49 protein-coding genes and 2 tRNA genes (1 of these 51 running past the window's edge) are annotated in these 57233 nt (G+C 72.7%); 34 read left to right on the top strand and 17 right to left on the bottom strand.

The annotated features are described in order from the left end of the window. The 3 genes in view from ACFVZH_RS32495 to ACFVZH_RS32485 are tightly spaced (each overlapping or abutting the next) and all read left to right on the top strand, a layout consistent with a single transcriptional unit that may run on beyond the window. Positions 1-99, top strand: the final stretch of a protein-coding gene (locus ACFVZH_RS32495) for an acyl-CoA dehydrogenase family protein (protein ID WP_384902996.1). Its footprint begins 1059 nt before the window's first position; the window shows 99 of its 1158 coding nt (coding positions 1060-1158); the start codon falls outside the window, past its left edge; it ends in the stop codon at positions 97-99. Further along, positions 100-972, top strand: coding sequence for an acyl-CoA thioesterase II (tesB, locus tag ACFVZH_RS32490; protein WP_384902994.1), 873 nt, complete (start codon positions 100-102; stop codon positions 970-972). Further along, a complete protein-coding gene (locus ACFVZH_RS32485; protein WP_384902993.1) occupies positions 969-1937 on the top strand; it encodes a cation diffusion facilitator family transporter in 969 nt (322 codons plus the stop codon). The genes tesB and ACFVZH_RS32485 overlap by 4 nt, the downstream gene beginning before the upstream one ends. Positions 1938-1942: 5 nt before the next feature. Here the strand turns inward: ACFVZH_RS32485 and ACFVZH_RS32480 are convergent, their stop codons facing one another. Together ACFVZH_RS32480 and ACFVZH_RS32475 are read right to left on the bottom strand one after the other, a co-directional pair. Next, complete coding sequence (locus ACFVZH_RS32480) at positions 1943-2716, bottom strand: phosphatase (RefSeq protein WP_384902991.1); 774 nt, start codon at positions 2714-2716, stop codon at positions 1943-1945. Between the two features lie 65 nt (positions 2717-2781). Further along, positions 2782-3378: a TetR/AcrR family transcriptional regulator gene (locus tag ACFVZH_RS32475; RefSeq protein ID WP_384902989.1), complete on the bottom strand. Its 597-nt coding sequence runs from the start codon at positions 3376-3378 to the stop codon at positions 2782-2784. A gap of 87 nt (positions 3379-3465) precedes the next feature. Here ACFVZH_RS32475 and ACFVZH_RS32470 point away from each other — a divergent pair, with 87 nt between their 5' ends. From ACFVZH_RS32470 to ACFVZH_RS32430, 9 genes are all read left to right on the top strand, one after another. Next, positions 3466-5073 carry a carboxyl transferase domain-containing protein gene (locus tag ACFVZH_RS32470; RefSeq protein ID WP_384902987.1) on the top strand — a complete coding sequence of 536 codons (1608 nt, stop codon included), beginning with the start codon at positions 3466-3468 and terminating at the stop codon, positions 5071-5073. 14 nt (positions 5074-5087) lie between these two features. Then, a complete protein-coding gene (locus ACFVZH_RS32465) occupies positions 5088-7022 on the top strand; it encodes an acetyl/propionyl/methylcrotonyl-CoA carboxylase subunit alpha (RefSeq protein WP_384902985.1) in 1935 nt (644 codons plus the stop codon). An 8-nt stretch (positions 7023-7030) separates the two neighbouring features. After that, a complete protein-coding gene (locus ACFVZH_RS32460; RefSeq protein ID WP_384903010.1) occupies positions 7031-7948 on the top strand; it encodes a hydroxymethylglutaryl-CoA lyase in 918 nt (305 codons plus the stop codon). 8 nt (positions 7949-7956) lie between these two features. Then, on the top strand, positions 7957-9117 hold the full coding sequence (locus ACFVZH_RS32455) for an acyl-CoA dehydrogenase family protein (RefSeq protein WP_384902983.1): 1161 nt from the start codon (positions 7957-7959) through the stop codon (positions 9115-9117). Between the two features lie 157 nt (positions 9118-9274). Beyond that, on the top strand, positions 9275-10123 hold the full coding sequence (locus tag ACFVZH_RS32450; protein ID WP_384902981.1) for a siderophore-interacting protein: 849 nt from the start codon (positions 9275-9277) through the stop codon (positions 10121-10123). A 169-nt stretch (positions 10124-10292) separates the two neighbouring features. Continuing rightward, positions 10293-11732, top strand: a complete 1440-nt coding sequence (locus tag ACFVZH_RS32445) for a pyridoxal phosphate-dependent decarboxylase family protein (protein WP_384902980.1) — start codon at positions 10293-10295, stop codon at positions 11730-11732. Beyond that, on the top strand, positions 11719-13002 hold the full coding sequence (locus tag ACFVZH_RS32440; protein ID WP_384902978.1) for a lysine N(6)-hydroxylase/L-ornithine N(5)-oxygenase family protein: 1284 nt from the start codon (positions 11719-11721) through the stop codon (positions 13000-13002). The genes ACFVZH_RS32445 and ACFVZH_RS32440 overlap by 14 nt, the downstream gene beginning before the upstream one ends. Continuing rightward, the gene (locus ACFVZH_RS32435; protein ID WP_384902976.1) at positions 12999-13529 is read left to right on the top strand and encodes a GNAT family N-acetyltransferase; all 531 of its coding nucleotides are present in this window, start codon (positions 12999-13001) and stop codon (positions 13527-13529) included. The genes ACFVZH_RS32440 and ACFVZH_RS32435 overlap by 4 nt, the downstream gene beginning before the upstream one ends. Next, positions 13526-15304: an IucA/IucC family protein gene (locus ACFVZH_RS32430; protein ID WP_384902974.1), complete on the top strand. Its 1779-nt coding sequence runs from the start codon at positions 13526-13528 to the stop codon at positions 15302-15304. Before ACFVZH_RS32435 ends, ACFVZH_RS32430 begins: the two co-directional genes overlap by 4 nt. A gap of 70 nt (positions 15305-15374) precedes the next feature. On the opposite strand, the gene ACFVZH_RS32425 is transcribed toward ACFVZH_RS32430, so the two are convergent. Continuing rightward, positions 15375-16991 (bottom strand): beta-N-acetylhexosaminidase, encoded by a 1617-nt coding sequence (locus tag ACFVZH_RS32425; protein ID WP_384902972.1) that lies wholly within the window; start codon positions 16989-16991, stop codon positions 15375-15377. A 193-nt stretch (positions 16992-17184) separates the two neighbouring features. Here ACFVZH_RS32425 and ACFVZH_RS32420 point away from each other — a divergent pair, with 193 nt between their 5' ends. Together ACFVZH_RS32420 and glmS are read left to right on the top strand one after the other, a co-directional pair. Beyond that, on the top strand, positions 17185-17460 hold the full coding sequence (locus ACFVZH_RS32420) for a hypothetical protein (protein ID WP_384902970.1): 276 nt from the start codon (positions 17185-17187) through the stop codon (positions 17458-17460). Positions 17461-17514: 54 nt separating this feature from the next. Beyond that, entirely contained in the window at positions 17515-19332 is a 1818-nt protein-coding gene (gene glmS / locus ACFVZH_RS32415; protein ID WP_384902968.1) for a glutamine--fructose-6-phosphate transaminase (isomerizing), read from the top strand. Positions 19333-19456: 124 nt separating this feature from the next. Here the strand turns inward: glmS and ACFVZH_RS32410 are convergent, their stop codons facing one another. Both ACFVZH_RS32410 and ACFVZH_RS32405 read right to left on the bottom strand, forming a co-directional pair. Further along, positions 19457-20023: a GPR1/FUN34/YaaH family transporter gene (locus tag ACFVZH_RS32410; protein WP_384902966.1), complete on the bottom strand. Its 567-nt coding sequence runs from the start codon at positions 20021-20023 to the stop codon at positions 19457-19459. 172 nt (positions 20024-20195) lie between these two features. Next, the gene (locus tag ACFVZH_RS32405) at positions 20196-20717 is read right to left on the bottom strand and encodes a universal stress protein (protein WP_384902964.1); all 522 of its coding nucleotides are present in this window, start codon (positions 20715-20717) and stop codon (positions 20196-20198) included. 342 nt (positions 20718-21059) lie between these two features. Between ACFVZH_RS32405 and ACFVZH_RS32400 the strand changes: the two genes are divergently transcribed. From ACFVZH_RS32400 to ACFVZH_RS32385, 4 genes are all read left to right on the top strand, one after another. Next, the gene (locus ACFVZH_RS32400; RefSeq protein WP_384902962.1) at positions 21060-21437 is read left to right on the top strand and encodes a hypothetical protein; all 378 of its coding nucleotides are present in this window, start codon (positions 21060-21062) and stop codon (positions 21435-21437) included. A gap of 414 nt (positions 21438-21851) precedes the next feature. After that, complete coding sequence (locus tag ACFVZH_RS32395) at positions 21852-23015, top strand: helix-turn-helix domain-containing protein (protein ID WP_384902960.1); 1164 nt, start codon at positions 21852-21854, stop codon at positions 23013-23015. Between the two features lie 116 nt (positions 23016-23131). Continuing rightward, positions 23132-23734 (top strand): oligoribonuclease, encoded by a 603-nt coding sequence (gene orn / locus ACFVZH_RS32390; RefSeq protein WP_384902959.1) that lies wholly within the window; start codon positions 23132-23134, stop codon positions 23732-23734. A 118-nt stretch (positions 23735-23852) separates the two neighbouring features. Beyond that, positions 23853-23925 (top strand) — tRNA-His (locus tag ACFVZH_RS32385). 55 nt (positions 23926-23980) lie between these two features. Here the strand turns inward: ACFVZH_RS32385 and ACFVZH_RS32380 are convergent. Next, complete coding sequence (locus ACFVZH_RS32380; RefSeq protein WP_384902957.1) at positions 23981-25327, bottom strand: endo-1,4-beta-xylanase; 1347 nt, start codon at positions 25325-25327, stop codon at positions 23981-23983. Further along, complete coding sequence (locus tag ACFVZH_RS32375) at positions 25312-27981, bottom strand: cellulose binding domain-containing protein (RefSeq protein ID WP_384902955.1); 2670 nt, start codon at positions 27979-27981, stop codon at positions 25312-25314. Before ACFVZH_RS32375 ends, ACFVZH_RS32380 begins: the two co-directional genes overlap by 16 nt. A 183-nt stretch (positions 27982-28164) precedes the next feature. Here ACFVZH_RS32375 and ACFVZH_RS32370 point away from each other — a divergent pair, with 183 nt between their 5' ends. From ACFVZH_RS32370 to ACFVZH_RS32355, 4 genes are all read left to right on the top strand, one after another. Further along, positions 28165-29493: an ABC transporter substrate-binding protein gene (locus ACFVZH_RS32370; RefSeq protein WP_384902953.1), complete on the top strand. Its 1329-nt coding sequence runs from the start codon at positions 28165-28167 to the stop codon at positions 29491-29493. Between the two features lie 5 nt (positions 29494-29498). Beyond that, a complete protein-coding gene (locus ACFVZH_RS32365) occupies positions 29499-30563 on the top strand; it encodes a carbohydrate ABC transporter permease (RefSeq protein WP_384902951.1) in 1065 nt (354 codons plus the stop codon). Beyond that, a complete protein-coding gene (locus tag ACFVZH_RS32360; protein WP_384902949.1) occupies positions 30560-31384 on the top strand; it encodes a carbohydrate ABC transporter permease in 825 nt (274 codons plus the stop codon). Before ACFVZH_RS32365 ends, ACFVZH_RS32360 begins: the two co-directional genes overlap by 4 nt. Before the next feature lie 133 nt (positions 31385-31517). Next, the gene (locus ACFVZH_RS32355; RefSeq protein ID WP_384902947.1) at positions 31518-33170 is read left to right on the top strand and encodes a bifunctional aspartate transaminase/aspartate 4-decarboxylase; all 1653 of its coding nucleotides are present in this window, start codon (positions 31518-31520) and stop codon (positions 33168-33170) included. Positions 33171-33376: 206 nt separating this feature from the next. On the opposite strand, the gene ACFVZH_RS32350 is transcribed toward ACFVZH_RS32355, so the two are convergent. The 3 genes from ACFVZH_RS32350 to ACFVZH_RS32340 all read right to left on the bottom strand — a co-directional run bounded on the left by ACFVZH_RS32350 (position 33377) and on the right by ACFVZH_RS32340 (position 37275). Beyond that, positions 33377-34888 (bottom strand): cellulose binding domain-containing protein, encoded by a 1512-nt coding sequence (locus tag ACFVZH_RS32350; protein WP_384902946.1) that lies wholly within the window; start codon positions 34886-34888, stop codon positions 33377-33379. A 279-nt stretch (positions 34889-35167) separates the two neighbouring features. After that, positions 35168-36577: an ATP-binding protein gene (locus tag ACFVZH_RS32345; protein WP_384902944.1), complete on the bottom strand. Its 1410-nt coding sequence runs from the start codon at positions 36575-36577 to the stop codon at positions 35168-35170. Continuing rightward, complete coding sequence (locus tag ACFVZH_RS32340) at positions 36574-37275, bottom strand: response regulator transcription factor (protein ID WP_384902943.1); 702 nt, start codon at positions 37273-37275, stop codon at positions 36574-36576. The genes ACFVZH_RS32345 and ACFVZH_RS32340 overlap by 4 nt, the downstream gene beginning before the upstream one ends. An 87-nt stretch (positions 37276-37362) precedes the next feature. Here ACFVZH_RS32340 and ACFVZH_RS32335 point away from each other — a divergent pair, with 87 nt between their 5' ends. Further along, a complete protein-coding gene (locus tag ACFVZH_RS32335) occupies positions 37363-37923 on the top strand; it encodes a hypothetical protein (protein ID WP_384902941.1) in 561 nt (186 codons plus the stop codon). Positions 37924-37938: 15 nt separating this feature from the next. Here ACFVZH_RS32335 and ACFVZH_RS32330 read toward each other — a convergent pair whose 3' ends face one another. Together ACFVZH_RS32330 and ACFVZH_RS32325 are read right to left on the bottom strand one after the other, a co-directional pair. After that, positions 37939-38805 (bottom strand): spermidine synthase, encoded by an 867-nt coding sequence (locus tag ACFVZH_RS32330; RefSeq protein WP_384902939.1) that lies wholly within the window; start codon positions 38803-38805, stop codon positions 37939-37941. A gap of 66 nt (positions 38806-38871) precedes the next feature. Further along, entirely contained in the window at positions 38872-39315 is a 444-nt protein-coding gene (locus ACFVZH_RS32325; protein WP_384902937.1) for a hypothetical protein, read from the bottom strand. 225 nt (positions 39316-39540) lie between these two features. On the opposite strand from ACFVZH_RS32325, the gene ACFVZH_RS32320 reads away from it, so the two are divergent. Beyond that, positions 39541-40827 carry a tetratricopeptide repeat protein gene (locus tag ACFVZH_RS32320; RefSeq protein WP_384902935.1) on the top strand — a complete coding sequence of 429 codons (1287 nt, stop codon included), beginning with the start codon at positions 39541-39543 and terminating at the stop codon, positions 40825-40827. A 38-nt stretch (positions 40828-40865) separates the two neighbouring features. Here ACFVZH_RS32320 and ACFVZH_RS32315 read toward each other — a convergent pair whose 3' ends face one another. Beyond that, on the bottom strand, positions 40866-41459 hold the full coding sequence (locus tag ACFVZH_RS32315) for a histidine phosphatase family protein (protein WP_384902933.1): 594 nt from the start codon (positions 41457-41459) through the stop codon (positions 40866-40868). Positions 41460-41602: 143 nt separating this feature from the next. On the opposite strand from ACFVZH_RS32315, the gene ACFVZH_RS32310 reads away from it, so the two are divergent. From ACFVZH_RS32310 to ACFVZH_RS32295, 4 genes are read left to right on the top strand one after another with little or no spacing between them, the layout of a single operon-like run. Next, on the top strand, positions 41603-42457 hold the full coding sequence (locus tag ACFVZH_RS32310; protein ID WP_384902931.1) for a phosphatase PAP2 family protein: 855 nt from the start codon (positions 41603-41605) through the stop codon (positions 42455-42457). Further along, complete coding sequence (locus tag ACFVZH_RS32305) at positions 42393-43502, top strand: hypothetical protein (RefSeq protein ID WP_384902929.1); 1110 nt, start codon at positions 42393-42395, stop codon at positions 43500-43502. Before ACFVZH_RS32310 ends, ACFVZH_RS32305 begins: the two co-directional genes overlap by 65 nt. Beyond that, on the top strand, positions 43493-45082 hold the full coding sequence (locus ACFVZH_RS32300) for a hypothetical protein (protein WP_384902927.1): 1590 nt from the start codon (positions 43493-43495) through the stop codon (positions 45080-45082). The genes ACFVZH_RS32305 and ACFVZH_RS32300 overlap by 10 nt, the downstream gene beginning before the upstream one ends. Then, positions 45079-46416: an AAA family ATPase gene (locus tag ACFVZH_RS32295; RefSeq protein ID WP_384902925.1), complete on the top strand. Its 1338-nt coding sequence runs from the start codon at positions 45079-45081 to the stop codon at positions 46414-46416. The genes ACFVZH_RS32300 and ACFVZH_RS32295 overlap by 4 nt, the downstream gene beginning before the upstream one ends. On the opposite strand, the gene ACFVZH_RS32290 is transcribed toward ACFVZH_RS32295, so the two are convergent. After that, entirely contained in the window at positions 46400-47032 is a 633-nt protein-coding gene (locus ACFVZH_RS32290; protein WP_384902923.1) for a peroxiredoxin-like family protein, read from the bottom strand. The genes ACFVZH_RS32295 and ACFVZH_RS32290 overlap by 17 nt on opposite strands. A 74-nt stretch (positions 47033-47106) precedes the next feature. Here ACFVZH_RS32290 and ACFVZH_RS32285 point away from each other — a divergent pair, with 74 nt between their 5' ends. From ACFVZH_RS32285 to ACFVZH_RS32270, 4 genes are all read left to right on the top strand, one after another. Further along, on the top strand, positions 47107-47721 hold the full coding sequence (locus tag ACFVZH_RS32285; protein WP_384902921.1) for a TetR/AcrR family transcriptional regulator: 615 nt from the start codon (positions 47107-47109) through the stop codon (positions 47719-47721). 132 nt (positions 47722-47853) lie between these two features. Continuing rightward, positions 47854-48210, top strand: coding sequence for a hypothetical protein (locus ACFVZH_RS32280; RefSeq protein WP_384902920.1), 357 nt, complete (start codon positions 47854-47856; stop codon positions 48208-48210). Positions 48211-48363: 153 nt separating this feature from the next. Next, complete coding sequence (locus ACFVZH_RS32275; RefSeq protein ID WP_384902918.1) at positions 48364-48993, top strand: hypothetical protein; 630 nt, start codon at positions 48364-48366, stop codon at positions 48991-48993. Beyond that, positions 48984-49057 (top strand) — tRNA-Lys (locus tag ACFVZH_RS32270). Before ACFVZH_RS32275 ends, ACFVZH_RS32270 begins: the two co-directional genes overlap by 10 nt. Before the next feature lie 62 nt (positions 49058-49119). On the opposite strand, the gene ACFVZH_RS32265 is transcribed toward ACFVZH_RS32270, so the two are convergent. Then, the gene (locus ACFVZH_RS32265) at positions 49120-50400 is read right to left on the bottom strand and encodes a M6 family metalloprotease domain-containing protein (protein WP_384902916.1); all 1281 of its coding nucleotides are present in this window, start codon (positions 50398-50400) and stop codon (positions 49120-49122) included. Between the two features lie 326 nt (positions 50401-50726). Here ACFVZH_RS32265 and ACFVZH_RS32260 point away from each other — a divergent pair, with 326 nt between their 5' ends. Next, positions 50727-52694, top strand: coding sequence for an EAL domain-containing protein (locus ACFVZH_RS32260; RefSeq protein ID WP_384902914.1), 1968 nt, complete (start codon positions 50727-50729; stop codon positions 52692-52694). Positions 52695-52891: 197 nt separating this feature from the next. Here ACFVZH_RS32260 and ACFVZH_RS32255 read toward each other — a convergent pair whose 3' ends face one another. Together ACFVZH_RS32255 and ACFVZH_RS32250 are read right to left on the bottom strand one after the other, a co-directional pair. Continuing rightward, positions 52892-54601, bottom strand: a complete 1710-nt coding sequence (locus ACFVZH_RS32255; RefSeq protein ID WP_384902913.1) for a glycosyl hydrolase family 18 protein — start codon at positions 54599-54601, stop codon at positions 52892-52894. A 256-nt stretch (positions 54602-54857) separates the two neighbouring features. Beyond that, entirely contained in the window at positions 54858-55949 is a 1092-nt protein-coding gene (locus ACFVZH_RS32250) for an LLM class flavin-dependent oxidoreductase (protein WP_384902911.1), read from the bottom strand. A 406-nt stretch (positions 55950-56355) separates the two neighbouring features. On the opposite strand from ACFVZH_RS32250, the gene ACFVZH_RS32245 reads away from it, so the two are divergent. Then, the gene (locus ACFVZH_RS32245) at positions 56356-57114 is read left to right on the top strand and encodes an IclR family transcriptional regulator (protein WP_017237127.1); all 759 of its coding nucleotides are present in this window, start codon (positions 56356-56358) and stop codon (positions 57112-57114) included. Positions 57115-57233 lie beyond the last annotated feature (119 nt).

Here is a 57233-nt window from a genome sequence, read left to right as displayed (position 1 = left end):
CCGATCGCCCGCCTGTACGCCGACAACCGCGTCAACCGCATCTACGGCGGCACCAGCGAGATCATGAAGTCGATCATCGCCAAGTCGATGGGCCTGTAAGTGCCCCCTTCGCACACGGCACTGGATGACCTGCTCGATCTGCTCGATCTGGAGCGGATCGAGCAGGACATCTTCCGGGGCGAGTCCCGCACCTCGATCGTCCCCCGCGTCTTCGGCGGCCAGGTGGCCGCCCAGGCGCTGGTGGCCGCGGGCCGCACCGTGCCCGAGGACCGCCTCGCGCACTCCCTGCACGCGTACTTCCTGCGGCCCGGCGACCCCGGCGCGCCGATCGTCTACACGGTCGACCGCATCCGCGACGGCCGGTCCTTCACCACCCGCCGCGTCGTCGCCGTCCAGCACGGCCACCCGATCTTCCACCTCTCCGCCTCCTTCCAGGCGTACGAGGAGGGGCTCGACCACCAGGACCCCATGCCGGCCGCGCCGGACCCGGAGTCCTTGCCGACGGCCGCCGAGATGCTCCCCCGGCACCTGCCGCAGGAGGTCGCGGACCGGCTCGTCGAGGCACGGGCCGCGGTCGACCTGCGGTACGCCGACACCCCGCCCTGGGGCTCGGTCGGGGAGCGCCGCGAACCGCGCTCCCAGGTGTGGTTCCGCACCAACGGCAAACTCGCCGACGACCACCTGCTGCACGTCTGCCTGGCGACGTACGTCTCCGACATGACGCTGCTCGACTCCGTCCTGCTCGCGCACGGGCGGGGCGGCTGGGCCGTCGGCGACGTGGTCGGGGCCTCCCTCGACCACGCGATGTGGTTCCACCGGCCCTTCCGCGCCGACGAATGGCTCCTGTACGACCAGGAGTCGCCGTCCGCCTCCGCCGGCCGCGGCCTCGGCCAGGCCCGGATCTGGACGCAGGACGGCAGGCTCGCGATCTCGGTGATCCAGGAGGGTGTCGTTCGCGTTCCGCGCCGATGACCGGACATACCGTCCGATCCATGGCGGAACAGAGCGAGAGCACGTCCACGGTGATCGTGGCGGCGGCGGCGAACCTGGGGATCGCCGCCGCCAAAGCCGTCGCCGGCATCGTCAGCGGATCCAGCGCGATGCTCTCGGAGGCCGCCCACTCGGTCGCCGACACCGTCACCGAGGTCATGCTGCTCACCGCGCTCAAGCGCAGCGACAAGCCGGCCGACGAGGACCACCCCGTCGGCTACGCGGGCGAACGGTACGTCTGGGCCCTGCTCGCCGCCGTCGCCACCTTCGTCGGCGGCGCCGTCTTCTCCGTCTACGACGGCATCCACACCCTCGCCCACGGCGAGGAACTCGGCGACCCGACGATCTCCTACATCGTCCTCGCCGTCTCCTTCGTACTGGAGGGCTTCTCCCTCCGGACCGGCATCCAGCAGGTCAAGGCCGAGGCGGAACGGGCACAGGCCCCCTTCACCCGCTACCTGCGGCTCACCCCCGACACCACCGTCAAGGCCGTCGTCATGGAGGACTCCGCCGCCCTCGCCGGACTCATGCTGGCGGCCGGCGGCCTCCTCGGCGTCCAGATCACCGGCTCCAGCGTCTGGGACGGCGTCGCCTCCATCCTCATCGGCGCGCTGCTCGTGTACGTGGCCTGGGTCCTCGGCCGCTCCAACGCCGAACTCCTCATCGGCCGGCCGCTCCCGAAGCACCTGCGGGCCGAGGTCCGCGAGGAACTGCTCTCCGTCCCGCACATCGTGGACGTCATCGACCTGACGACGCTCATCCAAGGGCCCGGCGAGGTCCTGATCGCGGCGAAGGTCGACTTCCGGGACGTCTCCTCGGCCGCGCAGGTCGAGTGGGCGTGCGAGGACGCCGAGGAGCAGCTCCGCGAACGCTTCCCCTCGATCCGCCGCGTCTACCTCGACCCGACGCCGGGCGTGGAGCAGCGGCGGAACGGGCCGCCGGAGTAGGCCCGTCAGGCGAGGCCCGCCGCGTCCAGGGTGTAGGCGGTCATCGGCTCGTAGAAGCGCGGGTCGACGACGTGGTCGTCGAGGGGGATGGTGACCTGCATGGTGCCCTCGGCCTCGCCGATGAAGAGGGCGGGGTCGTTGCAGTCCGCGTAGCCGACGGAGTCGATGCCCCGCTGCCCCGCCCGCCCCGCCCAGCCGTGGTCGGCGATGACGAGGTCGGGCCGCCCGCCCTCGCCGAGCGCGTCGAGGATCGCGTTCATCGGTTCCGGGGAGTGGGTGTGCCAGAGGCTGGCCCCGCGTTCGAAGACGGCGACGTCGGCGAACTGGACGACGTATCCCTCGTCGGCGATCAGTCCGCCGGGGATGCGGACGATGTCGCAGCCGCGGGCGCGCAGCGCGGCGGCGACGCGGCTGTGGACGTCGATGAGGGCGCCGGGGTGGCCGGTCGCGAAGAGGACGCGTTCCTTGGCGGCGGCGGCCTTGCGCAGCCGGGCGGCCATCCGGTCGAGGGCGTCGACGGTCAGCTCGGGGTCGATGGTGTCCTGGCCGGCGCGGTGGGCGGGATCGTCGACGACGCCGCAGCGCTCGGCCATGACGGCGAGCACGTCCTGTTCGTCGGTCCAGCGGTCGCCGAGTTCGAGGCCGAGCCAGTAGTGCCGGTCGCCGTTGGCGAGCTTGCGGTAGTGGGAGAGGTTGTTGTCGCGCGGTGTGGCGACGTCTCCCGCGATCCGGGTGCGGACGAGGTGCTCGACAAGGGCGGGGCGGCTGAGTATCGGCATGGGGCCATTCTGTCCGAGCGCCGGATGTCCCGGGCAACCGGTTCCGGCCCGTGGACCGGTGGGTGTCAGCCGCCCAGCGCGCCGAACGCCCCGTGGGCCAGCCGCCGCAGGAGGTCCTCCATGGGTCCGCGGCCCAGCGCGGCCAGGTGGGGGGTCGAGTTGAGCAGGCCGAAGACGGCGTGGACGGCGGTCCTGGCCTCGGATTCCCCGGCGCCGGGGTGGAGTTCGCGGACCGCGGTCACCCAGAGTTCCACGTACTGGCGCTGGAGCTGGCGGACCCGCTTGCGGTCCTCGTCCTTGAGCCGGTCGAGCTCGCGGTCGTGGAGGGTGATCAGCGGCCGGTCGTCGAGGGCGAAGTCGATGTGCCCGTCGATGAGGGAGCCGAGCAGGGCGGCGGGGTCGCCGTCCGCTTCGCCGACGCGCAGGCGGCCGCCGTCGAGGAGGCGCTCGCTGATGCCGACGAGCAGTTCGGCGAGCATCGCGTCCTTGCCGGGGAAGTGGCGGTAGAGGCCGGGCCCGCTGATGCCGACGGCGGCTCCTATCTCGTCGACGCCGACGCCGTGGAAGCCGCGCGCCGCGAAGAGGCGGGCGGCTTCCCTGAGGATCTGCTCGCGCCGCGTCGGGGCATCGGTCCTGCCGGTGGCCATCGGGGTCGTGGTCATGGATTCGATTCTAGACAACCCCGTTAGCGGTCGTTAACCTGAGCGATATACGTTAACGCTCATTAACCGAGCAAGGGAGCTCGAGGGATGCAGCAGGCACCTGTGCTGACGAGCGCGGCGGACCCCGCGTCCGCGGCCTGGCAGGCCAATGAGGCGGCCCATCACGAGCTGGCGGCGACCCTGCGCGCCAAGCTCGCGGCGGCCGCCCTGGGTGGCGGTGAGAAGTCCCGGGCCCGGCACACCGCGCGCGGGAAGCTGCTGCCTCGGGACCGGGTGGACACCCTCCTCGACCCGGGCTCGCCCTTCCTGGAGCTGGCCCCGCTCGCGGCGGACGGCATGTACGGCGGGCAGGCCCCGGCCGCCGGTGTCATCGCGGGCATCGGCCGGGTCTCCGGCCGCGAGTGCGTGATCGTCGCCAACGACGCGACCGTCAAGGGCGGCACGTACTACCCGATGACGGTGAAGAAGCACCTGAGGGCCCAGGAGGTGGCGCTGGAGAATCGTCTCCCCTGCCTGTACCTGGTCGACTCGGGCGGCGCCTTCCTGCCGATGCAGGACGAGGTCTTCCCCGACCGGGAGCACTTCGGCCGGATCTTCTTCAACCAGGCCCGGATGTCCGGCGCGGGCATCCCGCAGATCGCGGCGGTCATGGGCTCGTGCACGGCGGGCGGCGCGTACGTCCCGGCGATGAGCGACGAGGCCGTGATCGTGCGGGACCAGGGCACGATCTTCCTGGGCGGCCCGCCGCTGGTGAAGGCGGCGACCGGCGAGGTCGTCACCGCCGAGGAGCTGGGCGGCGGCGAGGTCCACTCGCGGATCTCCGGCGTCACCGACCATCTGGCGGAGGACGACGCCCACGCCCTGCGCATCGTCCGGAACATCGTCGCCACCCTGCCCGAGCGCGGCCCGCTGCCGTGGTCGGTCGAGCCGGCCGAGGAGCCCAAGGTCGACCCGTACGGGCTGTACGGCGCGGTGCCGGTGGACTCGCGCACCCCGTACGACGTGCGGGAGGTCATCGCCCGGGTCGTGGACGGCTCCCGCTTCCAGGAGTTCAAGTCCGAGTACGGGCAGACGCTGATCACCGGCTTCGCGCGGATCCACGGCCACCCGGTGGGCATCGTCGCCAACAACGGCATCCTGTTCGCGGAGTCCGCCCAGAAGGGCGCCCACTTCATCGAGCTGTGCGACCAGCGGGGCATCCCGCTGGTGTTCCTCCAGAACATCACGGGCTTCATGGTCGGCAAGGCGTACGAGCACGGCGGCATCGCCAAGCACGGCGCCAAGATGGTGACGGCCGTGGCCACCACCCGGGTCCCGAAGCTGACGGTCGTCGTCGGCGGCTCGTACGGCGCGGGCAACTACTCGATGTGCGGCCGGGCGTACTCCCCCCGCTTCCTGTGGATGTGGCCGAACGCCAAGATCTCGGTCATGGGCGGCGAGCAGGCCGCGTCCGTCCTCGCGACCGTCAAGCGCGACCAGCTCGGCGACGAGTGGAGCGCGGCGGAGGAGGAGGCGTTCAAGGCCCCGATCCGCGAGCAGTACGAGAGCCAGGGCAACGCCTACTACGCGACCGCCCGACTGTGGGACGACGGCGTCATCGACCCGATGGAGACCCGTCAGGTCCTCGGCCTCGCCCTGACCGCCTGTGCCAACGCGCCCCTGGGTGACCCCCAGTTCGGCGTCTTCCGGATGTGAAGGGCCCCCAGAAGATGCAGAGCATGTTCGACACCGTCCTCGTGGCCAACCGGGGCGAGATCGCCGTCCGCGTCATCCGCACCCTGCGGGAGATGGGCGTGCGCTCCGTGGCCGTCTACAGCGACGCGGACGCCGACGCCCGGCACGTACGGGAGGCGGACACGGCCGTACGGATCGGTCCGCCGCCGGCCGCGGAGTCGTATCTGTCCGTGCCGGCGCTGCTCGACGCGGCCCGCCGCACCGGTGCGCAGGCCGTCCACCCCGGCTACGGCTTCCTCGCCGAGAACGCCGGCTTCGCGCAGGCGTGCGCCGACGCCGGTCTGGTCTTCATCGGCCCCACCGCCGCGGCGATCTCCCTCATGGGCGACAAGATCCGCGCGAAGGCGACCGTGAAGGCGGCGGGCGTCCCGGTCGTGCCGGGCGCCGCCGACCCCGAGCTGGAGGCGGCCGCCCGCGAACTGGGCGCCCCCGTCCTGCTCAAGCCCAGCGCGGGCGGCGGCGGCAAGGGCATGCGGCTCGTCCGGGACCTCTCGGTCCTGACGGACGAGATCGCGGCGGCCCGCCGCGAGGCCCGTTCCTCGTTCGGCGACGACACCCTGCTCGTGGAGCGGTGGATCGACCGCCCCCGGCACATCGAGATCCAGGTCCTGGCGGACACCCACGGCAACGTGATCCACCTCGGCGAGCGCGAGTGCTCCCTCCAGCGCCGCCACCAGAAGATCATCGAGGAGGCGCCCAGCGTCCTCCTCACCCCGGAGATCCGCGCGTCGATGGGCGCCGCGGCGGTCGAGGCGGCGCGCTCCTGCGGCTATGTCGGCGCGGGCACCGTCGAGTTCATCGTCCCCGGCGGCGACCCCTCCTCGTACTACTTCATGGAGATGAACACCCGTCTCCAGGTCGAGCACCCGGTCACCGAGCTCGTCACGGGCGTCGACCTGGTGGAGTGGCAGCTGCGGGTGGCGGCGGGCGAGCCGCTCCCCTTCGCCCAGGACGACATCCGTCTGGACGGCTGGGCGATCGAGGCCCGGGTCTGCGCGGAGGACCCGTCCCGGGGCTTCCTGCCCTCCGGCGGCACGGTCCTCTCCCTGCACGAGCCGCAGGGCGACGGTGTCCGCACCGACTCGGGCCTGTCCGAGGGGACCGAGGTCTCCTCCCTGTACGACCCGATGCTCTCCAAGGTCATCGTGCACGCGCCCACCCGCGAGGCGGCCCTGCGCAAGCTGCGCGCCGCCCTCGCCTCCACCGTCACCCTCGGCGTCCCCACGAACGCCGGCTTCCTGCGTCGTCTCCTGGCCCATCCGGACGTCGTCGCCGGCCGGCTGGACACCGGGCTGGTCGAGCGGGACGCGGACAGCCTGGTCCCGTCCGGCGTCCCGGACGAGGTGTACGCGGCGGCGGCGGCCGTACGGCGCGCGGCGCTGACCCCGGAGCCCCGGGAGGGCTGGACGGACCCGTTCTCGGTGCCGGACGGCTTCCGCCTCGGCGGCACGCCGAAGCCCCTGGCGTTCCCGGTCCGGGTGTCGGGGCTCGAACCCGTCACGGTGGACGCGCCCGCCGGCGGGCGGGTCACCGACACCGCGGTGACGGTGACGGTGGACGGGATCACCCATCACTTCCGGCGGGCCGGCGGCTGGCTCGGCCGGGACGGCGACTCCTGGCACGTGCTGGACCACGACCCCGTCGAGGCCGCGCTCAGCGGGGCGAGGCACGGGGGCGCGGACACGCTCGCGGCGCCGATGCCGGGGACCGTGACCGTCGTGAAGGTGGCGGTCGGGGACGAGGTCGAGGCCGGGCAGAGCCTGCTCGTGGTGGAGGCGATGAAGATGGAGCACGTCATCTCCGCCCCGCACGCCGGCACCGTCACCGAGCTGGACGTCACGCCCGGCACCACCGTCGCCATGGACCAGATCCTTGCCGTGGTGACGCCCCGCGAGGAGGAGGACGCGTGAGCCTGCCGATGACCGTGAGGGATCCCTCTCTCCCCGCCCGGGTCCGGATCCACGAGGTCGGGGCGCGGGACGGGCTGCAGAACGAGAAGACGTCGGTGCCGACCGCCGTGAAGGCGGAGTTCGTCCGGCGGCTGGCCGCCGCGGGGCTGACGACCGTGGAGGCGACCAGTTTCGTGCACCCGAAGTGGGTGCCCCAGCTGGCGGACGCGGAGGAGCTGTTCCCGCTGGTCCGGGATCTTCCGGTGCGGCTCCCGGTGCTGGTGCCGAACGAGCGCGGCCTGGACCGGGCGCTCGCGCTCGGCGTCCGGGAGATCGCCGTGTTCGGCTCCGCCACCGAGTCCTTCGCGAAGGCCAACCTCAACCGGACGGTCGACGAGGCGCTCGCGCTGTTCGCGCCGACCGTCACCCGGGCCATAGAGGCCGGGCTCCGGGTCCGCGGCTATCTCTCGATGTGCTTCGGCGACCCCTGGGAGGGGGCCGTGCCGATCGAGCAGGTCGTCCGGGTCACCAAGGCCCTGGCCGAGATGGGCTGTGACGAGCTGAGCCTCGGCGACACGATCGGTGTCGCCACCCCCGGCCATGTCGGCGCCCTCCTGACGGCGCTGAACGACGCCGGGGTCCCCACCTCCCGTATCGCCGTGCACTTCCACGACACGTACGGGCAGGCCCTGTCCAACACCCTGGCCGCGCTGCGGCACGGGGTGACCACGGTCGACGCCTCCGCCGGCGGCCTCGGCGGCTGCCCGTACGCGAAGAGCGCGACCGGCAATCTCGCCACCGAGGATCTCGTGTGGATGCTCGACGGTCTCGGTATCGAGACCGGGGTCGATCTGGCCGCCCTCACCGCCACGAGCGGGTGGATGGCCGAACAACTGGGCCGCCCCAGCCCGTCCCGTACCGTCCGTGCCCTCTCCCACAAGGAGTGACGAAACCCATGTCCCTCGACCACCGGCTCACCGAAGAGCACGAGGAACTCCGCCGCACTGTCGAGGCGTTCGCGCACGACGTCGTCGCCCCGAAGATCGGCGACTACTACGAGCGGCACGAGTTCCCGTACGAGATCGTCCGCGAGATGGGCCGGATGGGCCTGTTCGGGCTGCCGTTCCCGGAGGAGTACGGCGGCATGGGCGGCGACTACCTCGCCCTCGGCATCGCCCTGGAGGAGCTGGCCCGGGTCGACTCCTCGGTGGCCATCACGCTGGAGGCGGGTGTCTCGCTCGGCGCGATGCCCGTGTTCCGCTTCGGTACGGAGGAGCAGAAGCGGGAGTGGCTGCCGCGGCTCTGCTCGGGCGAGCTGCTCGGCGCGTTCGGCCTGACGGAGCCGGGCGCCGGTTCGGACGCCGGCGGCACCCGGACGACGGCCGTGCGGGACGGCGACCACTGGGTGATCAACGGCTCGAAGTGCTTCATCACCAACTCGGGTACGGACATCACGGGTCTGGTGACGGTCACGGCGGTCACCGGCCGCAAGCCGGACGGGCGTCCGCTGATCTCCTCGATCATCGTGCCGTCCGGTACGCCGGGCTTCACGGTCGCCGCTCCGTACTCGAAGGTCGGCTGGAACGCCTCGGACACCCGTGAGCTGTCCTTCGACGACGTGCGCGTCCCGGTGGGGAACCTGCTCGGCGAGGAGGGCCGCGGCTACGCGCAGTTCCTGCGGATCCTGGACGAGGGCCGGGTCGCGATCGCGGCGCTGGCGACGGGGCTGGCGCAGGGCTGTGTGGACGAGTCGGTGAAGTACGCGCACGAGCGCCACGCGTTCGGCCGTCCGATCGGCGACAACCAGGCCATCCAGTTCAAGATCGCCGACATGGAGACGAAGGCCCACATGGCGCGGATCGGCTGGCGGGACGCGGCCTCGCGGCTGGTCCTCGGCGAGCCGTTCAAGAAGGAGGCGGCGATCGCGAAGCTGTACTCCTCCACGGTGGCCGTGGACAACGCCCGTGACGCCACGCAGATCCACGGCGGCTACGGCTTCATGAACGAGTACCCGGTGGCCCGGATGTGGCGCGACTCGAAGATCCTGGAGATCGGCGAGGGCACCAGCGAGGTCCAGCGGATGCTGATCGCGCGGGAGTTGGGCCTCCCGGCCTGATCCGGTCCGCGAGTCGAGCCCGTCGTCCCCCTCGGGGCGGCGGGCTTCGTCGTGCCGCGGGGCACCCCGCCCCTACTGATCGATAGTAGGTTAGGCTAACCTACCTTGCATCCCGTCCGGAGCAACCCTGCCCGTACCGAGAAGGTGCCCCGCCCCCATGACGAACGCCGACACCGCCCCCTTCCAGTTCTTCTCCCTCCAGGTCGACCGGACACGGCGCCTCGGCCCGTCCCTGGTCCGCGTCACCTTCACCGGGGACGACCTGAAGGACTTCGCCGCCGGGGGCCGGGACCAGTCACTCTCCCTCTTCCTGCCGCACCCCGGCCAGGAGGCGCCGGTCCTGCCGCCGCTGGACGACCCGTACATGTACGCGATCCTGGGCGCCTGGCGGGCGATGCCCGACGACGAGCGGGCCGTCATGCGCTCGTACACCGTCCGCGAGCAGCGCACCGAACCCCACGAGGTCGACATCGACTTCGCCCTCCACGAGGACGGCGGCCCGGCCTGCCGCTGGGCCGGGCGCGCCGAGCCCGGCGACCGGGTGGTCGTCCTGGGGCCGGCGGTCGCCGACAACACGGGTGTCCGCTTCCGGCTCCCGGAGGATGCCGACTCCGTCCTGATCTGGGCGGACGAGACGGCCCTCCCGGCGGCCTCGGCGATCCTGGAGTGGCTGCCGGCCGAGACCCGCGCCCGGGTGTTCCTGGAAGTGCCCTACTCCGGCGACCGGATGGAGCTGGCGACCGAGGCGGACGCCACGGTCACCTGGCTCGTCCAGGAGGAGGGGGCGCCGTCCGCCGTCGACGCGGTGCGCGGGACGGAACTGCCGGGCACGTCCCCGTACGTCTGGATCGCGGGCGAGTCCGGTTCGGTGAAAGCGCTGCGCCGGCACTTCGTGCGGGACCTCGGGCTCGACCGCCGCCGGGTCACGTTCGTCGGCTACTGGCGCAAGGGGCTGTCCGAGGACGCCCTGCGCGAGGTCCCGGACGAGACGCAGGAAGACGCGTAGACGGCGGGAAGACGTCGGCCTTCCCGGGCGCAATGGCCCTCCGACCCTTCGGGGTTGGGGGGCCATTGCGCTGTAAAATTAGGTTAGGCTAACCTAACTGTTGTTGATCGCTTCCGCTTCAGCGTGACCTCAGCGTCCCTTCAGCGTTCCCTCCCGAAAGGGCCCCCACATGCGTTCCCACCTGCTCAACGACACCACGGCGGAGAGCTACCGGCGCTCCGTCACCGAAGGAGTCGAGCGGGTGGCGAGCAAACTCGCCACGACGCGGGGCCCCTTCACCGGTGTGACGCCCGCCGAGCTCGCCCCCGTCATCGACGCCGTCGACCTCGACCGGCCGCTCGGCGACTCCTCCGCCGCCCTCGACGAGCTGGAGAGCGTCTACCTCCGGGACGCCGTCTACTTCCACCACCCCCGCTACCTGGGCCACCTCAACTGCCCGGTCGTCATCCCCGCCGTCCTCGGCGAGGCCGTCCTCTCGGCCGTCAACTCCTCGCTCGACACCTGGGACCAGAGCGCCGGCGGCACCCTCATCGAGCGGAAACTGATCGACTGGACGACCGGCCGCATCGGCCTCGGCCCGGCCGCCGACGGCGTGTTCACCAGCGGGGGCACGCAGTCCAACCTCCAGGCCCTGCTCCTGGCCCGCGAGGAGGCCAAGACCGACGACCTGGCCAGGCTCCGCATCTTCTCCTCCGAGTGCAGCCACTTCAGCGTCCAGAAGTCGGCGACCCTCCTCGGCCTGGGCCGGGACGCCGTCGTCTCCATCCCGGTCGACGCGAACAAGCGGATGCAGTCCGTCGTCCTCGCCGCCGAACTGGAGGCATGCCGCGCCGAGGGCCTCGTCCCGATGGCGATCGTCGCCACCGCCGGCACCACCGACTTCGGCTCCATCGACCCGCTCCCCGAGATCGCCGCCCTGGCCCAGGAGTACGGCGCCTGGATGCACGTGGACGCGGCCTACGGCTGCGGCCTGCTCGCCTCCCTCACCCGCCGGCACCTCCTGGACGGCATCGAGCGCGCCGACTCGGTCACCGTCGACTACCACAAGTCCTTCTTCCAGCCGGTGAGTTCCTCCGCCGTCCTGGTCCGCGACGGCGCCACCCTGCGCCACGCGACCTACCACGCGGACTATCTGAACCCCCGCCGGACGGTCGCGGAGCAGATACCGAACCAGGTCGACAAGTCCCTCCAGACGACCCGCCGCTTCGACGCGCTCAAGCTCTGGATGACCCTGCGCGTGATGGGCGCCGACGGCGTCGGCGAGCTCTTCGACGAGGTCTGCGACCTGGCCCGGGAGGGCTTCGAGCTGCTCGCCGCCGACCCGCGCTACGACGTCGTGGTCGCGCCGCAGCTCTCCACCCTGGTCTACCGGTACGTCCCGGCGGGCGACGTCCCGGCCGCCGACGTCGACCGGGCCAACCTCCACGCCCGCAAGGCCCTGTTCGCCTCGGGCGAGGCCGTCGTCGCCGGGACCAAGGTCGACGGCCGCCAGTACCTCAAGTTCACCTTGCTCAACCCCGAGACCACCGCGGCCGACATCGCCGCCGTCCTCGATCTGATCGCCGGCCACGCCGAGCAGTACCTGGGAGAGAACCTTGTCCACGCCTGAGACGCCTGAGATCCTCGACTTCATCGGCATCGGGCTCGGTCCGTTCAATCTCGGACTCGCCTGCCTGACCGAGCCGATCGACGAGCTGAACGGCCTCTTCCTGGAGTCGAAGCCGGACTTCGAGTGGCACTCGGGGATGTTCCTCGAAGGCGCCCACCTCCAGACCCCGTTCATGTCGGACCTGGTCACGATGGCCGACCCGACCTCGCCGTACTCCTTCCTCAACTACCTGAAGGAGAAGGGCCGGCTGTACTCGTTCTACATCCGCGAGAACTTCTACCCGCTGCGGACCGAGTACGACGACTACTGCCGCTGGGCCGCCGGGAAGCTCTCCTCGGTCCGCTTCTCGACGACCGTCGCGACCGTCGTGTTCGACGAGGACGCCGACGTCTACACGGTGACCACCGAGGCCGGCGAAACGTTCCGCTCGCGCCGGATCGTCCTCGGCACCGGCACCCCCGCGTACGTCCCCGAGACCTGCGCGGACCTGGGCGGCGACCTGATCCACAACTCGCGCTACCTCCCGAACAAGGAGGAGCTCCAGAAGAAGAGGTCCATCACCCTGGTCGGCAGCGGCCAGAGCGCCGCCGAGATCTACTACGACCTCCTGAGCGAGATCGACGTCCACGGCTACCGGCTGAACTGGGTGACCCGCTCCCCGCGCTTCTTCCCGCTGGAGTACACCAAGCTCACCCTGGAGATGACCTCCCCGGAGTACGTGGACTACTTCCACGCGCTGCCCGAGCAGACCCGCTACCGCCTGGAGACCCAGCAGAAGGGCCTCTTCAAGGGCATCGACGGCGAACTGATCGACGCCATCTTCGACCTGCTCTACCAGAAGAACCTGAACGGCCCCGTCCCCACCCGGCTCCTCACCAACTCCGCGCTGCACACCGCCGCGTACGAGGAGTCGACCGGCACGTACACGCTCGGCTTCCGCCAGGAGGAGCAGGAGAAGGACTTCACCCTGGAGACCGAGGGCCTGATCCTCGCCACCGGCTACAAGTACGCCGTCCCCGCCTTCCTGGAGCCGGTCCGCGACCGCCTCAACTGGGACGGCCAGGGCCGCTTCGACGTGGCCCGCAACTACGCCATCGACACGACGGGCCGGGGCGTCTTCCTCCAGAACGCCGGCGTCCACACCCACTCGATCACCTCGCCCGACCTCGGCATGGGGGCGTACCGCAACGCGTACATCATCGGCGCGATGCTGGGATACGAGTACTACCCCGTCGAGAAGACCATCGCCTTCCAGGAGTTCGCCGCATGACCGTCCAGATACGTCCCTTCGACCCGTCGAAGGACGCCCGGCTGATCCACCCCTGGGTCACCCACCCGAAAGCCGCCTTCTGGATGATGCAGGGCGCGACGCTCCAGGACGTCGAGCGCGAGTACACGGCGATCACCGCCCACCCGCACCACGACGCCTTCATCGGCCTGGTCGACGGCGAGCCGGCCTTCCTGATGGAGCGCTACGACCCGTCGCGGCTCGAACTGGTCGGGCTGTACGACCCGCTCCCCGGCGACGTCGGCATGCACTTCCTCGTCGCGCCCACCGACACCCCCGTGCACGGCTTCACCCGGACCGTGATCACCGCCGTGATGGCGGAGCTGTTCGCCGACCCGGCGACCGAGCGGGTCGTCGTCGAGCCGGACGTCTCCAACAAGGCGGTCCACGCGCTGAACGAGGCCGTCGGCTTCGTGCCGGAGCGCGAGATCCGGAAGCCCGAGAAGAAGGCCCTGTTGAGCTTCTGCACCCGCGCGCAGTTCGAGGCCGCCGTGGCGGTGGCGGCATGACCTTCACCGACCCCGTCGCCCACCTCACCCCCGAGCGCTGGGCCGACGCCAACCGGGCCCTGATCCGCAAGGGCCTCGCCGAGTTCGCCCACGAGCGGCTGCTGAACCCGCAGGAGCTGGGCGAGGGCCGCTACCAGGTCCTCAGCGACGACGGCACGACCGAGTACCGCTTCACCGCCGACCGGTTCGCCCTCGACCACTGGCAGGTCTACGCCGAGTCGATCAGCCGCCACCGCGGCGACGAGCAGCTCCCGCTCGACGCGCTCGTCTTCGTCACCGACCTGCGCGGCTCCCTCGGCCTCAGCGACGAGATCCTGCCGGTCTACCTGGAGGAGATCTCCTCCACCCTGGCGGGCACCGCCTACAAGGCGACCAAGCCGCCGGTCACCGCCGCCGAGCTGGCGCACGCCGGCTTCCAGGCCATCGAGACCGGCATGACCGAGGGCCACCCCTGCTTCGTCGCCAACAACGGCCGGCTGGGCTTCGGCGTCGACGAGTTCCGCGCGTACGCCCCCGAGGCCGCGAGCCCCATCCACCTGATCTGGCTGGCCGCGCGCCGCGACCGCGCCACCTTCACCGCCGGCGCGGACATCGACTACGACGCGTTCGTCCGCGCCGAGCTCGGCGACCCGGCGGTCGACGGCTTCGCCGCGGTCCTGGCCGCCCGCGGCCTGGACCTCGCCGACTACCTGCTCATGCCGGTGCACCCCTGGCAGTGGTGGAACAAGCTGTCCGTCACCTTCGCCGCCGAGGTCGCCCAGCAGCGCCTGGTGTACCTGGGCGAGGGCGACGACGCCTACCTGGCCCAGCAGTCCATCCGTACCTTCTTCAACACCTCCGACCCGTCCCGGCACTACGTCAAGACGGCCCTCTCGGTCCTCAACATGGGCTTCATGCGGGGTCTGTCGGCGGCGTACATGGAGGCCACCCCGGCCATCAACGACTGGCTGCACCAGCTGATCGAGTCGGACTCCGTCTTCGCGGCGGCCCGCTTCTCGATCATCCGCGAGCGGGCGGCCGTCGGCTACCGGCACCTGGAGTACGAGGCCGCCACCGACCGCTACTCCCCCTACCGCAAGATGCTGGCCGCGCTCTGGCGCGAGTCCCCCGTCCCGTCCCTGGCCGAGGGCGAGCGGCTCGCGACGATGGCCTCGCTGCTCCACGTGGACCACGCGGGCGCGTCCTTCGCGGGCGCCCTGATCAAGGAGTCGGGCGAGGAGGCGACCACCTGGCTCCGCCGGTACCTGGACGCCTATCTCCTGCCGGTCCTGCACAGCTTCTACGCCTATGACCTGGCGTTCATGCCCCACGGGGAGAACGTGATCCTCGTCCTGGACGAGCACGGCCGGGTCGCCCGCGCGATCTTCAAGGACATCGCCGAGGAGATCGTCGTCATGGACCCGGCGGCGGTCCTGCCGCCGGCCGTGGAGCGCGTCCGCGCCGAGGTCCCGGAGGACATGAAGCTCCTCTCCGTCTTCACGGACGTCTTCGACTGCTTCTTCCGCTTCCTGGGCGCGACCCTGGCGGCGGAGGGCGTCCTCGACGAGGACGCGTTCTGGCGGACGGTCGCGCAGTGCGTGCGCGGCTACCAGGACGCCAAGCCGGAGCTGTCGGACCGGTTCGCCCAGTACGACATGTTCGCGGAGACCTTCGCGCTCTCCGCGCTCAACCGCCTCCAGCTGCGCAACAACCGGCAGATGGTCGACCTGGCGGACCCGTCGGCGGCCCTCCAGCTCGTCGGCGACCTGGTGAACCCGATCGCGCGGTTCGCCTGAGAGACCGGCACGGCCCCGGCGGAGTACGGTCCTCCGCCGGGGCCGTCGTCATGCCCTGGACACCCCGGCCCTAGCGCGCCGGCCAGGGCACCTGCGGCGAGCGGTGGTAGGCGATGCCCAGGGCCTCGAAGCGGGGCGCCTGCTCGGCGAGCCGGACCTTGTAGGTCTCCCAGTCGTGCCCGGACGCCGGGGACCAGCCCAGTTCGGCGATGCCCGGCAGACGGGGGAAGGCCATCGCGTCGAGGTCGGACGGGGTGGCGAGGGTCTCGGTCCACAGCGGGGCCTCGACGCCCCGGACGGCGGACGCCGGGGCGCCCGGCAGGTAGGTGTCCGGGTCCCAGTCGTAGGAGCGCCGGACCTCGACGTAGCCGGCCCAGGCAAGGCCGAGGGGGGTGTCCTTCGTGTACTTCATGTCGAGGTAGGTCCGGTCGGCGGGCGACAGGACGAGGCCGGTGCCGTTGCGGGCGGCGGCGGCGACGCGCTCCTTCTCGGCGGCGGGGGTGCGGTCGAGGCCCCAGTACTGGACGAGGGCGCCGTCGGCGGGGGTGGCGCCGGTGAGCTGGTGCCAGCCGACGACGGTCTTGCCGTACTTGGCGACGACGGGCTGCACCCGGTCCATGAAGGTCACGTAGTCGTCGTGGCTGGTGGAGTGGGCCTCGTCGCCGCCGATGTGGAGGTAGCGGCCGGGGGTGAGGGCGGCGATCTCGCGGATCACGTCGTCGACGAAGTCGTACGTGACGGGCTTCCCGGCGCACAGGGAGCTGAAGCCGACCTTGATGCCGGTGTAGGGCGGCGGGGCGACTCCGTCGCAGTTGAGTTCGGCGTAGGAGGAGAGGGCCGCGTTGGTGTGGCCGGGCATGTCGAGCTCGGGGACCACCTCCTGGTAGCGGGAGGCCGCGTACCGGACGATCTCCTTGTACTGCTCCTTGGTGTAGAAGCCGCCGGGGCCGCCGCCGACCTCGGTGGAGCCGCCGTGGGCGGTGAGCCGGGGCCAGGAGTCGACGGCGATGCGCCAGCCCTGGTCGTCGGAGAGGTGCAGGTGGAGCGTGTTGACCTTGTAGAGGGCGAGCTGGTCGATGTACCGCTTCACCTCGTCGACGGTGAAGAAGTGGCGGGAGACGTCGAGCATGGCGCCCCGGTAGGCGTAGCGCGGGGTGTCGGTGACGGTGCCGCCCGCGATCTTCCAGGGTCCCGGCTGGACGGTCCCGCGCTCGACCGCGGAGGGGAGCTGCTGGCGCAGGGTCTGGACGCCGCGGAAGAGGCCGGCGGGGGCGCGGGCGGTGAGGGTGAGGCCGGCGGGCGAGGAGGCGAGCCGGTAGCCCTCGTCGCCGAGCGCGGTGGCGTCGGGGTCGAGCCGGAGGCGGATGCCGTCGAGGGCGGCTGCCTCGTCGACGACGGGCAGCTGGAAGCCGGTGGCGGGGCGGAGGAGCCCGGCGAGGTAGCGGCCGACGGCCCGGGACTCGGGGGAGCCGCCGTCCACGCCGATGCGGGTGGTCCGGGTGAGGGTGTACGGCTCGCCCTCGGGTGTGACGGAGGCGGGTACGGGCACGATCCGGCCGAGGGGGCGCACCTCGGGTTCGGCGGCGGCGACCTCGCTGCCGGCGGATGCCTCGCCGCAGGCGGCCCCGGCGGCGGCGACCAGGAGCAGGGAACCGATCAGGCGTGGAATCCTTCGGCGCTGTCTCACGGGCAAGCTCCCCTTCGGGCGATCGTTACGTCCGTATGTCTGTATATCCGCTCGATCGTCATGCGTACCGTCACCCCCTCTTCAGGTCAAGGTCTGGACCAACGGACCCGTTTTCCTCGACGATCATGGCACTCCTGCCCGATTTCGGGCAGGATTCTTGCAATCGACCAGGGGTACACCCCAGTATCGACGGGTGCTCGAACGCCGCCCGTCGCACGACGACCTCATCGACCACCTGGTCCGCAGCACCGCGCTCCAGCGCGGTGAGGCCACCCGGGTGGTACTCGACGTGCTGGCGTACTTCGACGAGACGACCGAGGAGTTCGTCCGCCGCCGCCACCGCGAGCTGCAGTCCGGCGGGGCCGTGAACGCCGAGATCTTCGAACGGATCGCGGCGGAACTGCCGCACCGGGCCGTGGCGCCGCAGGAGCTCTCGCTCCGGCAGCTGCGCCGCATCGTCTACGGCTGAGACCGCCGCGGCGGCCCGGAAGCACCATCACTGACCTGGAGGGGTTGCACCTATATGTGCGGAATTGTCGGTTACATCGGTAAGCGTGACGTCGCCCCGCTGCTCCTGGAGGGCCTGGCGCGGCTGGAGTACCGGGGGTACGACTCCGCCGGCATGGTCATCACCAGCCCGAAGGCCGCCGGCCTGAAGATGGTGAAGGCCAAGGGCCGCGTCCGTGACCTGGAGGCCCGGGTCCCCAAGCGCTTCACCGGCACCACCGGCATCGCCCACACCCGCTGGGCCACCCACGGCGCGCCGAGCGACGTCAACTCGCACCCGCACCTGGACCCCGAGAACAAGGTCGCCGTCGTCCACAACGGCATCGTCGACAACGCCCAGGAGCTCCGCGCCAAGCTGGAGGCCGACGGCGTCGTCTTCGCCTCCGAGACGGACACCGAGGTCATCACCCACCTCATCGCCCGCTCCCAGGCCGACACCCTCGAGGAGAAGGTCCGCGAGGCGCTCAAGTCCATCGAGGGCACCTACGGCATCGCCGTGATGCACGCGGACTTCAACGACCGCATCGTGGTGGCCCGCAACGGCTCCCCGGTCATCCTCGGCATCGGCGAGAAGGAGATGCTCGTCGCCTCCGACGTCGCCGCCCTGATCGCCCACACCCGCCAGGTCGTCACCCTCGACGACGGCGAGATGGCCACCCTCAAGGCCGACGACTTCCGCACCTACACCACCTCGGGCGCCTCCACCACGTCCACCCCCGAGACGGTCGAGTGGGAGGCCGCCTCCTACGACATGGGCGGCCACGACACGTTCATGCACAAGGAGATCTCCGAGCAGCCCGACGCGGTCGACCGCGTGCTGCGCGGCCGGATCGACGACCGCTTCTCCACCGTGCACCTCGGCGGCCTGAACCTGGACCCGCGCGAGGCCCGCACCATCCGCCGCATCAAGATCCTCGGCTGCGGCACCTCGTACCACGCCGGTCTCATCGGCGCGGGCCTCATCGAGTCGATGGCCCGCATCCCCGCCGACGCCGAGCCGGCCTCGGAGTTCCGCTACCGCAACCCGGTCGTGGACCCCGACACCCTCTACATCGCCGTCTCCCAGTCCGGTGAGACCTACGACGTGCTCGCCGCCGTCCAGGAGCTCAAGCGGAAGGGCGCCCGCGTCCTCGGCGTCGTGAACGTCGTCGGCTCCGCCATCGCCCGCGAGGCCGACGGCGGCGTGTACGTCCACGCCGGCCCCGAGGTCTGCGTCGTCTCCACCAAGTGCTTCACCAACACGGTCACCGCCTTCGCGCTGCTCGCCCTGCACCTGGGCCGCATCCGCGACCTGTCCGTCACCGACGGCAAGCGGATCATCGAGGGCCTGCGCAAGCTGCCCGCGCAGATCAGCGAGATCCTCGAGACCGAGGACGAGATCAAGAAGATCGCCGCCGAGTACGCGGGCGCCCAGTCGATGATGTTCATCGGCCGCGTCCGGGGCTACCCGGTCGCCCTGGAGGCATCCCTCAAGCTGAAGGAGATCTCCTACATCCACGCCGAGGCATACCCGGCCTCCGAGCTGAAGCACGGCCCGCTCGCCCTCATCGAGCCGGCCCTGCCGACGGTCGCGATCGTCCCCGACGACGACCTGCTGGAGAAGAACCGCGCCGCCCTGGAGGAGATCAAGGCCCGCAGCGGCCGCATCCTCGCGGTCGCGCACCAGCCGCAGGCGAAGGCCGACCACACCATCGTCGTGCCGAAGAACGAGGACGAGCTGGACCCGATCCTGATGGGCATCCCGCTCCAGCTCCTCGCGTACCACACGGCGCTCGCCATGGGCCGCGACATCGACAAGCCGCGCAACCTGGCCAAGTCCGTCACGGTCGAGTAGCGGTCTCGGGGCCTGTCCCCCCGAGCCGCGCCGCCGGGCCTGTCCCCCGGCGGTACGACCGGACACGAAAGCGGTCCCCCGCACACACCCAGGTGTGCGGGGGACCGCTTTGCTTCGCGGGGGCTCAGCTCGCGGCGGCCGCGCTCCGGCTCGCCCGCCCGAGGGACGTCGGCCAGCCCGCCACCGCGGCCGTGGCGCCGTACCAGGCGACGAGGCCGGCGACGGCGGCGACCCAGCCGCCCGCCTTCGCGAGGCCGCCGTTGTCGGCGAGCGCCGCGATGCCGAGCAGCAGCAGCGAGACGAACAGCAGCCCGTACACGCCCTGTCCGAAGAGTCCGCTGCCCGAGGAGGCCACGGTCAGCGTGAGCGCGAGGAGCGCCCACAGGAGGAGGAACAGGCCCGCCGCGTCGGCCGAGCCGCCGGCGCCGCCGACCCCGGTCCCCCAGGTGAACCAGAAGGCGCCGAGCGCCGCGTACGCCGTGCCCTCCCCGGTGCTGCCGGCCCGGAGGGCGAGCAGGCCGACGAGGAAGAGCGTGACCCCGCCGACCCAGGTGGCGAGACCGGCGGCATCCGCTGCCGCGACGTTGTCGATGACCCCGGTACCGCCCAGGCCGAAGGCCAGCAGGGTCAGTCCGAGTGCGAGGTGTCCGAGCGTGGAGGCGGTGTTTCCCGCGGCGACTTCGTTGTTCACGGCGGGCTCCCTTCAGGTGTGCAGTCGTACTGCGTGAGCGCTGTGATCCGGTGCTCTTTATGTACCCTTCACAAGCGCACAATTCACCTGAGGAAGGCCGAATTTATGGCCGGATGACGGCAGTTGAGGGAGTGAACTGACGGACCGTCGCGCCGGACGGGACTGCCGGGGGCTACGGGATGACGATGACGGGCCGCTGGGCGCGGCGCGCGAGCCGGCCGGCCACCGACCCGAAGATCCGGCCGACGATCCCGTGCGTGGAGCCGACCACGATCACGTCGGCCGAGTACTCCCGGCCGACCTCCTCCAGCTCGTGGCAGATGTCGCCGCCGCGCTCGACGAGGATCCACGGCACCTCCGAGAGGTGCTCGGCGCAGGCCAGCTCCAGACCGAGGACCTCGGTCCGGTGGTCGGGCACGTCGACGAAGACGGGCGGCTCGCAGCCGGCCCACACCGTGGTGGGCAGCCGGTTGGCCACATGCACGATGATCAGGCCCGATCCGGAGCGCCTGGCCATGCCGATGGCGTACGCGAGGGCTCGCTCACTGGACATGGAGCCGTCGAAGCCGACGACGACCCCGTGCCGGAAGGCCGGGTCGCAGGCGTGACGTGGCTGTTCTACCGCGAGGGGGTCGACCGTGGAATCGGCGACGCGCTTGCGGTCCGCGGGTTCGGGGAATTCGTGACCGGCCATCGGTGTCTCGGCGAAGAAGGTCCTCGTGGGAAGGGACGGGGAAAAGAGGGGACGAACGACGGGTGGCGGCGGAGCTGTGTCCGGGAATCATCTTCCCAACCCCATACCCCCAAGGGTACGGCGCCACTCCTCTCCTGCCCAGAGCCCGCAGTGCCACTCCTGGCGTGCCCGCCGCTCGCGCACGGCGTTCCAGGGAGCATGCACGAGGGGCTCGGGATCTGGCAATGCCGGTTGTGCCCTACAGGTGTCCGTACGGGGGCCAAACGGACGTCGCCCAGAGTGACCGGAACGTTCCGTTCCTCGTTGCCACAGGTCCAGCCCACCGTCGCAGGGAGACCGCCCGTGCCCGCACCATCGACCACCGCAGGCCAGACCTCCGCCGCCCACTCCCCCACTCTCGGCGCGCCCCGCGGGCGCCGCCGGGCACCCGCCCCCTCCCCGGCCGCCACCGCCACCGCCACCGCCACCGCGGAACCGGACCCGGGGACGGCCGCCGCGGCGGGGACGGGGGGGCCGGCCGACGACGTCGTCCGCTGGGCGGTCTTCTGCTGCGCCCTGGTCCCGGTGGTGCTCGTCGCCTACGGCACCTCGCTCGGCGGGGCCGCCGGGACCGCGCTCGGACTCTTCTCGGTGACGGCGGTCTGCCGTGTGCTGCTCCGCCGCTCGGAGCGCGGACTGCGGGCCGAGGGCCCCCGCGTCAGGCGCCGCGGCCACCTCTGAGCGGGGCCCCGGCCACCCCCGCCCCTCTTCGAGTTGACAGGTTCGCACACCCGAACCCATATGTTTTCGGCCAAGTTCCATTCGTCGGCGAGTCCTTGGCGGAACGATTGCCCAACCCCGGTACGGAGAGCGGCGAAAGCCCCGCCCCACGCCCCCACACCCCCCGTGTACGGGGTCGTTCGCCGTCGGGCCCGGTCCCCCGCGGCGGCCGGACCGGAGACTTCGCGATCGATCGCTTCACGCCAAGTTGCCTTGTCGACAATCCACCGGATGGAGAACTTGTCACGCCGGCGCCACGGGACACAGTAGATTCGATCATGGGTACCGAAGACTGGGGTCTCGTGCAAAACCGAGGGGAAACGTGCAGGAGCGACACGACCAGGGAGACGCGAACACCGAGGGGGGCTTAGCGTCATGAGCCAGGACTCCGCCGCACCGGAGGCCGCACGGAAGCTGTCCGGGCGCCGCCGTCGCGAAGTCGTCGCGGTGCTGCTGTTCAGTGGCGGCCCCATCTTCGAGAGCTCCATCCCGCTCTCCGTGTTCGGCATCGACCGGCAGGACGCCGGAGTGCCCCGATACCGGCTGCTCGTCTGCGCCGGCGAGGACGGCCCGCTCCGGACCACCGGAGGGCTCGAACTCACCGCGCCGTACGGCCTGGAGGCCATCAGCCGGGCGGGCACCGTCGTCGTCCCGGCCTGGCGGTCGATCACCTCGCCGCCACCGCCGGAGGCACTCGAGGCGCTGCGCCGCGCGCACGAGGAAGGGGCCAGGATCGTCGGCCTCTGCACCGGTGCGTTCGTCCTCGCCGCGGCCGGCCTGCTCGACGGCCGCCCGGCGACCACGCACTGGATGTACGCGCCGACGCTCGCCAAGCGCTATCCGTCGGTCCACGTGGACCCGCGGGAGCTCTTCGTCGACGACGGGGACGTACTGACCTCCGCCGGCACCGCGGCCGGAATCGATCTGTGTCTGCACATCGTGCGGACCGACCACGGCACCGAGGCCGCGGGCGCGCTGGCGCGCCGACTGGTCGTCCCGCCGCGGCGCAGCGGCGGTCAGGAGCGCTACCTCGACAGGTCTTTACCCGAGGAGATCGGCGCCGACCCGCTGGCCGAGGTCGTCGCCTGGGCACTGGAGCACCTCCACGAGCAGTTCGACGTGGAGACCCTGGCCGCCCGCGCGTACATGTCACGGCGGACCTTCGACCGCCGGTTCCGCTCGCTGACCGGTTCGGCCCCCCTCCAGTGGCTGATCACCCAGCGGGTGCTCCAGGCGCAGCGGCTGCTGGAGACCTCCGACTACTCGGTCGACGAGGTCGCGGGCAGGTGCGGCTTCCGCTCCCCGGTGGCGCTCCGCGGTCACTTCCGGCGCCAGCTCGGCTCCTCGCCGGCCGCGTACCGGGCGGCCTACCGCGCCCGGCGGCCGCAGGGCGAGGTGGCCACGGCCGTGCTCGACCCGGTCGTGCCCGCCCAGGTCCCGGCGGGCGTCCGGCGTCCGTCGCTGGACCCGGGCAAGCCGCAGTCCGACGTGTACGCGCCCGGACGCGCCTCGCTGCCGGGTCAGCGCAGCGCGCCGTAACCGCGACCCGCACGGCCACAAGCCGCGCACCGCAGGACCGACGGGCGTCCGGGGAGACCTCCCCCGGGCGCCCGTCGGCCTGCTCGGCTCGGGTCCGTAGCCCCTAAGGTGGACACATGAACGATCGCATGGTGTGGATCGACTGCGAGATGACCGGGCTCTCGCTGACGGACGACGCACTCATCGAGGTGGCCGCACTGGTCACCGACTCGGAACTGAACGTGCTCGGCGACGGGGTGGACATCGTGATCCGCCCGCCGGACGCGGCCCTGGAGACCATGCCCGAGATCGTGCGCCGGATGCACACGAACTCGGGGCTGCTCGACGCGCTCGCCGACGGCACCACACTCGCCGACGCGGAGGCCCAGGTCCTCGCGTACATCCGCGAGCACGTCAAGGAGCCGGGCAAGGCGCCGCTGTGCGGGAACTCGGTCTCCACGGACCGCGGCTTCCTCGCGCGGGACATGCCGGCCCTGGAGAGCCACCTGCACTACCGGATCGTCGATGTGTCCTCGGTCAAGGAGCTGGCCCGCCGCTGGTACCCGAGGGCGTACTTCAACAGTCCGGAGAAGAACGGCAACCACCGGGCGCTCGCCGACATCCGCGAGTCCATCGCCGAGCTGCGCTACTACCGCGAGGCGGTCTTCGTCCCGCAGCCCGGCCCCGACTCGGAGACCGCGAAGCAGATCGCGGCCCGCCACGTCGTGCCCGCCGAATGACCACCCGCTCGCGCCCCCGGAATCCCGCTCGGGAAAACGCGGGCGCGAGCACCCCTCAGGACCCTGTAGACTTCTTCTCGGCCGGTCAGGGAAACCTTCGGGAAAACCGCCGGGCATGGTGGGTATAGCTCAGCTGGCAGAGCACCTGGTTGTGGTCCAGGATGTCGCGGGTTCAAGTCCCGTTACTCACCCTGATGACTCAGGCCCCGGTTCGAAAGAACCGGGGCCTGAGTCGTTTTCGCGTCTCTACCCTCCCGGGGTGCAGGTGAGGGCCGTCGGAGGCGGGTTGCCGCCCGACCGGACGCCGTTGAAGCCGAAGGCGGTCGAGCCGCCCGGCGGGACCGTCGCGTTGTAGGCGAGGTGGGACGCCGTCACGTCCGCCCCGGTCTGGGTCAGCGCGGTGTTCCACGCCTGGGTGACGCGCTGTCCGGCGGGCTGGGTCCAGCGGACGGTCCAGCCGTTCAGCGGGGCCGTACCGGTGTTGCGGACGGTGACCTGGGCCGTGAAGCCGCCCGTCCACTGGCTGGTGACGGCATAGGTGACGGAGCACACACCGGGGGCCGGCGGGGTGACCGGGGCGAGCGTCCCGGCGATCCCGGCGTACGCGGGCTTGGGCACGAGGTTCTCGTCGTACGGCGTCGCCGCGCCCTGGCCCGGGAAGAAGTCCGGGATCCAGGAGTCGGAGTCCGTGAAGCCCCAGACGGTGACGCCGGCGCAGCGGGTGACGGCGAGGCAGGAGCGGACCACCGAGGCGTAGTCGGCCTTCTGCCGGGCGAGCTTCGCGTCGGTCGCCGGCAGGGTCATGCGGATGTCCAGCTCGGTGATCGCCACGTCGACGCCCAGGTCGGCGAAGCGGCGCAGGTTGGTCTCCAGGGAGGCCGGGACCTGGCCGAGGACGAGATGAGCCTGGAAGCCGACCCCGTCGACCGGGACGCCCTGCGCGAGGAGCCGCTTGACCAGGGCGTACATGCCGTCGCTCTTCGCGCCGACGGCGTCGGTGGAGTAGTCGTTGACATACAGTCTCGCGGCCGGGTCGGCGGCCCGGGCGGCGCGGAACGCGTCGGCGATGTAGGACTCGCCGAGGGTGGCGCCGAAGACCGACCGGCGGAGGGTGCCGTCGTCGGCGAGGGGTTCGTTGACGACGTCCCAGTGGTCGATCCGGCCCTTGTAGCGGCCGGCCTCGGCGGTGACGTGGTCGGTCAGGAGGGTGCGGAGCCGATCGGCGGTCCAGGTGCCGTCGGTGACCCAGGAGGGCAGCTGGCTGTGCCAGACGAGGGTGTGGCCGCGCACCCGCTGGCCGTGGGCCTCGGCGAAGGCGACGACGCGGTCGGCGCCGGTCCAGTCGAACGTGCCCCGGGTGGGCTCGACGGAGCCCCACTTCATCTCGTTGCCGGGGGTGACCGAGCCGAACTGGGCCCCGGCGACATCCGCGTACCCGCCGGTGAGCCTCCCGCCGGTGACGGCGGTGCCGAGGTAGATCCCCCGGGCGTCGGCGAGGTCCCGCAGCGGGGCGTCGGCGGCGGAGGCACCGGTGGCGGGCAGGGTGGTCAGGGCGGCGGCCAGGAACGCCGCGGCGATCAGGCGACGGAGCACGTCGCACCTCCGAGGGCGAAGGCGGCGGGTACGGGGTTGGTGCCGGTCCAGCTGCCGGTGAAGCCGAAGGACGCGGAGGCGCCGGCGGCGACGGAGCCGTTCCAGCCGGCGTTCCGGGCGGTGACGGCGGTGCCGGTCTGGGCCGGGGTGGCGTTCCACATCTGGCCGACCTTCTGGCCGACGGGGTAGTCCCAGCCGAGGCTCCAGCCGGTCCAGGCGGTGGTGGAGGTGTTGGTCACGGTGACGTCGGCCTGGAAGCCGCCCTGCCACTGGTTGGTGATCTTGTAGGCGACCTTGCAGGCGCCGGCGGGCGGGGTCCCGGGGTCGGTGCCGCCGCCGTCTCCGCCGCCGGTCTCGGCGGTGTCGCCGTAGATGATGCCGCGGCCGTTGGTGGAGACGTACACCCGCCCGTAGACGCGGGGGTCGCCGGTGATCGCACCGCCGGTCCAGCCCCACTGGTGGGCGTCGTCGTTGATCCGGAGCCAGCTCGCACCGGCGTCGGTGGAGCGGAAGACGCCGCGGACGCCGCCGATCCTGGCGCTCGTGTAGAGGGCGGGGTACGCGGCTCCCGGGGCTGCCTTGCCGAAGCCGACGGTGTCGGCCTGCTCGACGCCGGTGACCCGGGTGAAGGCGGCGCCGCCGTCGGTGGAGTGCCACAGGCCGTACGTGGAGTCGGTGGCCCCGCCGGCGAGCCAGATGTCGCCCTTGCGGCCGGGGACGGCCTTGAAGCGGACCGGGCCCGTGGCGGGCAGGCCGCCGGCCCTGGCGGTGAAGCTCGCGCCGCCGTCGGTGCTGACGTAGAAGGTGCCGGCCTTGAAGCCGTAGAAGGTCAGCGGGTCGACGCGGTCGGACTCGACGGTCGCGCCGGCCGGGATGCCGGTGGAGGGGGTCCAGGCACCTCCGGTGCCGGTGTGCACGCCGGTGCCCTCCGGACTCCAGACGAAGCGGGCGCCGTCGGCGGAGGCGGCGACGGTGCCGCCGCCGGTGACGCCCGCGGGCTCCTGTCCGGCGCGCCAGGTGGCGCCGTTGTCTCCGGAGAAGGCGACGCGGGGGCCGCCGTCGAGGTGGCCGGCCCGTACGACGGTGTCCGGCTTGGTCTCGGCGAAGTCGACGCTGGTGGTGGAGGTGAAGGCGGGGCCGGTGAACATCATCGACGGGACCTTGGCGAGGTCCGTGTGCCGGAAGCCGCCGACGTCGCCGAGGGCGCTGATGAGCGGGGCGCCGGAGGGCGGCGAGGCCAGGTCGAGGACGGCGGTCTCCTCCAGGCCCTGGACCATGGGCCTGATGGTGAAGGTGGCCCCGGTGTCCCACTTGCCGAGGTCGGTCGTGCCGTAGAGCGTGGCGCCGGTGCCGTACATCATGCGGTTCGAGTCGAAGGGGTCGATCTCCAGGGCCTCGGTCATCCAGCCGAGCTTGGGGGCCTGCTCGGGCGGGGCGGGACTGCCTCCCCAGGTCAGCCAGGGCGAGGAGGAGACGTCCATGGTGTAGCGGTCGGTGCGGTTGGGGTACGAGGTGTAGTCCCAGGCCCTGGTCCAGCCGGCGCCGCTGTCGGTGGACCGGAAGATCTGGGTGTCCGGGTACCAGGAGCTGTAGCCGGACACCATGACGGTGCCGGGGTGCTGCCGGTCGACGGTGAGGCCGCTGAAGCCGTAGTAGGTGTCGGCCTCGGCGACGGGGCTGATGTCCTTCCACTCGCCGGTGGCCGTGGCGTACCGCCAGACCTGGCCCTTGCCGCCGTCGTAGGGGCCGGCCCGGTCGCTGTAGGCGAGGTAGAGGTAGCCGTTCGCCGCGTCGAGGACGCCCTTGTGGGCGAGGTACCCGGTGGGCTGGCCGGGCAGCCGGGTCCAGGTCGCGCCGGCGTCGGTGGAGCGGTAGACGGCGTTGTCCTTGTCGCCGACGCCCACGTAGATCGTGCGGGTCGCGGTGCCGGCGGTGCCGGTGGACTCGTCGAAGGTGACCCAGACGATGCCCTGCTCGTCGGAGTTGTAGCCACTGGTGTCGGCCGGATCCTGCCGGAAGCCGCCGGGGTTGGTGAAGGAGGTGACCTTCGCCCAGGTGACGCCGGAGTCGGTGGAGCGCCAGAGGCCGTTCCCGCTGGGGGCGCCGAGGTAGAGGACGCTGTTGCGGTGCGGGTCGACCGCGAGCCGTTCGCCCATGCCGCGGCCGGGCATGTTGCCGCCGAGCTTGAAGGGGAGGTCGGTGCGCTGCCAGGTGGCGCCCCGGTCGGCGGAGCGCAGGACGGCGCCGGTGCCGGGGTCCCAGTCGTTGGTGTAGGTGCCGACGGCCGCGTAGACGCGGTTCGGGTCGACGGCGTCGGAGGCGAGGCCGACGACTCCGGTGTGGCCCCAGTGGTCCCAGTCGACGGCGTCGAGGAGCGGGGTCCAGGTGGCGGTGGTCCGGTTCCAGCGGTAGGCGCCGCCGATGTCGGTGCGGGCGTAGACGAGGTTCTTCTCGGTCCGGTTGAAGACGATGCCGGGGACGAAGCCGCCGCCGTCGATCCGGACGTTCTTCCAGGTGTAGGACGGGCTCGTGGCGGCGGACGTCGGTGCGGCGGCCTCGGCGGAGGTCGGTGCGGCGGTGACGTCGGGTGCCGCTCCTGCGACGAGGCCGAGGGTCAGGGCGAGCCCCGCCAGGAGGTGGCGTGTTCTGCGCATGGGTGTCCTGTCGAAGATTGAATGGGAGCGCTCCCACTAGAGCGCTCCCACTATTGAGTCGCTGTCAGAACACGGTCAAGGTCCGTACGTCGTCGAAGACGTTCGACGACGTACGCCCGGACGGGTGGCACCGCCGGACCGGCTCCCCGCCCCCGGCGGCCCGGCCCACTACGGTCGGGGCTCATGTGGAGGAGCAGCGGCACCGCGTTCCGGGTCGCCCTCGCCCTCCTCCTGGGCGCGGCGCTCACCGCCGGCTGCGCCACCGACCCCGCCGAGCCGCCCCCGCAGGGCGTCGGACCGGCGGCGGACGGCACCGGACGGCCCGTCACCCTCACCGTCGGCGTGTTCGGCACCTTCGGCTACCAGGAAGCCGGCCTCTACGACACGTACATGCGGCTCCACCCCGACATCGCCGTCCGGCAGACCTCCTTCACCCGCAACGACGTCTACTACCCACAGCTGCTCACCCACCTCACCGCCGGCTCCGGCCTCGCCGACGTCCAGGCCGTCGAGGTCGGCAACATCGCCGAGGTGCTCGACACCCAGGCCGGCCGGCTCGACGAGCTCGGCACGGCCCCCGGCGTCGACCCGCTGGCGTACCTGCCGTGGAAGTGGGCACAGGGCACGACCCCCGACGGGCGCACGCTCGCGCTCGGCACCGACATCGGGCCGCAGGCCGTCTGCTACCGCAAGGACCTCTTCGCGCGGGCCGGGCTGCCCACCGAACGGGAGGCCGTCGGACGGCTGTGGGCCGGGGACTGGCGGAAGTACCTGGCGGCCGGGGTCCGTTACCGCGAGCGCGCCCCGCGGGGCACGGCCTTCACCGACTCCGCCTCCGGTGTCCTCGCGGCGGCCACCGGCAGCGTGACCCCGCGGTACTACGACGAGCGGGGCGAGCTGATCGTGGCGGAGAACCCCGCCGTACGGGAGGCATGGAACCTCGCCGCCGCGTTCGCCCGGCAGGGGCTGACCGCCCGGCTCCAGCAGTTCACCCCCGGCTGGGACCAGGCGTTCGCGAACGCGGCGTTCGCCGCCATCGCCTGCCCCGCCTGGATGCTCGGCTACATCGAGGACAAGGCGGGCCCGGCCGGGCGCGGCCGGTGGGACGTGGCCCCGGCGCCCCTGCCGGGCAGCTGGGGCGGCTCGTTCCTCGTCGTGCCGTCCGCGGGGCGGCAGCGCGCCGAGGCGGCCCGGCTCGCCGCCTGGCTGACCGCGCCCGCCCAGCAGGCGCGGCTCTTCGCGAAGCGCGGCAGCTTCCCCAGCGCCTCGGCCGCCTACCCCCTCCCCGAGGTCGCGGACGCCCGCCACCCCTACTTCGGCGACGCCCCGGTCGGCCGGCTCTTCGCCCGCGCGGCGCTGGGCGTCCCGCGGGCGCCCATCGGGCCGAAGGACGCGCTGGTCTCCCAGACCCTGGCCGACGTCGGCATGCTCCAGGTCGACCAGACCGGCCGCTCCCCGGACTCGGCCTGGCGGGCGGCGATGAAGGCGATCGACAACGCGCTGGACCGGTGACCGGGATGACGACGACACCCCGGACCGGCGGCCTCCAGGACGACGGCACGCCGGACACCGCGCGCCGCACGGGCCCCGGCGGGCGGGCCGGCGGCCCGCGGTCCGCACCGCGGCGCACGCGTCCGGGCTCGCGCTGGGCGCCGTACGTGCTCGTCGCGCCGTTCTTCGTGCTCTTCGCGGCCTTCGGGGTGTTCCCGCTGGCCGCCACCGCCTGGGCGTCGCTGTACCGGATGGACCTGACCGCGCCGGACGAACGGGAGTGGGTGGGGCTGCACAACTACGCGCGCCTCGCCGACGACGAGTTCTTCTGGAACGCCCTGGCGAACACGGTCGCCATCGGCGTGCTCGCCACCGTCCCCCAGCTGCTGCTGGCGCTCGGTGCGGCACACCTGCTGGACGTCCGGCTGCGGGGCCGGGGCGTCTTCCGGGTCGTGGCGCTCGCCCCGTACGCCACGTCGGTGGCGGCGGCGACCCTGGTCTTCGCGCTGTTCTTCGGCCGGGACCACGGGATGGCGAACTGGGCGCTCGGGCTGGTCGGCGTCTCCCCGGTGGACTGGCAGAACGGCCCGTGGGCCTCGCGGTGCGCGGTGGCGTCGATCGTGATCTGGCGCTGGACCGGCTACAACGCGCTGATCTATCTGGCGGCGATGCAGACGGTCCCGCACGAGCTGTACGAGGCGGCGGCGCTGGACGGGGCCTCGCGGTGGCGCCAGTTCCTGCACGTGACGCTGCCGGGACTGCGGCCGGCGCTCGCCTTCACGGGGCTGGTGTCGACGATCGGCGCGATGCAGCTGTTCGGCGAACCGCTGCTGTTCGGCAGCGGGGCGGGGGCGACGGGCGGCGCGGACCACCAGTTCCAGACGCTGGGGCTCTACCTGTACGAGCAGGGCTGGGTGAACCTCCATCTGGGACGGGCGGCGGCGATCGCCTGGACCATGCTCCTGATCCTGGTCGTCCTGTTCGGTGCGGTCCGGCTGGCGCGGGCGGGTCTCGCGCGCCGGGAGGGCCGGACGCGCCGGGAGGGCCTCGCCCGCCGGACGGGTCTCGCGCGCCGGGAGGGAGCGCGGTGAGGACGGAGAAGGCCGGCTGGGGTACGTACACCCTGCTCGTCCTGTTCGCGGTCGTCTCGCTGTTCCCGCTGGTGTGGACGGCGGTCGCGGCCTCGCGGACCAACACCCGGCTGGCGGCCACCCCGCCGCCCTTCCGGTTCGGGCGGAACCTGCCGCGGAACGTGGAGATCGCCTGGACCGACGCCCGGCTGGGCGAGGCGCTGGCGAACACCGCCCTGGTGGCCGGGGCGGTCGCGGCCGGCACGGTCCTCTTCTCCACCCTCGCCGGCTTCGCCTTCGCCCGGCTGCGGTTCCGCCTCCGGGGCACCCTGCTGCTGCTCGTGGGCGCGACGATGCTGATCCCGCCCCAGCTGGGGGTGGTCCCGCTCTATCTGCTGATCGCGCGACTGCACTGGACGGACGAGCTCCAGGCGGTGATCCTGCCGTCGCTCGTGTCGGCCTTCGGGGTCTTCTTCATGCGCCAGCACCTGCTGCGGGCGCTGCCGCCCGAACTCCTGGAGGCGGCGCGGATGGACGGGGCGGGGACGGTACGGACGGTGTGGCACGTGGTGCTGCCGGCGGCGCGCCCGGCGATGGCGGTGCTCGCGATGCTGTCGTTCGTGGCGGCGTGGAACGACTTCTTCTGGCCGGTGCTCGCGCTGACGCAGACGGGGAACCCGACGGTGCAGGTGGCGCTCACGGGACTGGGGCGGGGGACGGTCCCCGACCAGTCGGTGGTGATGGCGGGGGCTCTGCTCGGAACGCTGCCGCTGCTCGTCGTCCTCGCGCTGTTCGGGCGGCACATCGTCGGCGGGGTGATGCGGGGCGCGGTGAAGGGCTGACTCCGGACGCCGCCCCCGGACGCCGGCTCCGGACACCGAATCCGGTCGTCAACCCCGAACGTCAATGTCTCACCCGTACGGGCGAGGCGATGATCCACTTTCCTCAACCACTAACGCCCCAAGGGAGTCAGCCGTGCCCAAGACCACGTTCACCCGCCAGGAGATCCAGTCCTTCGCGCAGCTCTCGCCGTTCGAGCTGAAGGACAAGTTCATCCAGATCGCCCAGGCCGCGCAGGCCGGCAAGCCCGGCCAGAAGGAGAAGTCGCAGGCGCAGATGCTCAACGCGGGCCGCGGCAACCCGAACTGGGTCGCCACCGGCCCCCGTGAGGCGTTCCACGCGCTCGGCTACTTCGCCCTCTCCGAGTCGCGCCGGGTGTGGACCGCCGACAACCTCGGCGGCATGCCGGAACTCACCGGCTCCGGCTCCCGCTTCGACACCTTCGTGCGACGGCACCCGGACCTGCCCGGGATCGAGCTGCTGCGGGACTGCGTGGAGTACGCCGTCGAGCGCTTCGGCTTCGACAAGGACGCGTTCGTGCACGAGCTGACCGACAGCTCGATCGGCGACAACTACCCCGTGCCGGACAGGATGCTCGCCCACACCGAGCAGATCGTGCGCGGCTACGTCCACGACGAGATGTTCGACAAGCGCCCGCCCGCCGGTGACCTGTCGCTCTTCGCGACCGAGGGCGGCACGGCCGCCATGTGCTACGTCTTCGACTCGCTGGTGAAGAACGGGATCCTGAGGAAGGGCGACCGGATCGCCCTGATGGTGCCGGTCTTCACCCCGTACATCGAGATCCCCGAGCTCGACACGTACGAGTTCGACGTCGTCACGGTCAACGCGAGCCTGTTCGCGGAGACCGGCGTGCGCGAGTGGCGCTACCCGACCGAGGAGGTCGCCAAGCTGGCCGACCCGTCGGTCAAGCTGGTCTGCGTCGTCAACCCGTCCAACCCGCCGTCGCTCGCGCTCAGCCGGCGGGTGACGGACCAGATCAAGGACATCGTCGCCGGGCAGAACCCGAACCTGCTGATCGTCACGGACGACGTGTACGGGACCTTCGTGGAGGGCTTCCGCTCGCTCGCCGCGGACCTGCCGCGCAACACGCTCCTCGTGTACTCGTACTCCAAGCACTACGGCTGCACCGGCCACCGGCTCGGCGTCATCGGCCTCCACGACGACAACGTGATCGACGAGATGATCGCGAAGCTGCCGCGGGCCGAGAAGGACCGCCTGGACAAGCGGTACGGCACGCTCAGCCTGGAGCCGGAGAAGATCCGGTTCATCGACCGGCTGGTGGCCGACTCCCGGCAGGTCGCCCTCAACCACACCGCCGGTCTGTCCCTGCCCCAGCAGGTGATGATGTCGCTCTTCTCCCTCTTCGACTTGCTGGACGAGGGCCAGGCGTACAAGGAGCGGATCCGCGGCATCGTGCGCCGGCGCCTCGACCTGCTCCTCGAAGGCGCCCAGATGAAGATCGCCGACGATGCGAAGCGGGCCGGGTACTACATCGAGCTCGACCTGCTCGCGGAGGCCGAGCGGGTGCACGGGAAGGACTTCGCGGACTTCCTGGAGAAGAACTACGAGCCCGTCGACCCGCTGTTCCGCCTGGCCGAGCAGACCAGCGTCGTCCTCCTCAACGGCGGTGGCTTCGACGGCCCCGAGTGGTCGGTGCGGGTGTCGCTCGCCAACCTCGACGACCTCGACTACCTGAAGATCGGCCACCACCTGCGGGCGATCTTCGACGACTACGCGGAGGAGTGGAAGACCTCGCGGGCCTCGTGACGCGGCGGGAAGCGGAGCGCGCGGGCGCGTGAACAGGGATGCGCGCCCCGGTCGGCGGTGGGGGTGGGTCCGACCGGGGCGCGCGGTGTGGGGGGTCCGGGGGGCGTGGGGGCGGAGGGGGCGGAGGGGTGTAGGGGGTGTAGGGGTGTGGGCGAGGAGGGGGTGTGGGGAGGAGCGGGGAGGACGTGGGGAGGGGCTGCGGGGGCTTACTTGTAGGCGGCGAACGCCTTCGTGAAGGCCAGGGGCTGCTGGAGGATCGAGGAGCAGGTGGCGTCGGCGTAGTTCACCGCACCGGCCGCGCACTGCTTGTCCCGGGTCGAGGACCACATCGAGAGCCAGCCGAGCCCCTTCGACTTCGCGAAGTCGACCAGCTGGGTGGCGTCGTCGACCTTGAAGACCTCGCTGGCGACGTCGTTGACGCCGATCATCGGGGTGACGGCGACGGCCTTCCAGGCGGCCGCGTCGGAGAGCCCGAGGACGCCCTTGACCTGGGCCTGGGTCGCGGTCGCGGCCTGGATCGCGTACGTGCCCATGTCCGCGTTGTACGCGGGGCCGTAGTCCATCGCCATGATGTTGACGGCGTCGACGCGGACCCCGTTGCGCCGGGCGTCGGCGAGCAGGTCCACGCCGGGCTGGGTCAGGCCCTCGGGCATGACCGGCAGCGTGAAGGAGACGTTCAGGCCCGGGTGGGACTTCTGGAGCTGGGCGATCGCCTGCGAGCGGCGGGTGTTGGCGGCGGTGTCCGGCAGGGCCGCGCCCTCGACGTCGAAGTCGACCTTGGTCAGCTTGTACTGGTCGACGACCTTGCCGTACGCGGCGGCGAGTGCCGAGGAGGTCGAGCAGTTCAGGGCCAGCTCGTGGCCGGCGGCGCCGCCGAAGGAGACGCGGACGTCCCCGCCCTTGGCGCGCAGGGCGCCGATCTGGGCCGCGACCTTGTCGTTCGCCAGGTCGGTGACCCCGCCCCACAGCGGGGCGCAGGCGCCGCCGGAGGTGATGAAGGCGAGGTTGAACTCCTTCACGCCGGTGGCGTCGGCGGTCGCGAGCAGGTCGTACGACGGGTAGAGCGAGGTGTCGACGTACGGGGCGTACTTCGCGGCCGTGACGGGGGCTCCCGTCGCCGTCGCGGTCGGGGTGGGGGCCGGGGTGGTGGGAGCCGGGGTGGTGGGAGCCGGAGTGGCGGTGGCGGTCGGCTTCGGGGACGCGGTGGCGGTGGCCGTCGGCTTCGGGGAGGCGGTCGCGGTGGGCTGCTCGGTGGGGCGTCCGCTGGGCGTGGGGGCCGGGCCGCCGGCCGAGCAGGCGGCCTTGTTGATGAGGCAGTTCGACGGGTCGCCGGCCTGGCCCGCGGCCGAGGTGACGAAGCCGACGGTGACGGACTGGCCGGGCGCCAGCTGCCGGTTCCAGCTCGCGGGCTTCACGGTGACGTGCCCGCCCGAGACGGTGTGCTCGCCGTTCCAGAGGGAGCCTATGGTCGTGCCGGCCGGGAGGTCGAACTCCAGCGTCCAGTCCGACTGGGCGGCGGACGTCTCGTTGGTGACGACGTACTGGCCGGTGTAGCCGCCGCTCCAGGAGCTGGTCCTGGTGTAGGCGGCGCCGACGGCCGCGGCCTGGGCGGTGCCGGTGAGCGCGAAGGCGGCGCCGCCGACGACCGCCGCCGCGACGATCGCGCCGACGACCTTGGTCCTGGTGGTCGCCCTGCGCCGGTGCGAACTCGTGCCCATCGCGTGCCTGCCTCTGCGTGCCGGGGGTGGTGGGGTGCGGCAGCACGCTAGCGACTGGTAACCGGACAAACGGGCGTCCGCGGACCCTGGCCGGGATTCTTAGGCTCCGCTTAAGGAAGCCATCGGAACCAGGAAAGGTTCGGGCGCGCGGACGGCCCCGCCGGGGCCCGCTCCAGGCGTCGGTGGCCTACCCGGGCACGGTTCACGCTTCGGTGACCCACCGGGTCGCGATGGGGCCGACGATCGCCCGCCGGGCGCGGTTCGCCCGCCCGGCCCGGTTCAGCCGTCCGCGGCCCGCCGGGTCCCGGTGCCGCCGCGGCGACGCCGGGCCGGGCGGTGGCCGCGGCGGCCGGACGTCACGCCGGCCCGGCGGCCGTCGAGACCGATCCAGACCCGGACCTCGGTGCCGCCGAGCACCGAGTGCCCGATGCGGACGTCGCCGCCGGTGGTCTCCGCCATCCGCCGCACGATGTCGAGACCGAGGCCCGTGGAGCCTGCGCGGGCGCCGCTGTTGCCGCGGGCCAGGGCGGCGGCGGGGTCGGCGATGCCGGGGCCGGCGTCGGAGACGAGGACGATGACGGCGTCGTCGCCGTTGTGGACGTCGATGGAGAAGGCGGTGCCCTCGGGGGTGTGCCGGAAGACGTTGCCGAGCAGGGCGTCGAGCGCGGCGACGAGTTCGGGGCGCGCGACCGGGATGCGGACCGGGCGTTCGACACCCGCGACCCGCACCCGGCGGCCCTCGTCCTCGGCCAGCGCCGACCAGAAGTCCATCCGCTCGCGGACCACTTCGGCGGCGTCGCAGCCGGCGCCGGGTCCGGTCGCCTGGGTCTGCGGCTTCGCCTCCCGGGCCGTACGGATGATGATGTCGACCTCCCGCTCCAGCTGCTCGACGGCGGCGCGGGTCTGTTCCGCGGCCGGACCCGAGCCGAGCGAGGCGGCGTTGAGCCGGAGCACGGTCAGCGGGGTGCGGAGCCGGTGGGAGAGGTCGGCGGCCAGCTCGCGCTCGTTGGCGAGGAGCTGGACGACCTGGTCGGCCATCGAGTTGAAGGCGACGGCCGCCGACTTGAGCTCCGGCGGGCCTTCCTCGGGCACCCGCGCGCCGAGCCGGCCCTCGCCCAGGTCGTGGGCGGCGCCCGCGAGCCGCTGGGCGGGCTGGACCATCCGGACGCCGAGGCGGTCGGCGACGGCGACGGAGCCCACGATCAGGGCGACGCCGACGCCGGCGAGGACCAGCCAGGCGGTGGCGACCCCGTTGGTCACCTCGCCCTCGGGGACGAAGAGTTCGACGATGGCGACCTTGCCGCTGCTGAGCGCGGTGGGCTGGAGCAGGGCGAAGCCGCCCGGGACCTCGGCGATGGAGGCCCGGCCGAGGCTGCGGGTGGCGGCGAGTTCCTCCGCGCCGGCCCGCCGGGTGCCGATCTCCAGCGGCGCTCCGCCGGGTTCGGCGGCGGGCACGTGGACCGCGAGCCGCCCGGTGGCCCCGTCCTCGGTGGTGGCGACGGCCTTGTCCAGCTCGTCGCGGTCGGTGGTGATCGCGAGGACGGGGGCGAGCCCGGCGGCCCGCCGCTCGGCGTTGGAGAACGCGCGGTCGCGGGCCATCTCCTTGACGACGAGTCCGAGGGGTACGGCGAAGGCGAAGACGACCATCGCGGTGACGGCCAGGGACACCTTGACGAGCGCCCATCTCACGGCTGCGGCTCCCGGGGCGGCTCCAGCTTCACGCCCACCCCGCGCAGGGTGTGGAGATAGCGGGGACGTGCGGCCGTTTCACCCAGTTTCCGCCGCAGCCATGACAAATGTACGTCGATGGTCTGATCGTCCCCGTACGACTGCTGCCACACCTCGGCGAGCAGTTCCTTGCGCGGGACGACGACGCCGGGCCGCCCCGCGAGGAAGGCCAGCAGGTCGAACTCGCGCCGGGTCAGGTCCAACGGCGCGCCGTCCAGCTCCGCCTGACGGCGCAGCGGGTCGACGGTCAGCCCGCCGACCCGGATCACCCGCGACGGGGGCAGTTCCCCCGCCGAGGCCCGCGCCCGGCGCAGCACGGCCGCCATCCGGGCCGACAGGTGGTCGACCGAGAAGGGCTTCACCAGGTAGTCGTCCGCGCCCGCGTGGAGGAGCCGTACGATCTCCGCCTCGTCGTCGCGGGCGGTCGCGATGATCACCGGTACGTCGGTGATCCCGCGCAGCATCTTGAGCGCCTCGGACCCGTCCAGATCGGGCAGACCGAGGTCCAGGATCACGACGTCGAAGCGGAAATGGGCGACCTCGCGCAACGCCTCCAGAGCCGTGCCGACGCTCCGTACCGTGTGGGAGACCTCGGTCAGCTGCCGTATGAGGGCGGAGCGCACGAACTGGTCGTCCTCGACCACGAGCACACTTGCCATGGGCCGCACCGTACGCCATTCGGGGGAACCGGAGAGCAATCCGCACCCTCCGGTACGGCTTCTCGCGGGGTAGTGCACTATGTCCCGGTGCGAAGAGGACTCGTTCACGCCCTGGCCTGGTCGCTCGCCACCGGCGCGGCGGTCACCCTGTCCTGGTGGGGAGTGCACACCGTGCTGTCCGGCACCGTCTACGACCCTCCGCGCGCGCTGCCGCTGCCGGCCGGCGGCACCATCGGAGCGGCCGCCTCCGGCAGCGACCCGCTCACCTCGTCGACCCGGCCGCCCGAGCCGGCCGCGTCCTCCGCGCCCGCCACGCCCACGGACATCCCGAGCACCGGCCCCGCGACCCCGTCGACGCGCCCCTCCCGCACCCCGCGGCCCACCACGCCGCCGCCCGCCACCACCACGCCGGACTCCGCCTCCCGGGTGCAGAGCTACCCGGTCGACGGCGGCCGGGTCACCTTCGACCTCGGGGAGACCTCGGCCGAACTCGTCTCGGCGATCCCCGCCTCCGGCTGGCAGATGCAGGTGTGGAAGCAGCCGACGTGGATCCGCGTCACCTTCACCAAGGACGGTCGCGAGCTGTCGGTCTTCTGCCTCTGGCACGACACCGCGCCCCGCGTCGAGATCGACGACCGGCAGACGTAGGGCGGGCCCGCGGCCTCAGCGGAAGGCGGACGCGGGGGGTACGGGCGAGGGCTTGGCGCTCGCGTCGGTGACCGGCGCCGCTCCCCCGGCGAAGTCGGCGAGGGCCCGGCCGTGTTCGACGCGGCCCGGATGGGGGTCGGTGGCGACCCGGCGGGTCAGCTCGGCCACCGGGAGTTCCCGGTCCGAGGCGAGCAGCACCGCGTTGCCGAAGCGGCGGCCGCGGAGCACCGTCGGGTCGGCGGTCAGCGCCAGTTCGGGGAAGACGGCGGCGGCGGTGGCGATCTGGCCGCGCAGATGGGTCAGGGGCGGCCCGTCGGCCAGGTTCGCCGCGTAGAAGCCGCCGGGCCGCAGCACCCGCCGTACCTCGGCGAGGAACTCGGTGCTGGTCAGATGGGCCGGGGTGCGGGCGCCGCTGAACACGTCGGCGATGACGAGGTCGGCCCAGCCGTCCTGGACCTTGGCCAGGCCGTCCCGGGCGTCGGTGGAGCGGACACGGACGCGGGCTCCGGCGTCGAGCGGCAGTTCGCGGCGGACGAGCTGGACCAGCGGGCCGTCGAGCTCCACGATCTGCTGGGTGGAGCGGGGCCGGGTCGCGGCGACGTACCGGGCGAGGGTGAAGGCCCCGCCGCCGAGGTGCACGACCTGGAGCGGCCGGTTCGGCGGGGCGGCGAGGTCGGCGATGTGGCCGAGGCGCCGCTGGTACTCGAAGGCGAGGTGGGCCGGGTCGTCCAGGTCGACGTGCGACTGCGGGGCGCCGTCGATGAGCAGCGTCCAGCCGCGCGGGCGTTCCCGGTCGGGTATGAGTTCGGCGAGCCCGCCGTCGACGGTCTCGACGACGGATGCGGCCGCCGCCGCCCGGTCACGCTGTTTGTTCCTGGCCACGGCTCCATTATCGGGGCACACCGGACCGGCCCGCCCGACGCCCGGGGCGCCGGCCCCGCCGGCGGTTCAGCGGCAGCCGTCGGCCGCCTCGATCAGCCGGGCCGCCTCGCCGAGCGCCTCGCGCAGCACCACCGGGTCGGTGACCGGGTCGGTGTCGCCGGGCGGCAGCAGCCAGCCGGCCGGCCGGGGCGTGTCACCGGCGGGCTCGGGCAGCTCCGGCAGCGCGGGGAGGCGCAGCCCGCGTCCCGAGGTCCGCGTACAGGCGCTGCCGGGCATGTCCCAGCCGGCGGCGGTGCCGGGCGGCACCAGGAAGCCCAGGGTGTCGCAGGTCCCGTCGTGCACGACGGGGCCGACGGCGGGGACGCTGCCGCGCCGCAGGATGTCGACGGCCTCCAGGCCCTGGCGGACCGGCACGGTCACCAGGTCCCAGGGCTCCGCGGGCGGCTGGGGGGTGTCGCCGTCCGGGGCGGGTACGTGCCGCGTGGCCGACTGCGATCCGATCTCCGACATGGGACCCCTCCTCGCTCCTGAGGAGACACGTTCCGTCTCTCCCTTACGGTTCAACGCCCGTGCGCGTCAACGGCTACGGCGCCATGCCGCCGCAAAGGATGGCAGTTCATGGCAGATCGCAGGCGAGATATCCGATTTGTAGCCAAACTCAGCGTAGGCATCCGGTCACAGCAGGTACGTTCTTGCCGCCGGACCACCCGGCAGCACCAGGAGAGGGCTCGGCCAATGGCGATGTCACGGGCAGTTCCCAATCCCGCCTTCCGCCGGCTCCGCGGACAGCACTCGCCGGCGGAGTTCGCGGCGGCGGTCCGCCGGGCGGCGCGGGAGATCGGCGAACAGGTCGCGTGCGACGCCCGCTACATCGGGCGCGTGGAGGCGGGCGAGATCCGCTGCCCCAACTACGCGTACGAGCGGGTCTTCCTGCACATGTTCCCCGGACTCGGCCTCGCCGACCTGGGGTTCTCCGCGCGGGAGACGGTGCGCGGCCGACGGCAGGCCGTCCCGGCCGGGGCAGCGCCTCCCGCCGCCATCACCACCCGGAACGATGAGGAGAGCGACGTGCTGCGTCGCGCATTCATGACGAGCGGCTCCGCCACCCTGGCGGCCGCCTCGCTGGGACTCGGCGGCCCCGCCGTCGCGATCCCCGCCCCCCGCGGCGCCCACCGGATCGGCGAGGCCGAGGTGCGGGCCGTCGAGGACGCCGTGCGGCAGATCCGTCTGCTCGACGACCGGCACGGCGCCGACGGGCTCTACAAGGTCGCCGCCCAGCCGCTCCGTACCGCGTACGCGCTGCTCGACACCGGCACCATGACCCGCCGTTCCACCGAGGACCGGCTGCACGCGGGCGCGGGCGAGCTCTCCCTCTCCGTCGGCTGGCTGGCCCACGACTCGGGCCGGCACGAGGACGCGCGCTCGCACTACGCCGAAGCCCTCGCCACCGCGCGCGTGGCGGGCAACGCGGCCCTGGAGGCGCACGCCTTCTGCAACACCTCGTTCCTGGCCCGGGACACCGGTCGGCACCGCGAGGCGGTCCGGGCGGCGCAGGCCGGGCTGCGGGCGGCCCAGCCGCTCGACTCGGCACGGCTGCTGTCGCTGCTGTCGCTGCGGGAGGCGGGCGCGTGGGCGGAGCTCGGCGACCGCTCGGCCTGCGAGCAGGCCCTCGGCCGGGCGCACGGCTTCTTCGACCGGGGGCCGGCCGAGGGCGACCCCGAGTGGATGTCCTTCTTCGGCGAGCCGGAGCGGGAGGCCCTGGAGGCGCAGTGCTGGTCGGCGCTCGGCGACTGGGGCCGGGCGGCCCGCCACGCCCACCGGGCCACGGTCCTGCAGAACCCGCACTTCGCCCGGAACCTCGCGCTCTACCGCGCCCACCTCGCCAGGGACCTGGCGCACGCCGGCCGCCCCGACGAGGCCGCGGCGGAGGCGAGGCGGGTGGCGGACTCCCTCGAGGGCATCGCCTCGGCCCGCATCCGCGGCATGCTCGCCGAGACGGGCCGGATCCTCGCCGCGTACTGACCGACGAGCCGGATCCTCGCCGCGTGGCGGACGGGCCTCTACTCCAGGTGGCCGGTGTCGTTCCAGCGCTCGATCGCCGGGTCGCCGTAGGCCCAGCCCAGCACCGACAGGCTCGTCGGGTCGAGGCGGATGCGGGACGCGAAGGACACGTCCTCGCCGAGCCAGCGGGCGCCGATCGAACGCAGGATGTGGCCGTGCGCGAAGACCAGGACGTCGCGGTCGGCGGAGCGGGCCCGGTGCACGACCTCGTCGGCGCGGTCCGACAGCTGCGCGAGGGTCTCGCCCTCCGGGACGCCGTCGCGCCAGATGAACCAGCCCGGGCGGACGGCCTGGATCTCGGGCGGGGTCATTCCCTCGTACGCCCCGTAGTCCCATTCCATGAGCGCGTCCCAGGGCTCGGCCCGGTCGGCGAAGCCGGCGAGTGCGCAGGTCTCGCTCGCCCGGACGAGCGGGCTGGTGAGGACCTCCACTCCGGGCAGCCCCTGCCAGGGCCCGCGGTGCAGGCGCTCGCCGAGCAGCTTCGCGCCGCGCCGCCCCTCGTCGAGCAGTGGGATGTCGGTCCTGCCGGTGTGCCGGCCGAGAAGTGACCACTCGGTCTGGCCGTGCCGGGCGAGCAGGATGCGCGGTGCCATGGGAAGGACGCTCCAGGGGTTCACGGTGCTGACGTGCCTCTCCCATCATCGCCCACCTGAATGCGGGGTGGCCTCCGGGCAACCCCCCGGCGCCGTCCGGCGTCCCCTCCCCCGGGCGGACACCTTCTGGGGGGACTTATTCCATGCGCAAGCCAAGGTGGTGGGCCGAGCTCTCGCTGATCGGCGTCGTGTACGCGGCGTACACCGGCGGGCGGCTCCTCGTGCGCGGCGACGAGACGACGGCCGTGGAGCACGGCCTGGCGATCCTCCGGCTGGAGGAGGGGCTGGGGATCGACGCCGAGCACCCGCTGAACCGGCTGTTCACGGACGTTCCGGCGCTGGGCATCCCGGCGGACTTCGCGTACGCCTCCCTGCACTACCTCGTCACCCCGGCGATCCTCGTGTGGCTGTTCCGGCGCCGCCCCGCCCACTACCGGGCCGCCCGCACCTGGCTGATGGCCTCCACCCTGCTCGGCCTGGTCGGCTTCACGCTGCTGCCGACCTGCCCGCCCCGGCTGCTCGACCCGGTGCACGGATTCACCGACACGATGGCGCACTTCAGCGCGTACGGCTGGTGGGGCGGCGAGGCCAGCGCGCCACGCGGGCTCGGCGGGATGACGAACCAGTACGCGGCGATGCCCAGCCTGCACGTGGGGTGGGCGCTGTGGTGCGGGGTGATGCTGTGGCGCCACGGGCGCACCCCGGCGGCGAAGGCCCTCGGGGTGGCGTACCCGCTGGTCACCACGCTGGTCGTGATGGGGACCGCCAACCACTACCTGCTCGACGCGGTCGCCGGGGCGGCCGTGATGGGCGCCGGGCTGCTCCTCGCGCCGTACCTGCTGCGGGCCGTCGACCGGCCGGGAAGGAACGGCCCCGGGCGCGACCCGGCGGAAGCTCCCCCGGTTGTCAGTGGCGGATGCGAGACTTCCACGGGTGAGCGCATCCCTGGACAGCGGTCCGTCCCTACCGCCGCAGACCACCCGACAGCAGCTCGCTGAGCTGCGCGGACCGGCCACCGTGCCGCGGCCGCTGGACGCGCGGGCCCTCGCGGCGCTCGCCGCGAACCCCGGCTGCCGGCGGCGGGCCCTGCTCGACGGCGCCGGGGTCGACAAGTCCGCCCTGGCCGCGAAGCTGGGTTCGCCGGCTCCCTTCGGCCAGTCGCAGTTCGCGATCGTGCGGGGCAACTCCTTCGAGGCGAAGGTGAAGGCGGACGGCGGCCGCGAGCTGCTGCGGCTGGTCGGCGCCGACGAGCCGGGCGAGGTCTCCGTGCCCGATCTGGCGGCGGCCGGGCCCGAGGGCCGGACGGCCCGGACGGCGCTCGCCCTGCGGGAGGCGACCGGCGCCGGGACGTGGACCCTGCTCGACCATCCGCTGCTCGCCCTGGAGGTGGCGGGCTCGCCGGTCTATCTGGAGCCGGACGCCGTGGTGGTCCGCCCCGACGGCGGGTGGACGGTGGTCGAGATCAAGTCCTTCCCGATGATCGACGGTTCGGCCGACCCGGCCAAGGTGGGCGCCGCGGCCCGTCAGGCCGCGGTGTACGTGCTCGCGCTGGAGCGGGTGGCGGCGCGCACCGAGGGCGCCCGGGTCGCGCACTCGGTGGTCCTCGTCTGCCCCAAGGACTTCTCGAACGTGCCGACGGCCTCGCTCGTCGACGTCCGCAAGCAGCGGTCGGTCACCCGGCGCCAGCTGGACCGGCTGACCCGGATCGACGAGATCGCCGCCGCCCTGCCGGAGGGCGTCAGTTTCGACGTGGCGGAGCGCTCGGCCCAGGAGCTGGCCGCGTCCGTGGAATGCGTGCCCCACCAGTACGCGCCGGAGTGCCTGGCCGCCTGCGAGCTGGCCTTCCACTGCCGGTCGCGGGCGCGGGAGGACGACGCGGTGGAGACCCTGGGCCGGTCGGTGCGGGCCGAGCTCGGCGGGCTGACGACGGTCGGCGCGGTGCTGGCCGCGGCGCGCGGCGAGCAGGGCGACCCGGCGGACCCGGCGGTGGCGGCGCTCCGCCGGGCGAAGGCGCTGCGCGAGGAGGCCCTGGCATGTCGCTGATCTCCCTGCTGGCCCGGATGGAGGCCGTCGAGTCCGGCCGGGCCCAGCCGCTGGCGACCGTCCGGCACCGGCGGTTGTCGGACCGGCCGCTCGTCCTCGTCCCGCTGACGACCGCCGGCGAGGCGGGCGCCCCGCTGGGCGTGCTCGTCGGCACCGACCCCGAGGAGCCGCGGCTCCTGGTGGTGGCCCAGCCCCGGGACCGTGACCTGCGGTTCGCGTTCCTCGCCGACCTGGCGGAGGAGGTCCTGCCGTACGTCGGCTCGTTCACGGACGCCGTCGAGGCGGTGGAGAGGAACGAGGTCGACGCGGAGACCGGCAGGAAGGTGAAGGTCGAGGTCGAGCTGTGCGCGGACGCGCCGCAGCTGATCGTGCCGAGCCGGGCGGGCATCGAGTACGTACGGCTGCTGGGGCGGTCGACACGGTTCCGGCGGACGGCCGAGCAGGACCCGGAGACGCCGTTCCCCGCGCCGCCGCGGGTGCCGCTGCTCGGACGCTGGCTGACGCACTTCGGCGAGCGGGCCCGGGTGCCCGGCTCCTCGCTGCTGCTCGCGGCGACCGACCTCCTCAACCGGCACTGGGCGACCGGCCAGTCCTCCCTGGAGGACCAGCACCTGGGCGCGCTGCTCGCCTGGATCGACCCGCGCGACGGGGAGCCGGGCGCGGAGGCGGCGCTGCGGGCCGAGACGGGCCGGGACGCGCAGGGTCAGCTGCTGTGCCCGCCCGCCGGGCCGGCCACCGACCCCGCCTTCGACAACCGGCTCCTCGCGCCCGCGATCGAGCGGTACGACCGGGCCCGGCAGGCGCTCGGCGCGGCCGAGGACGGCGAGGCGGCCGACTCGGGCCTCGGCGAACTGCACGCGGCCGAGCGGGAGCTGCGCCGGCTGGTCGCCTCCCAGCTGAAGCCGACCTGGGACGCGGTGTGGCGGGCGGTGGACCTGCTGCGGGAGCTGCCGGAGGGGGCCAGGGTCGCGGACCGCTGGACCCGGGACCGCTGGTCCTTCACCGCCCACCGCGACCGGGTCACCGCGGGTGAGCCGCCGCAGCCGCGCCGGGACGACGCCGTGACGGCGGCCTCCAAGCTCGCCGCCCGCGAGCAGGCGCAGGGCCAGCTGGAGGCGCAGGAGGCGCTCGACGACCCGCTGGTGCTGGCCGGGCGGCGGCTCGCGGGCGAGGCGTTCACCGCCGAGGTGGTGGAGGTGACGATGGCCTGGACGGAGTCGAAGCGGCCCGCGCCGCGTCCGCTGGTCACGGTCCGCACGGACGACCGGCCGCACCTGGGCGAGAAGGTGAAGGTGTTCCGGTCGCTCGACGGCAAGCCGCAGGCGGCGGAGTTCGTGCGCCACGAGGAGGACGGCTCGCTGCTGCTGCGGGTCCTGGACCGGATGGGGCGCTCCAGGGAGCCCGCGGAGGGTTCGGTGCCGGAGAAGGGCGAGCGGATCGCCTGGACGCTGTTCGAGCACGAGCAGCGGGTCGGGCCGAAGCTGCCGGACCCGGAGGAGACGCCCTGGACGCACGGCGGTCCGCCGAGGACGGACGCCGTCGAACTGCCCGACGCCGTGACCCCCGAGGACGTGCTGTGAGCGTGACCGTGTTCGATCCCTCCGCCGAGGCCGGCCGGGCGACGGCCGGCATCCTGGCGGACACCCTGCACGGCGCGTCGCGCGGTGTGGTCGTCGACTCGCCTCCGGGCGCGGGGAAGTCGACGCTGGTGGTCCGCGCGGCCCTCGAACTGGCCGCCGCCGGGCGCCCCCTGATGGTGGTCGCGCAGACGAACGCGCAGGTGGACGACCTGGTGCTGCGGCTCGCCGAGAAGGAGCCCGGCCTTGAGGTGGGCCGGCTGCACTCGAACGACAGCGACCCGTACGACAAGGCGCTCGACGACCTGGAGCACGTACGGAAGTCGGCGAAGGCGGGTGAGCTGGCCGGGCTGCCGGTGGTCCTGTCGACCTCCGCCAAGTGGGCGCACGTGAAGAACGTCGAGCCGTGGGCGCACGCGATCGTCGACGAGGCGTACCAGATGCGCTCCGACGCGCTGCTCGCGGTGGCGGGGCTGTTCGAGCGGGCGCTGTTCGTGGGCGACCCCGGGCAGCTGGACCCGTTCTCGGTGGTGGGCGCGGAGCAGTGGGCGGGGCTCTCGTACGACCCGTCGGCGAGCGCGGTGTCCACGCTCCTGGCGCACAATCCGGAGCTGCCTCAGCACCGGTTGCCGGTGTCGTGGCGGCTGCCCGCCTCGGCGGCGCCGCTGGTCTCGGACGCCTTCTATCCGTTCACGCCGTTCCGCAGCGGCACCGGGCCCGAGGACCGGAGGCTCTCCTTCTCGGTGCCGTCGGACGGCTCGGGCCCCGACCGGGTCCTCGACGAGGCGGCGGAGTCCGGCTGGGGTCTGCTCGAACTGCCGGCCCGGCACACCCCGCGGACCGATCCCGAGGCGGTCGGCGCGGTCGCGCTGGTCGTGCGCCGGCTGCTCGACCGGGGCGGGGCCGCGGTCTCGGAGCAGGCGGAGCGACCGGTTCCGCTGACGCCGGACCGGGTCGCGGTCGGCACCGCCCACCGCGACCAGGCGGCGGCCGTCCGGGCCGCGCTCGCGGAGCTCGGGGTGACCGGGGTGACGGTGGACACCGCGAACCGCCTCCAGGGGCGCGAGTACGACGTGACGGTCGTCCTCCATCCGCTCTCCGGCCGCCCGGACGCGACCGCCTTCCACCTGGAGACGGGGCGGCTGTGCGTGCTCGCGTCCCGGCATCGGCACGCCTGTGTGGTGGTCTGCCGCGCGGGCGTCACGGAGCTTCTCGACGAGCATCCGTCGACGGAGCCGGTGCAGCTGGGCGCGGCGGTGTCGTTCCCCGACGGCTGGGAGGCGAACCACGCGGTCCTCTCCCACCTGGCGGAGCACCGGGTCAGCTGGACTCCCTGAGCCGGGCGGCCAGGGCGAGGAGTTCGTCGACCGACCACTGGTCGTAGACGTGCTCGCCGTACTTCACGGCGGCGACGCGGCCGTCCGGGGCGATCAGGAAGTCGGCGGGGAGGCCGAGGCGACCGCCCGGCTGCGAGCCGGCGGGCAGCCGTCCCCGGCCCCGGAGCAGCTCCCAGGCGCCGCGGAGCAGGGACCGGGCGATCGCCGGCCAGGCGCGCGGGGCGAGCAGGGCCCTGCGGTGGGCCTCCACCCCGAACTCGGCGTACAGCACCTTGGCGGGGTCCGCGACGACGGCGAACGGCAGATGGGTCACGTGCTCGCGGAGCTCGTCGGCGGGGGAGTGGAAGAGGACCACCTCGCGGATTCCGGCCTGTTCGATCTCCTGGTGCCGCAGGACCACCGACCGCAGGTGAAGGTTGCAGACCGGGCAGCCCGCGAAGCGGCGGAACTGCACGTGGGTGGGGCGTGTGGGGTCCGGGAGGGTGAGCGGGGGGCCGAGGACCGGCGTGAGCGTCCGGGCGGGCACGGAACGACCGGGCTCCAGGCGGGCACGGGGCCGGGGTGTGCGGGACCGGGTCGTGCGGGGCTCGGATGTGCGGGGCTGGGGTGTGCGCATGGGACACCGCTTTCCTCGTAGGCGTACGGCGTACTCCTAACAGCGTAGGCGTAGGGCGTACGCTGTCAACCGCCATGCCACGACCCCGCTCCCTCACCCTGGACCGACTGGCCGCCGCGGCCCTCGCCGTCATCGACCGCGACGGGCTCGCCGCCCTCTCCATGCGCACCGTCGCCAAGGAACTCGGCATGAGCCCCATGGGGCTCTACCGGTACGTGAGCGATCGCGAGGAGCTGGAGGGGCTCGTGGTCGACCGCGTCCTGGGCTCCGTCGACGCCACACCCCCCTCCCCTGACACCCCTTGGCGGGAGCGGATCGAGACCATGGTCGGGCGCTTGCGCGACGCCGTGGCCCGTCACCCGGAGGCCGTCCCGCTGACCCTCGCCCACCGGCACCACGCGGCCGGAGGTCTGCGCTGGTCGGAGACCGTGCTCGGCATCCTGGCCGAGGCAGGGATCGACGGCCGGCAGCGGGTCGTCGCCCTGCGCGCGCTCCACGGGTACGTCACCGGGGCGATCCAGCTCGAACACCTCGGGCCCCTCGCCGGCGAGGGCACGGCGATGATCGCCGCGCTGCCCGAGGACCGGTTCCCCCACCTCGCGGAGACGGCACGGACCGCCGGCGAGGTCGGCCCCGACCAGGAGTTCTTCGGCGGTCTGCGCCTGCTGCTGCGCGGCCTCGACGGCTGACGGCCCCGGCCGGGCCGGCACCGGGAGCTTTCCGGGGGCGCGTGCCGGAGGGGTTCGCGCTCTTGCGGGACGCGGGACAATGGAAGACGGCCCGGAATTCCGGGCCGTGCCTGTGCGAGGAGGAGACGGACCATGGCGGAACCCGCGGAGCGGAGCGGACAGCGACGGCTTCGGCCGGCACCGCTGGTCTTCGAGCCTGCCGAGGCGACCGCCGACCCGGAGCACTTCTTCGACCTGGAGTCGATAGAGGATCCGCGGGAGCTGCTGGCGCGCGCGACGGAGCTGACGCTGGCGTTCCGCGCGGCGACGGACCGGGCGACCGAGTTCCAGGCCATCGCCGCCGCCCAGCTCGCGGACCCGCGCCGGTTCGACCGGCTCACCGCCGCCGCCGTGGCCGAGCGCGCCCAGTGGACCGAGGACTACGCGGTGAAGATGATCGAGTTCGGCCGCGACCTGATCCGGTCGAACGGCCGCCCGCCGGAGGAGTAGGCCGGCGGGGCCCGCGCGCCTGCCCGGAGCATCTGCACCCCGCGTGCGCCCCCTGGCATATGCGGGGCGCACGATACTCCTCGCCGGGCCCTCCTGTCCGGGATTCCGGGAACCCTCGGAAATCGCTCGGTTACGCCGGGTAGACCTGGATCCATGACGACCTGGCTGCGCGACGAGATCCCGCACGACATCTTCCGGTTCCTCCGGGAGGGTGACGAGGGACGGCACCAGACGGCCCGGGTGACGGCGGACGGGGCCGCGTGGCTCGCCTCGGCCGCCGGGGAGCGGGTGGCCGCGCTCACCCGCTGGGAGGCCCGTCCAGCCTCGCCCGCGACGCTGCCCTGCGGCACGGTCTTCGACGTCGTCAACGTGGACCCGGTCTTCGGGCGCCGGATGCTGGACCGCCTCTGGGCGGAGGGTCCGGGCTCCGGGCCCGTCGCGATGCACCGGGGCCGGATGATGCTGTTCGCCGCGCCGGGCACCGCCCAGCGGCTGCCGGCGCTGCTGGACTGGGAGGAGTGGGGCGAGGCGGTGCCCCGGCCGCTCTGCCACGGGGGCGGGGACGCGGTGACCGTGCCGCCGCTCGTGCCCTCGTCGGACACCTCCGGACCCCGCTGGCTGGTCGCCCCGGACACCCGCCACCCGTGGCTGCCGGGCCCCGAGGTCGTGCTGTGGGCCTGCGTGCGGGCCGTCCGGGCGGCTTCCGCCGCCGACGTGCGGGTATCGATTTTTCCTCCCGCCGATCCGGGTGCTAATGTCTACGACGTCAGCAGGCGCCGCTAGCTCAGTTGGTTAGAGCAGCTGACTCTTAATCAGCGGGTCCGGGGTTCGAGTCCCTGGCGGCGCACAGACGGAAGAAGCCCCTCGCGGAAGCGGGGGGCTTCTTCGTGTTCCGGACGGGTCCGCCGCTCAGCCCACGACCGGTGGGGTGATCCGGACCGTCCAGGCGCCCGTCGCGGTCCGGTCGGTGACCTCGACCCGGACGCCGGTGCCGGGCACGGTGAGGGTCTCGCCCTCCTCCAGCGGGGCGTCCGCGAGCGGCGGGTAGACCGAGCGGTCCCAGCACGCCTCGGTGCGCGGGTGCGCGTCGACGACCTCGACCGGGCCGTCGCCGGAGGCCGCGCCGGCCCGTACCCGGTAGACGAGCACGCCCTCGGTGCACGTCTCGGCGTCGTTGCCGGCGGAGCTGCGGGCCTCGACCGCGAGGACGCTGTCCGGGCCGGTGCGGACGACGGCGAGCCGGGTGCCGAGGGTGCCGCCGGCCGGGACCGGGGCGTCGGTCGGCTCCAGGCTGACCACCCGGGTGCCGGTGCCCTGGACGCAGCTCACCTGGGCCCGGGACAGCCAGCCGAGCTTCCACTTGTGCCAGCCGAAGAGGTCGGGGGCGAGTCCGAACTGGCTGCCCATGACGTCCCAGTCCCCCACATGGGTGTCCCAGTCGCCCTTCCCGTCCACCGGCCGGCGGTAGAGGTCGGGCAGGTCGAAGACGTGGCCGGTCTCGTGGGCGAGGACGTTGCGGTCGGGCGGGTGCCGCTCGAAGACCGTGACGACCCGCTTGATCTCGGTGCCGTCGACCTCCAGGGGCCGTTCGAGGTTGACGACCTTGGTGGCGTCCGAGTCCACGCCGGGCGCGTCCGGGTCGGCGACCAGGTAGACGATGTCGTACGCGGAGAAGTCGACGCCCGGGTCCGCGGCGGCGATCGCGTCGCGGAGGTAGCCGGCGCGCTTCCCGGCGTCCCAGTCGCGCCGTATGTCGTACGCGCCCGACTCCCGCGGCATCCGGGTCCAGGTGAGCTGGGGATGGGGGCGCAGGGTGAAGCGGCCGTAGGAGGCGCGTTCGAAGTACTCGCTGGTGGCGGGGAAGTGGTCGGCGGCGAGTTCGGCGGGTTCGGTGAGCGGGTCGGAGTCCGGGAAGGACAGGAAGATCATGACCGCGTCGAGGGTGCGGGCGGGGCGGGGGTAGGACTGGTTCCAGCTGTCGAGGCCGAGTGAGTGGTGGGCGGCGGTACGGGGCAGGGTGCAGGGGCTCGCCGTCGGGGCGCCGACGGCGGGGCCGGCGACGAGGCCGGTGGCGGCCAGGGCGGCGAGCGAGGTGAAGGCCGCCGCTCCGGCACGCAGCCGTGGGCGTTCCACTCCCCCGGGTGGCTGCTGACCCCTCACGTGGACCTCCGGATCGGGAATGCGGGACACCCCACCCACCTTGTGACGTTTCGCGGCGTTTCGCATGTTTCCGCTGCCCCGGTCGGGTGAGGGGGCGCCATGGGGTCGACGCGACACGGACGCATTTCAGCTCACGGAAAGTCACATTCGGTCAGGTCGTCGTCGACCCGTGTCAGACCTGCGCAGAAACGATCGGGCGACACACGGGGGTGGGCTTCCCCACACGGGTGGGTGCCCCCCGCGCGCGCCCCGGAGCTGGAACGCTCCCCCGCACGGGCTCTATGATCGGCTCACTCTTCCTTGGCCGACCATCCCGACCACATGTGACCGGCCCGACTGCACTACGGGAGCGATCGGTGAGCGGAACCCCCGAAAGACCGGTGCACCCAGAGCCGCCGGAGACACGCACGGCAGAGCCCGCGCTCACGGAGCGTCACACCGGGCACCCCGAGCCCGAACGGACGGCCGGCGGGCACCCCGAGCCCGAACGGCGGGACGGCGGACGCCCCGAACCCGAACGGCGGACCGGCGGGCCCCCCGAGGCCGAACTCCGCGACTGCCGCGCCGCCTTCGCGGTCTCGCGGCTCGCCATGGCCGTCGTCGACGAGGACGGCGTCGTCGTCACCGCCAACGACTCCTTCGGCGCCCTCCTCGGCGCCGAGCCCGGGTCGCTGCGCGAACAGGCCGCCGCCGACCTCGTCGACCTCGCCTCCGACGGCCGCACCTGGCACGCGTACCGCGAGGTACTGCGCGGCCGCCGCTCGCGCTTCCGCTGCACCCGGCGCCTCAAGCACCCCGACGGGCGCTCCCTGTGGGCCGAGATCACCGTCGCTCCCGTGCCCGACAGCCGGCGCGTCCTGCTGTCGATCACGGACATCAGCGACCGGCGCGAGCTCCAGGCGCGGCTGCGCCACCTCCAGATGCACGACCCGGTGACCCGGCTGCCCAACCGGGCCCTGTTCTTCGAGCGCCTGTCGGCGGCCCTGGACGCCTCCGCCCCGGCCGCCGCGAAGGAGGGCGAGCCGGTCGCCCCGTCCCCCCTGCCGGACCGTTCATACGAGTCGTACGGGTATGGCAGAACAGGGCGGATCGGTCTCTGCTACCTCGACCTCGACGGCTTCAAGGCGGTCAACGACACCCTCGGCCACCGGGTCGGCGACCGGCTCCTCGCCGCCGTCGCCGCCCGTCTGACGGAGTGTGCGGACAGCGACGGCTACACGCGCAGCGGCGGCCACCTGGTGGCGCGGCTCGGCGGCGACGAGTTCGCGATCCTGGTCGAGGACTCCACCGGCACCGAGCAACTCGCGGACCTGGCACGCTCGGTGCTGTGCGCGCTCCAGGACCCCTTCGACCTGGCCGGCCAGCGGCTCTCGGTCTCCGCCTCGATCGGCGTGGTCGAACGCTCCGCGCACGGGACGACGGCGACCGCCCTGATGCAGGCCGCGGACACCACGCTGTACTGGGCCAAGGCCGACGGCAAGGCCCGCTGGACCCTCTTCGACCCGGAGCGCAACGCCCACCGGATGACCCGGCAGGCGCTCTCCTCCACGCTGCGGCCGGCCGTGGAGCTCGGCGAGTTCGCCCTGGAGTACCAGCCCCTCGTGGAGCTGGCGGACGGGGCGGTGCGCGGGGTGGAGGCGCTGGTGCGCTGGAACCACCCGCAGTTCGGCTCCCTCCCGCCGAATCGGTTCATCGCAATCGCCGAGGAGGACGGCTCCATCGTGGAGCTGGGCCGGTGGGTCCTCCAGACGGCCTGCCGCCAGGCCCGGCAGTGGCAGAAGGACCATCCTCGCGAGCGCCCGATCTTCGTCAGCGTCAACGTGGCGGTCCGTCAGGTCTGGGACTCCGACCTGGTCGCGGACGTCGCGGGCATCCTCGCCGAGACCGGGCTCGCCCCGCACCTGCTCCAGCTGGAGCTGACCGAGTCCGCCGTGATGGGTTCGGCCGGCCGGCCGCTCCAGGCGCTCCAGGCGCTGAGCGACATGGGGGTGCGGATCGCCATCGACGACTTCGGCACCGGCTACTCGAACCTGGCCTATCTGAGCCGGCTGCCCGTCTCGGTGCTCAAGCTCGACGGCTCCTTCGTCCGCGGCTTCCAGGACGAGGAGCACGCCAACCCGGCGGACGAGCTGATCGTCGAGGCGCTGGTGCACCTCGCGCACCGGCTCGGGCTGACCGTCACCGCCGAGTGCGTCGAGACCGCCGGGCAGGCCGACCGGCTGCGCCGGATCGGCTGCGACACCGGGCAGGGCTGGCTGTACTCGCGGGCGGTGACCCCGGACCGGATCGCCGAGCTGATCGGCTCGGAGCCGCTGCCCGTCTAGCCGGCGCCGGGACACGGGCCCGCCGTCGGGGTCACCAGGCACCCGGCACCCGCACCCGCCCTCCGGCATCCGGCATCCGGCACCCGGTCACCGCACCCGCCGCCCGGGCGCCCTGCGCCCGGGCATGGAACTGCCCCCGGCCGGAGGGACATTCCGGGCGGGGGCAGTGGTCATGAGGGGTTCAGCGGGTCAGGCACTCAGCAGGCGCCGAGGTCCTGCCAGACGCCCCACTCGCCGGTGGTGCCGGGGGCCTCGTTCTGCGTCCACCACTTGGCCTTCCACTTGTGGCCGTTGTGGGAGACCTCGTTGCCCGCGTTGTAGATCGTGCCGGCCACGTACGCCGGGGCGGAGCCGCAGCCCGTGGGCGGGGTCGTCGGCGGGGTCGTCGGCGGCGTGGTGGGCGGGGTGGTCGGGGGCGTCGTCGGCGGGGTGGTCGGCGGCGTCGTGGTCGGCGGGGCGGTGGTGCCGCCGAGCGCGGTGTTGATCTGCTTCAGCAGGGTGGCGTTGTCGTCCAGGCCGAGGAGCGAGTACATCATCGCGCCGGCCAGGCCGCGCTGCTTGGCGTAGTCCACGCGGGCCTGGATGGACTTCTGGTTGAGGCCGGTGAAGAACTCGCCGTCCTTGTAGAAGTACGAGGACTTCGACTGGTCGTCCCAGAAGGTGGTGGCGGGGTTGTCGACGATGCCGCCGAGCTCCTTGTAGTGCGCGATGCCGGCCTGCTGGCTCAGCGGGCGGACGTTGGAGCCGCCGGTCGCGGTCTGCGCGAGGCCGTTGGTGGTCCCGGCGGGGACGCCCTTCCAGCCGCGGTAGTAGAACTCGTAGCCCAGGGTCAGCTTGTTGGCGGGGAAGCCGCCGGTGATGCCGTAGGTCGGGTTGCCGTCGATCCAGGAGTCGATGGCCGAGTCGATGCTGTACTTCTCCGTGCCCGGCGCGATCACGTCGGTCGGGTCGTTCGGCGAGGGGTACAGCGGGGACTGGTGGTACGTCGGCCCGTCGCCGTCCCAGGCGCCGTGCATGTCGTACGTCATGATGTTGGCGTAGTCCAGGTACTGACCGATCTTGTCGGTCTCGATGTACTTGATCTTGTCCTGGCCTGCCGGGAGGGCCGAGGTCAGCAGGTACTTCTTGCCGCCGTTGGCCGCGCCGTACTCGTCGAGCTGCTTGCGGAACTCGGCGAGGAGCAGCGTGTAGTTCTGCTTGTCCTCGGGGGCGTAGTGGTTGCCCAGGTGGCCGCCGGAGGAGCCGGGGTACTCCCAGTCGATGTCGATGCCGTCGAAGATGCCGGCCGCCGTGCCCGCGCCGCCGTAGCCGCCCTCGACGGGCAGGTTGCCCTTGATGTACTGGTCGATGCAGGAGGCCACGAACTTCTTGCGGCTCGCGTCCGTCTTGGCCGCGTCGCTGAAGTACTTGGAGTAGGTCCAGCCGCCGAGCGAGATGTTGATCTTCAGGTGGGGGTACTTCGCCTTCAGTTCCTTGAACTGGTTGAAGACGCCCACGATCGGCTGGTCCCACTTGTCGGCGACGCCGTCGACGGAGTCGGCCGCGCTGAAGGACTTCTGGTAGTCGGCGTACGAGTCGCCCGCACCGTCACCCGCGTTGGGGTTGTTGTCGTCACCCGCGGCCTTGTTGGCCTCGAAACAGGTGAGGTTGGTGGGGTGGATGTTGCCGAACGAGTAGTTGATGACGTCCAGCTGGCTCGCGATGCCCCGGGTGTCGAGGTGCTTGGGGTAGAACGCGTTGCCGTAGACGCTCCACTGGTCGTAGTACGCGATGCGCACGTTGCCCGCAGAGGCGGTGGTCGACGAGTCGGCCGCCTGGGCGGAGCCGAGGCCGACCGTCGCGGCGAGCGCGCCGGCGGCGAGGGCCGAGCTCAGGAGCGCGGCGATCAAGGGCTTACGGGGGTGCACGTGCGGCCTCCGATGGGGGGAGTACTGGGTGGTGCCGTACAGGAGCTGAGGAAGTGATAACCGCCGCGTGAACGGCGCGTCAATGGTCTGAACCAGATTGAGGACTAGACCAATTTGAAGGTGAAAGCCCTTGTCAGAGACGTGCAGCACAAAACGGAACCGCCCGCCACCATCGGTGACGAGCGGTTTAAGGTTCACTTAGGACAGATCCGGGGTTCGTTCGAGAGTGAACCAACCGGCCCGCGAAACCGGGGATTCACCCGGCCGAACCCTCCTCGGAATCCGGCAGCACGGGGAGTGCGTACGCGTCGGCGATCAGCTCGTAGCTCCGCAGCCGGGCCTCCCCGCCGTGCGCGTTGGCCGTGATCATCAGCTCGTCCGCGCCCGTCCGCTTGCGCAGGTCGTCGAGGCCCGAACGGACCTCGTCCGGGGTGCCGTACACGACGTTCGCCAGCCAGCTGTCCACGAACTCCCGCTCCGCCGGACTGAATCCGTACGCCTCCGCCTCCTCGGGCGTCGGCACCAGACCGGGCCGGCCCGTGCGCAGCCGCAGCATCGCGAGGGCGCCGGAGAGGACCTGCCGGCGGGCCTGCGCCGCCTCGTCGGCGGCGAGCGCCGAGACGCCGATCATCGCGTACGGGGAGTCGAGGACGGCCGAGGGCCGGAACGAGTCCCGGTAGAGGTCGAGCGCCGGGATCGTGTTCCTGGCCGAGAAGTGGTGGGCGAAGGCGAAGGGCAGGCCCAGCAGGCCGGCGAGGCGGGCGCTGAAGCCGGAGGAGCCCAGCAGCCAGACCGGCGGCCGCCCCTTCGGACCCTGCACCGGTCCGGGCACGGCGTGGATCCGCGCGTACGGGTGCCCGTCCGGGAAGTCGTCGTCGAGGAACCGGGTCAGCTCGGCGAGCTGCTCGGGGAAGTCGTCCGCGCCCTCGTTGAGGGTGTCCGTGCGCCGCAGGGCGGCCGCCGTGGCTCCGTCGGTGCCGGGCGCGCGCCCGAGGCCGAGGTCGATCCGGCCCGGGGCGAACGCCTCCAGGGTGCCGAACTGCTCGGCGATGACGAGCGGGGCGTGGTTGGGCAGCATGACGCCGCCCGAGCCGAGCCGGATGCGCCGGGTGTGGGCGGCCAGGTGGGCGAGGATCACGGCCGGGGAGGAGGACGCGACGCCCGGCATCGAGTGGTGTTCGGCCACCCAGTGGCGGTGGAAGCCGCGCCGCTCGGCGAGCCGGCTCAGCTCGACGCTGGTGGCGAGCGCCTGGGTCGCGGTCCGCCCGCTGCCGACGGTCACCAGGTCCAGTACGGACAGCGGTACGGGCGCGGTCCCCCGCGCCTCTCCTCGAATAGCGTCGGTCACCGTCGGGACCCTCCTCGGCACAGCTGCGGATGCGTCGTCCGGACGGGCGTCCGGACGCGCCCCCGGACCGGAGTCCGGAGACATCAGGGCTACAACAGGAGGGGGTCTCCGCTTATTCCGGGGCCCACCGAGGGTTCTCGGCCACCCGGGGAGCCCCGGCCGGGTCCGCTTCCCCGTAAAAAATCTCCCGTTCGCCACCGGCCGAACGCACGGGCGGGCGCTCTTCCGCACGGCCCTGACCTGAGACTCTCCGCAACACTCATGACGTGGGCATATGCCAGGGTGGTGCGCCCCAGCGTACGGCCCGGATCGTCCGCATCATTCTCGCCAACAGCCGCCCCGTAAACGGTGCTTGGCGGCTATCGTGGTACGAAAGCTTGCGGTCACAACCTGGTAGGGGGAAACCGTGGCGCTGAAGCCCGAGCCCACCGCGCCGTTCCACTCGGTGCAATACGCCCTGCGCGTCCTCGAGACGGTGTCACGGCACGGTGGCGGAGTGACGGACGTCCAGATCGCCCGCGAGACCGGCCTGCCCGTCGCCCACCTGTCGTCGCTCCTCCTCATGCTCCGGCGCGAGGGGTACGTCGAGCAGGTCGCCGACGGCGCGTACGTGATCGGGGACTCCCTCGTCCTCCTCGGCTCCGGCCTGACCCGCCGCGAAGCCCTGGAGGCCAAGCTCCAGGAGACCCTGACCGAACTCCGCGACTCCGTCGGCGCGGCGGTCTACATCAGCCGGTACATCGACGGCGAGGTGAAGATCACCCAGTTCGCCGACGGCCCGCGCACACCCAAGGTCAACGAGTGGGTCGACTTCCGCTCGGCGGCGCACGCCAGCGCGGTCGGCAAGTGCCTGCTCACCCAGCTCGACCAGAACGGCCGGCGGGACCACCTCTCCCGGCACAAGATCGCCCGGCTGACCTCCCGGACGATCACCAGCGAGCGGATCCTCTTCTCGAAGCTCGACAGCCAGCCGGCCACCGTGCCCGTCCTCGACCTCCAGGAGTACGCGGTGGGCACGGTCTGCGCCGCCGTCCCGCTGACGGCGGGCTCCGCCGTGGGCTGCCTGGCGCTCTCCCTGCCGATCGAGCACGCCCACCGGCTGCGTGCGGCGGCCGACACGCTCAACCGCAGGGCCGCTCCGGTGGTGCTCTCGCTGGCGATCTGAGGACACGGAGGAACCCGGTCCCGCGGGGTGGTCGGAAGCACCCCGCGGGACCGGGTAGTATTTTCTCTGTCAGCAGGCGCCGCTAGCTCAGTTGGTTAGAGCAGCTGACTCTTAATCAG

The organism is Streptomyces sp. NPDC059534, assembly GCF_042743475.1.
Classification (GTDB): Bacteria; Actinomycetota; Actinomycetes; order Streptomycetales; family Streptomycetaceae; genus Streptomyces.
This window is presented reverse-complemented; position numbering and strand designations above follow the sequence as displayed.

Coding starts and splice junctions, on each gene's coding strand:
- ACFVZH_RS32485 (WP_384902993.1), top strand. CDS start 969: ATGACCGGACATACCGTCCGATCCATGGCGGAACAGAGCGAGAGCACG.
- ACFVZH_RS32480 (WP_384902991.1), bottom strand. CDS start 2,716: ATGCCGATACTCAGCCGCCCCGCCCTTGTCGAGCACCTCGTCCGCACC.
- ACFVZH_RS32475 (WP_384902989.1), bottom strand. CDS start 3,378: ATGACCACGACCCCGATGGCCACCGGCAGGACCGATGCCCCGACGCGG.
- ACFVZH_RS32470 (WP_384902987.1), top strand. CDS start 3,466: ATGCAGCAGGCACCTGTGCTGACGAGCGCGGCGGACCCCGCGTCCGCG.
- ACFVZH_RS32465 (WP_384902985.1), top strand. CDS start 5,088: ATGCAGAGCATGTTCGACACCGTCCTCGTGGCCAACCGGGGCGAGATC.
- ACFVZH_RS32460 (WP_384903010.1), top strand. CDS start 7,031: ATGACCGTGAGGGATCCCTCTCTCCCCGCCCGGGTCCGGATCCACGAG.
- ACFVZH_RS32455 (WP_384902983.1), top strand. CDS start 7,957: ATGTCCCTCGACCACCGGCTCACCGAAGAGCACGAGGAACTCCGCCGC.
- ACFVZH_RS32450 (WP_384902981.1), top strand. CDS start 9,275: ATGACGAACGCCGACACCGCCCCCTTCCAGTTCTTCTCCCTCCAGGTC.
- ACFVZH_RS32445 (WP_384902980.1), top strand. CDS start 10,293: ATGCGTTCCCACCTGCTCAACGACACCACGGCGGAGAGCTACCGGCGC.
- ACFVZH_RS32435 (WP_384902976.1), top strand. CDS start 12,999: ATGACCGTCCAGATACGTCCCTTCGACCCGTCGAAGGACGCCCGGCTG.
- ACFVZH_RS32430 (WP_384902974.1), top strand. CDS start 13,526: ATGACCTTCACCGACCCCGTCGCCCACCTCACCCCCGAGCGCTGGGCC.
- glmS (WP_384902968.1), top strand. CDS start 17,515: ATGTGCGGAATTGTCGGTTACATCGGTAAGCGTGACGTCGCCCCGCTG.
- ACFVZH_RS32405 (WP_384902964.1), bottom strand. CDS start 20,717: ATGGCCGGTCACGAATTCCCCGAACCCGCGGACCGCAAGCGCGTCGCC.
- ACFVZH_RS32395 (WP_384902960.1), top strand. CDS start 21,852: ATGAGCCAGGACTCCGCCGCACCGGAGGCCGCACGGAAGCTGTCCGGG.
- orn (WP_384902959.1), top strand. CDS start 23,132: ATGAACGATCGCATGGTGTGGATCGACTGCGAGATGACCGGGCTCTCG.
- ACFVZH_RS32375 (WP_384902955.1), bottom strand. CDS start 27,981: ATGCGCAGAACACGCCACCTCCTGGCGGGGCTCGCCCTGACCCTCGGC.
- ACFVZH_RS32370 (WP_384902953.1), top strand. CDS start 28,165: ATGTGGAGGAGCAGCGGCACCGCGTTCCGGGTCGCCCTCGCCCTCCTC.
- ACFVZH_RS32365 (WP_384902951.1), top strand. CDS start 29,499: ATGACGACGACACCCCGGACCGGCGGCCTCCAGGACGACGGCACGCCG.
- ACFVZH_RS32350 (WP_384902946.1), bottom strand. CDS start 34,888: ATGGGCACGAGTTCGCACCGGCGCAGGGCGACCACCAGGACCAAGGTC.
- ACFVZH_RS32340 (WP_384902943.1), bottom strand. CDS start 37,275: ATGGCAAGTGTGCTCGTGGTCGAGGACGACCAGTTCGTGCGCTCCGCC.
- ACFVZH_RS32325 (WP_384902937.1), bottom strand. CDS start 39,315: ATGTCGGAGATCGGATCGCAGTCGGCCACGCGGCACGTACCCGCCCCG.
- ACFVZH_RS32320 (WP_384902935.1), top strand. CDS start 39,541: ATGGCGATGTCACGGGCAGTTCCCAATCCCGCCTTCCGCCGGCTCCGC.
- ACFVZH_RS32315 (WP_384902933.1), bottom strand. CDS start 41,459: ATGGCACCGCGCATCCTGCTCGCCCGGCACGGCCAGACCGAGTGGTCA.
- ACFVZH_RS32310 (WP_384902931.1), top strand. CDS start 41,603: ATGCGCAAGCCAAGGTGGTGGGCCGAGCTCTCGCTGATCGGCGTCGTG.
- ACFVZH_RS32300 (WP_384902927.1), top strand. CDS start 43,493: ATGTCGCTGATCTCCCTGCTGGCCCGGATGGAGGCCGTCGAGTCCGGC.
- ACFVZH_RS32290 (WP_384902923.1), bottom strand. CDS start 47,032: ATGCGCACACCCCAGCCCCGCACATCCGAGCCCCGCACGACCCGGTCC.
- ACFVZH_RS32285 (WP_384902921.1), top strand. CDS start 47,107: ATGCCACGACCCCGCTCCCTCACCCTGGACCGACTGGCCGCCGCGGCC.
- ACFVZH_RS32280 (WP_384902920.1), top strand. CDS start 47,854: ATGGCGGAACCCGCGGAGCGGAGCGGACAGCGACGGCTTCGGCCGGCA.
- ACFVZH_RS32275 (WP_384902918.1), top strand. CDS start 48,364: ATGACGACCTGGCTGCGCGACGAGATCCCGCACGACATCTTCCGGTTC.